The 54226-nt window shown below is 53.5% G+C and carries 68 protein-coding genes, 2 tRNA genes, 1 pseudogene and 1 other annotated feature; of the genes and pseudogenes, 22 read left to right on the forward strand and 49 right to left on the reverse strand.

Features of this window, described 5'->3' with window-relative positions; all coding sequences use genetic code 11:
• The first annotated feature begins 33 nt into the window (after nt 1-33).
• The 6 genes and pseudogenes from WFO64_RS21250 to luxS all read left to right on the forward strand — a co-directional run bounded on the left by WFO64_RS21250 (nt 34) and on the right by luxS (nt 4007).
• Nucleotides 34-110: transfer RNA gene (locus tag WFO64_RS21250), tRNA-Arg, on the forward strand.
• Nucleotides 111-180: 70 nt separating this feature from the next.
• Nucleotides 181-257, forward strand: a tRNA-Arg gene (locus WFO64_RS21255).
• A gap of 455 nt (nt 258-712) precedes the next feature.
• Nucleotides 713-1279, forward strand: coding sequence for a fructose-1-phosphate/6-phosphogluconate phosphatase (gene yqaB / locus WFO64_RS21260; protein WP_337014096.1), 567 nt, complete (start codon nt 713-715; stop codon nt 1277-1279).
• The gene (locus WFO64_RS21265; protein ID WP_337014097.1) at nt 1276-1704 is read left to right on the forward strand and encodes a YqaA family protein; all 429 of its coding nucleotides are present in this window, start codon (nt 1276-1278) and stop codon (nt 1702-1704) included. The genes yqaB and WFO64_RS21265 overlap by 4 nt, the downstream gene beginning before the upstream one ends.
• 31 nt (nt 1705-1735) lie before the next feature.
• Nucleotides 1736-3342 (forward strand): annotated as a pseudogene (gene gshA / locus WFO64_RS21270) (glutamate--cysteine ligase).
• A 149-nt stretch (nt 3343-3491) separates the two neighbouring features.
• Nucleotides 3492-4007 (forward strand): S-ribosylhomocysteine lyase, encoded by a 516-nt coding sequence (gene luxS, locus WFO64_RS21275; protein ID WP_337014099.1) that lies wholly within the window; start codon nt 3492-3494, stop codon nt 4005-4007.
• Nucleotides 4008-4064: 57 nt separating this feature from the next.
• Here luxS and WFO64_RS21280 read toward each other — a convergent pair whose 3' ends face one another.
• Nucleotides 4065-5351, reverse strand: a complete 1287-nt coding sequence (locus WFO64_RS21280; RefSeq protein ID WP_337014100.1) for an HlyC/CorC family transporter — start codon at nt 5349-5351, stop codon at nt 4065-4067.
• Nucleotides 5352-5366: 15 nt separating this feature from the next.
• Nucleotides 5367-6167, reverse strand: coding sequence for a cytochrome C assembly family protein (locus WFO64_RS21285; RefSeq protein WP_337014101.1), 801 nt, complete (start codon nt 6165-6167; stop codon nt 5367-5369).
• A gap of 164 nt (nt 6168-6331) precedes the next feature.
• Between WFO64_RS21285 and ffh the strand changes: the two genes are divergently transcribed.
• From ffh to rplS, 5 genes are all read left to right on the forward strand, one after another.
• Nucleotides 6332-7693 (forward strand): signal recognition particle protein, encoded by a 1362-nt coding sequence (gene ffh / locus WFO64_RS21290; RefSeq protein WP_337014103.1) that lies wholly within the window; start codon nt 6332-6334, stop codon nt 7691-7693.
• A 141-nt stretch (nt 7694-7834) separates the two neighbouring features.
• The gene (gene rpsP, locus WFO64_RS21295) at nt 7835-8083 is read left to right on the forward strand and encodes a 30S ribosomal protein S16 (protein WP_003849041.1); all 249 of its coding nucleotides are present in this window, start codon (nt 7835-7837) and stop codon (nt 8081-8083) included.
• Between the two features lie 18 nt (nt 8084-8101).
• Nucleotides 8102-8650 (forward strand): ribosome maturation factor RimM, encoded by a 549-nt coding sequence (gene rimM / locus WFO64_RS21300; RefSeq protein WP_337014105.1) that lies wholly within the window; start codon nt 8102-8104, stop codon nt 8648-8650.
• Between the two features lie 35 nt (nt 8651-8685).
• Nucleotides 8686-9450: a tRNA (guanosine(37)-N1)-methyltransferase TrmD gene (gene trmD, locus WFO64_RS21305; protein WP_337014107.1), complete on the forward strand. Its 765-nt coding sequence runs from the start codon at nt 8686-8688 to the stop codon at nt 9448-9450.
• A 42-nt stretch (nt 9451-9492) separates the two neighbouring features.
• On the forward strand, nt 9493-9840 hold the full coding sequence (rplS, locus tag WFO64_RS21310) for a 50S ribosomal protein L19 (RefSeq protein ID WP_003849035.1): 348 nt from the start codon (nt 9493-9495) through the stop codon (nt 9838-9840).
• A 146-nt stretch (nt 9841-9986) separates the two neighbouring features.
• Here rplS and WFO64_RS21315 read toward each other — a convergent pair whose 3' ends face one another.
• The 16 genes from WFO64_RS21315 to WFO64_RS21390 all read right to left on the reverse strand — a co-directional run bounded on the left by WFO64_RS21315 (nt 9987) and on the right by WFO64_RS21390 (nt 22110).
• Entirely contained in the window at nt 9987-10217 is a 231-nt protein-coding gene (locus tag WFO64_RS21315; RefSeq protein ID WP_074399310.1) for an ogr/Delta-like zinc finger family protein, read from the reverse strand.
• Between the two features lie 70 nt (nt 10218-10287).
• Entirely contained in the window at nt 10288-11388 is a 1101-nt protein-coding gene (locus WFO64_RS21320; RefSeq protein WP_442956172.1) for a phage late control D family protein, read from the reverse strand.
• Nucleotides 11388-11873 carry a phage tail protein gene (locus tag WFO64_RS21325; RefSeq protein WP_137244589.1) on the reverse strand — a complete coding sequence of 162 codons (486 nt, stop codon included), beginning with the start codon at nt 11871-11873 and terminating at the stop codon, nt 11388-11390. Before WFO64_RS21325 ends, WFO64_RS21320 begins: the two co-directional genes overlap by 1 nt.
• On the reverse strand, nt 11870-14575 hold the full coding sequence (locus tag WFO64_RS21330) for a phage tail tape measure protein (protein ID WP_337014112.1): 2706 nt from the start codon (nt 14573-14575) through the stop codon (nt 11870-11872). The genes WFO64_RS21325 and WFO64_RS21330 overlap by 4 nt, the downstream gene beginning before the upstream one ends.
• Nucleotides 14568-14687 (reverse strand): GpE family phage tail protein, encoded by a 120-nt coding sequence (locus tag WFO64_RS21335; protein WP_033786692.1) that lies wholly within the window; start codon nt 14685-14687, stop codon nt 14568-14570. The genes WFO64_RS21330 and WFO64_RS21335 overlap by 8 nt, the downstream gene beginning before the upstream one ends.
• Before the next feature lie 14 nt (nt 14688-14701).
• The gene (locus tag WFO64_RS21340) at nt 14702-15010 is read right to left on the reverse strand and encodes a phage tail assembly protein (RefSeq protein WP_090965641.1); all 309 of its coding nucleotides are present in this window, start codon (nt 15008-15010) and stop codon (nt 14702-14704) included.
• 56 nt (nt 15011-15066) lie between these two features.
• Nucleotides 15067-15582 (reverse strand): phage major tail tube protein, encoded by a 516-nt coding sequence (locus tag WFO64_RS21345; RefSeq protein ID WP_060680951.1) that lies wholly within the window; start codon nt 15580-15582, stop codon nt 15067-15069.
• Nucleotides 15583-15594: 12 nt separating this feature from the next.
• Nucleotides 15595-16764 carry a phage tail sheath protein gene (locus tag WFO64_RS21350; protein WP_337014118.1) on the reverse strand — a complete coding sequence of 390 codons (1170 nt, stop codon included), beginning with the start codon at nt 16762-16764 and terminating at the stop codon, nt 15595-15597.
• 118 nt (nt 16765-16882) lie between these two features.
• Nucleotides 16883-17206: a DUF1493 family protein gene (locus WFO64_RS21355; protein ID WP_337014120.1), complete on the reverse strand. Its 324-nt coding sequence runs from the start codon at nt 17204-17206 to the stop codon at nt 16883-16885.
• Nucleotides 17203-17658, reverse strand: coding sequence for an STM2901 family protein (locus WFO64_RS21360; RefSeq protein WP_337014122.1), 456 nt, complete (start codon nt 17656-17658; stop codon nt 17203-17205). The genes WFO64_RS21355 and WFO64_RS21360 overlap by 4 nt, the downstream gene beginning before the upstream one ends.
• A gap of 87 nt (nt 17659-17745) precedes the next feature.
• Nucleotides 17746-18345: a tail fiber assembly protein gene (locus tag WFO64_RS21365; RefSeq protein ID WP_337014124.1), complete on the reverse strand. Its 600-nt coding sequence runs from the start codon at nt 18343-18345 to the stop codon at nt 17746-17748.
• On the reverse strand, nt 18345-19673 hold the full coding sequence (locus WFO64_RS21370; protein ID WP_337014126.1) for a phage tail-collar fiber domain-containing protein: 1329 nt from the start codon (nt 19671-19673) through the stop codon (nt 18345-18347). Before WFO64_RS21370 ends, WFO64_RS21365 begins: the two co-directional genes overlap by 1 nt.
• Nucleotides 19670-20281 carry a phage tail protein I gene (locus tag WFO64_RS21375; RefSeq protein ID WP_337014128.1) on the reverse strand — a complete coding sequence of 204 codons (612 nt, stop codon included), beginning with the start codon at nt 20279-20281 and terminating at the stop codon, nt 19670-19672. Before WFO64_RS21375 ends, WFO64_RS21370 begins: the two co-directional genes overlap by 4 nt.
• Nucleotides 20278-21192, reverse strand: a complete 915-nt coding sequence (locus WFO64_RS21380) for a baseplate J/gp47 family protein (RefSeq protein WP_337014129.1) — start codon at nt 21190-21192, stop codon at nt 20278-20280. Before WFO64_RS21380 ends, WFO64_RS21375 begins: the two co-directional genes overlap by 4 nt.
• Entirely contained in the window at nt 21179-21535 is a 357-nt protein-coding gene (locus WFO64_RS21385; RefSeq protein ID WP_045139688.1) for a GPW/gp25 family protein, read from the reverse strand. Before WFO64_RS21385 ends, WFO64_RS21380 begins: the two co-directional genes overlap by 14 nt.
• Nucleotides 21532-22110, reverse strand: a complete 579-nt coding sequence (locus WFO64_RS21390; RefSeq protein WP_337014131.1) for a phage baseplate assembly protein V — start codon at nt 22108-22110, stop codon at nt 21532-21534. Before WFO64_RS21390 ends, WFO64_RS21385 begins: the two co-directional genes overlap by 4 nt.
• A gap of 91 nt (nt 22111-22201) precedes the next feature.
• Between WFO64_RS21390 and WFO64_RS21395 the strand changes: the two genes are divergently transcribed.
• Nucleotides 22202-23899: a hypothetical protein gene (locus tag WFO64_RS21395; RefSeq protein WP_337014133.1), complete on the forward strand. Its 1698-nt coding sequence runs from the start codon at nt 22202-22204 to the stop codon at nt 23897-23899.
• A gap of 4 nt (nt 23900-23903) precedes the next feature.
• Here WFO64_RS21395 and WFO64_RS21400 read toward each other — a convergent pair whose 3' ends face one another.
• From WFO64_RS21400 to WFO64_RS21455, 12 genes are all read right to left on the reverse strand, one after another.
• Nucleotides 23904-24350 carry a phage virion morphogenesis protein gene (locus tag WFO64_RS21400; RefSeq protein ID WP_337014135.1) on the reverse strand — a complete coding sequence of 149 codons (447 nt, stop codon included), beginning with the start codon at nt 24348-24350 and terminating at the stop codon, nt 23904-23906.
• Nucleotides 24343-24774 carry a phage tail protein gene (locus tag WFO64_RS21405; RefSeq protein WP_337014137.1) on the reverse strand — a complete coding sequence of 144 codons (432 nt, stop codon included), beginning with the start codon at nt 24772-24774 and terminating at the stop codon, nt 24343-24345. Before WFO64_RS21405 ends, WFO64_RS21400 begins: the two co-directional genes overlap by 8 nt.
• Nucleotides 24737-24976, reverse strand: coding sequence for an Rz1-like lysis system protein LysC (gene lysC / locus WFO64_RS21410; RefSeq protein WP_337014139.1), 240 nt, complete (start codon nt 24974-24976; stop codon nt 24737-24739). Before lysC ends, WFO64_RS21405 begins: the two co-directional genes overlap by 38 nt.
• Complete coding sequence (lysB, locus tag WFO64_RS21415) at nt 24870-25298, reverse strand: Rz-like lysis system protein LysB (RefSeq protein WP_337014141.1); 429 nt, start codon at nt 25296-25298, stop codon at nt 24870-24872. Before lysB ends, lysC begins: the two co-directional genes overlap by 107 nt.
• Complete coding sequence (locus WFO64_RS21420; RefSeq protein WP_337014144.1) at nt 25295-25666, reverse strand: DNZ54_00345 family protein; 372 nt, start codon at nt 25664-25666, stop codon at nt 25295-25297. Before WFO64_RS21420 ends, lysB begins: the two co-directional genes overlap by 4 nt.
• Nucleotide 25667: 1 nt before the next feature.
• A complete protein-coding gene (locus tag WFO64_RS21425) occupies nt 25668-26177 on the reverse strand; it encodes a lysozyme (RefSeq protein WP_060680978.1) in 510 nt (169 codons plus the stop codon).
• Nucleotides 26158-26370, reverse strand: coding sequence for a hypothetical protein (locus WFO64_RS21430; RefSeq protein ID WP_442956171.1), 213 nt, complete (start codon nt 26368-26370; stop codon nt 26158-26160). The genes WFO64_RS21425 and WFO64_RS21430 overlap by 20 nt, the downstream gene beginning before the upstream one ends.
• 3 nt (nt 26371-26373) lie before the next feature.
• Nucleotides 26374-26577: a tail protein X gene (locus tag WFO64_RS21435; protein WP_033786650.1), complete on the reverse strand. Its 204-nt coding sequence runs from the start codon at nt 26575-26577 to the stop codon at nt 26374-26376.
• Nucleotides 26577-27041: a head completion/stabilization protein gene (locus tag WFO64_RS21440; protein ID WP_013359098.1), complete on the reverse strand. Its 465-nt coding sequence runs from the start codon at nt 27039-27041 to the stop codon at nt 26577-26579. Before WFO64_RS21440 ends, WFO64_RS21435 begins: the two co-directional genes overlap by 1 nt.
• A 99-nt stretch (nt 27042-27140) precedes the next feature.
• Complete coding sequence (gene gpM / locus WFO64_RS21445; RefSeq protein ID WP_045139697.1) at nt 27141-27785, reverse strand: phage terminase small subunit; 645 nt, start codon at nt 27783-27785, stop codon at nt 27141-27143.
• Nucleotides 27786-27788: 3 nt separating this feature from the next.
• Nucleotides 27789-29006, reverse strand: a complete 1218-nt coding sequence (locus tag WFO64_RS21450) for a phage major capsid protein, P2 family (protein WP_337014148.1) — start codon at nt 29004-29006, stop codon at nt 27789-27791.
• 44 nt (nt 29007-29050) lie between these two features.
• Nucleotides 29051-29908, reverse strand: a complete 858-nt coding sequence (locus tag WFO64_RS21455; RefSeq protein ID WP_337014150.1) for a GPO family capsid scaffolding protein — start codon at nt 29906-29908, stop codon at nt 29051-29053.
• A 142-nt stretch (nt 29909-30050) separates the two neighbouring features.
• Here WFO64_RS21455 and WFO64_RS21460 point away from each other — a divergent pair, with 142 nt between their 5' ends.
• Nucleotides 30051-31817, forward strand: a complete 1767-nt coding sequence (locus WFO64_RS21460) for a terminase ATPase subunit family protein (RefSeq protein WP_337014195.1) — start codon at nt 30051-30053, stop codon at nt 31815-31817.
• A complete protein-coding gene (locus tag WFO64_RS21465; protein WP_337014152.1) occupies nt 31817-32851 on the forward strand; it encodes a phage portal protein in 1035 nt (344 codons plus the stop codon). The genes WFO64_RS21460 and WFO64_RS21465 overlap by 1 nt, the downstream gene beginning before the upstream one ends.
• Here WFO64_RS21465 and WFO64_RS21470 read toward each other — a convergent pair.
• The 13 genes from WFO64_RS21470 to WFO64_RS21530 form a co-directional block, all read right to left on the reverse strand.
• Nucleotides 32843-33478, reverse strand: coding sequence for a hypothetical protein (locus WFO64_RS21470; protein WP_337014154.1), 636 nt, complete (start codon nt 33476-33478; stop codon nt 32843-32845). The genes WFO64_RS21465 and WFO64_RS21470 overlap by 9 nt on opposite strands.
• A 16-nt stretch (nt 33479-33494) precedes the next feature.
• Nucleotides 33495-33893: an STAS-like domain-containing protein gene (locus tag WFO64_RS21475; RefSeq protein WP_337014156.1), complete on the reverse strand. Its 399-nt coding sequence runs from the start codon at nt 33891-33893 to the stop codon at nt 33495-33497.
• Between the two features lie 18 nt (nt 33894-33911).
• On the reverse strand, nt 33912-35051 hold the full coding sequence (locus tag WFO64_RS21480; RefSeq protein ID WP_337014158.1) for a hypothetical protein: 1140 nt from the start codon (nt 35049-35051) through the stop codon (nt 33912-33914).
• A gap of 385 nt (nt 35052-35436) precedes the next feature.
• Nucleotides 35437-35703: a hypothetical protein gene (locus WFO64_RS21485; RefSeq protein ID WP_337014160.1), complete on the reverse strand. Its 267-nt coding sequence runs from the start codon at nt 35701-35703 to the stop codon at nt 35437-35439.
• Nucleotides 35704-35802: 99 nt separating this feature from the next.
• Nucleotides 35803-35988 (reverse strand): hypothetical protein, encoded by a 186-nt coding sequence (locus tag WFO64_RS21490; protein ID WP_337014162.1) that lies wholly within the window; start codon nt 35986-35988, stop codon nt 35803-35805.
• Nucleotides 35989-36186: 198 nt separating this feature from the next.
• The gene (locus WFO64_RS21495; RefSeq protein WP_337014164.1) at nt 36187-38556 is read right to left on the reverse strand and encodes a replication endonuclease; all 2370 of its coding nucleotides are present in this window, start codon (nt 38554-38556) and stop codon (nt 36187-36189) included.
• The gene (locus WFO64_RS21500) at nt 38556-39356 is read right to left on the reverse strand and encodes a DNA adenine methylase (RefSeq protein WP_337014166.1); all 801 of its coding nucleotides are present in this window, start codon (nt 39354-39356) and stop codon (nt 38556-38558) included. Before WFO64_RS21500 ends, WFO64_RS21495 begins: the two co-directional genes overlap by 1 nt.
• Nucleotides 39353-39580 (reverse strand): TraR/DksA family transcriptional regulator, encoded by a 228-nt coding sequence (locus tag WFO64_RS21505; protein WP_033786610.1) that lies wholly within the window; start codon nt 39578-39580, stop codon nt 39353-39355. Before WFO64_RS21505 ends, WFO64_RS21500 begins: the two co-directional genes overlap by 4 nt.
• Nucleotides 39580-39807 (reverse strand): DUF2732 family protein, encoded by a 228-nt coding sequence (locus WFO64_RS21510; RefSeq protein ID WP_313925785.1) that lies wholly within the window; start codon nt 39805-39807, stop codon nt 39580-39582. Before WFO64_RS21510 ends, WFO64_RS21505 begins: the two co-directional genes overlap by 1 nt.
• Before the next feature lie 69 nt (nt 39808-39876).
• The gene (locus WFO64_RS21515; protein ID WP_033786606.1) at nt 39877-40215 is read right to left on the reverse strand and encodes a DUF5347 family protein; all 339 of its coding nucleotides are present in this window, start codon (nt 40213-40215) and stop codon (nt 39877-39879) included.
• On the reverse strand, nt 40179-40367 hold the full coding sequence (locus tag WFO64_RS21520; protein ID WP_071998019.1) for a phage filamentation protein Fil family protein: 189 nt from the start codon (nt 40365-40367) through the stop codon (nt 40179-40181). The genes WFO64_RS21515 and WFO64_RS21520 overlap by 37 nt, the downstream gene beginning before the upstream one ends.
• A 3-nt stretch (nt 40368-40370) precedes the next feature.
• On the reverse strand, nt 40371-40880 hold the full coding sequence (locus WFO64_RS21525; protein WP_337014171.1) for a phage regulatory CII family protein: 510 nt from the start codon (nt 40878-40880) through the stop codon (nt 40371-40373).
• A gap of 35 nt (nt 40881-40915) precedes the next feature.
• A complete protein-coding gene (locus WFO64_RS21530) occupies nt 40916-41140 on the reverse strand; it encodes a hypothetical protein (RefSeq protein ID WP_045139711.1) in 225 nt (74 codons plus the stop codon).
• A 122-nt stretch (nt 41141-41262) separates the two neighbouring features.
• Here WFO64_RS21530 and WFO64_RS21535 point away from each other — a divergent pair, with 122 nt between their 5' ends.
• From WFO64_RS21535 to WFO64_RS21545, 3 genes are read left to right on the forward strand one after another with little or no spacing between them, the layout of a single operon-like run.
• Nucleotides 41263-42114, forward strand: coding sequence for a phage repressor protein CI (locus WFO64_RS21535; protein ID WP_337014173.1), 852 nt, complete (start codon nt 41263-41265; stop codon nt 42112-42114).
• A gap of 7 nt (nt 42115-42121) precedes the next feature.
• The gene (locus WFO64_RS21540; protein ID WP_337014175.1) at nt 42122-42370 is read left to right on the forward strand and encodes a hypothetical protein; all 249 of its coding nucleotides are present in this window, start codon (nt 42122-42124) and stop codon (nt 42368-42370) included.
• Nucleotide 42371: 1 nt separating this feature from the next.
• Nucleotides 42372-43403: a phage integrase gene (locus WFO64_RS21545; protein WP_337014177.1), complete on the forward strand. Its 1032-nt coding sequence runs from the start codon at nt 42372-42374 to the stop codon at nt 43401-43403.
• Between the two features lie 210 nt (nt 43404-43613).
• Here the strand turns inward: WFO64_RS21545 and WFO64_RS21550 are convergent, their stop codons facing one another.
• Nucleotides 43614-44150 carry a GNAT family N-acetyltransferase gene (locus tag WFO64_RS21550; protein WP_337014178.1) on the reverse strand — a complete coding sequence of 179 codons (537 nt, stop codon included), beginning with the start codon at nt 44148-44150 and terminating at the stop codon, nt 43614-43616.
• A gap of 287 nt (nt 44151-44437) precedes the next feature.
• Here WFO64_RS21550 and WFO64_RS21555 point away from each other — a divergent pair, with 287 nt between their 5' ends.
• Nucleotides 44438-45517: a 3-deoxy-7-phosphoheptulonate synthase gene (locus WFO64_RS21555; RefSeq protein ID WP_337014179.1), complete on the forward strand. Its 1080-nt coding sequence runs from the start codon at nt 44438-44440 to the stop codon at nt 45515-45517.
• Between the two features lie 5 nt (nt 45518-45522).
• The gene (gene tyrA / locus WFO64_RS21560; RefSeq protein WP_337014181.1) at nt 45523-46644 is read left to right on the forward strand and encodes a bifunctional chorismate mutase/prephenate dehydrogenase; all 1122 of its coding nucleotides are present in this window, start codon (nt 45523-45525) and stop codon (nt 46642-46644) included.
• 32 nt (nt 46645-46676) lie between these two features.
• On the opposite strand, the gene pheA is transcribed toward tyrA, so the two are convergent.
• The 4 genes from pheA to bamD form a co-directional block, all read right to left on the reverse strand.
• Nucleotides 46677-47840, reverse strand: coding sequence for a bifunctional chorismate mutase/prephenate dehydratase (gene pheA, locus WFO64_RS21565; protein WP_337014183.1), 1164 nt, complete (start codon nt 47838-47840; stop codon nt 46677-46679).
• 22 nt (nt 47841-47862) lie between these two features.
• Nucleotides 47863-47987 (reverse strand) — a sequence feature (Phe leader region).
• Entirely contained in the window at nt 47939-47986 is a 48-nt protein-coding gene (gene pheL, locus WFO64_RS21570) for a pheA operon leader peptide PheL (RefSeq protein WP_337014197.1), read from the reverse strand. (Overlaps the previous feature by 48 nt.)
• A gap of 88 nt (nt 47988-48075) precedes the next feature.
• Nucleotides 48076-48411: a ribosome-associated translation inhibitor RaiA gene (gene raiA, locus WFO64_RS21575; protein WP_003849030.1), complete on the reverse strand. Its 336-nt coding sequence runs from the start codon at nt 48409-48411 to the stop codon at nt 48076-48078.
• 279 nt (nt 48412-48690) lie between these two features.
• Nucleotides 48691-49422: an outer membrane protein assembly factor BamD gene (gene bamD / locus WFO64_RS21580; RefSeq protein ID WP_337014185.1), complete on the reverse strand. Its 732-nt coding sequence runs from the start codon at nt 49420-49422 to the stop codon at nt 48691-48693.
• A 128-nt stretch (nt 49423-49550) separates the two neighbouring features.
• Here bamD and rluD point away from each other — a divergent pair, with 128 nt between their 5' ends.
• The 3 genes from rluD to clpB all read left to right on the forward strand — a co-directional run bounded on the left by rluD (nt 49551) and on the right by clpB (nt 53955).
• On the forward strand, nt 49551-50528 hold the full coding sequence (gene rluD, locus WFO64_RS21585) for a 23S rRNA pseudouridine(1911/1915/1917) synthase RluD (protein WP_337014186.1): 978 nt from the start codon (nt 49551-49553) through the stop codon (nt 50526-50528).
• A complete protein-coding gene (gene yfiH, locus WFO64_RS21590) occupies nt 50528-51256 on the forward strand; it encodes a purine nucleoside phosphorylase YfiH (protein WP_337014188.1) in 729 nt (242 codons plus the stop codon). Before rluD ends, yfiH begins: the two co-directional genes overlap by 1 nt.
• Before the next feature lie 113 nt (nt 51257-51369).
• Nucleotides 51370-53955 (forward strand): ATP-dependent chaperone ClpB, encoded by a 2586-nt coding sequence (gene clpB / locus WFO64_RS21595; RefSeq protein ID WP_337014190.1) that lies wholly within the window; start codon nt 51370-51372, stop codon nt 53953-53955.
• On the opposite strand, the gene WFO64_RS21600 is transcribed toward clpB, so the two are convergent.
• Nucleotides 53949-54226: hypothetical protein (locus tag WFO64_RS21600; protein ID WP_337014192.1), on the reverse strand; the 278-nt coding region annotated here is incomplete at its 5' end. The genes clpB and WFO64_RS21600 overlap by 7 nt on opposite strands.

Genomic DNA, 54226 nt, shown 5'->3' on the forward strand with positions numbered 1-54226 from the left:
ATAAAAGCTATACCCCAAAAGATAGACCCCAATGCATCCATAGCTCAGCTGGATAGAGTACTCGGCTACGAACCGAGCGGTCGGAGGTTCGAATCCTCCTGGATGCACCATTCTTCGTATCATCCTCAGGTTGGTTTCTGAAAATCCATAAAAGCTATACCCCAAAAGATAGACCCCAATGCATCCATAGCTCAGCTGGATAGAGTACTCGGCTACGAACCGAGCGGTCGGAGGTTCGAATCCTCCTGGATGCACCATATTCTCCAGTAGAGTCAGTGCCTCATGGCGTGATTACCGTTAAGACCTCACTAAAAGCGACAACCTTACATCAGTAACGACCTGTGTGCAGCAAAAGCTGAGTGAGTATCCTGAAAAGACCCTCTGCAGTTTCCCACTGGCTTTATCTGCAATGCTTTACTCCTTAATCTGCCCCATTTATTCATCATCCTGACTTAAGCGACCCGTAACGTCTGTTTTACGCGGCAACGCTCTCTATTTTGCTGCCCATGCCCGTCTGCTGCCGCCTGTCCGCAAAAGAATGTTGAAAAAACGCTGATATTTCGTACATTTATCATTCGCCGCCCACGATCACCTTTATCTGAAAACAAAAATTGCTAATGCTTTCAAAGCATTTGCTGTTCATCCCCCCTGGCGACAACCTGCCCACATTAGGCTAAAGTAATGTCTCATTTGGTGAATGTCCGGAGTGACAATGTACGATCAATATGACGCCCTGATTTTCGATATGGACGGCACGATTCTTGATACTGAGCCGACACATCGAAAAGCGTGGCGTCAGGTACTGGCGCGTTATGGATTAATGCTGGATGAGGCACGTATTATCGACTTTAATGGCGCACCCGCCTGGCGGCTTGCGCAGTTCATCATTGAGTCCAATCAGTCGTCACTCGACCCGCATCTTCTTGCCGCTGAAAAAAACGCTGTTGTGAAAAGGATACTGCTGGAAAACGTCAAGCCACTTCCTTTAATGGAGGTGGTTAGAACGTACCATGGGCGTCGTCCGATGGCGGTGGGTACCGGAAGCGAACACAGCATGGCAGAGGCGCTACTGACGCAACTGGGTGTGCGTGAGCTCTTTTCGGCAGTCGTCGGCGCTGACGACGTACAGCGTCATAAACCTGAGCCTGAAACCTTCTTACGCTGCGCTGAGCTGATGGGCGTGGCGGCGGCACGTTGTGTGGTGTTCGAGGATGCGGACTTTGGTATTCAGGCCGCGAAGGCAGCAGGCATGGCTGTGGTGGATGTCCGCTTACTGTGAGTGACGTTCTCACGTATGCCTCGATGTTCGGCAGCAGTTTTTTAAGCGCGACGCTTCTGCCGGGAAACTCTGAAGCACTGCTGATAGCACTATTGATAGCAAAAAAGACATCAGTTTACGGGTTGCTTTTGGCCGCATCACTTGGAAACACTTTGGGCGGCTTAACCAACATTCTTATTGGTCGCTTGCTGCCGCTAAAACGTCAGGGGCGATGGCATGACACAGCAATGACGTGGTTGCACCGACTGGGACCTGCAGCACTTTTATTAAGCTGGCTACCGGTGATAGGGGATCTGCTCTGCGTTCTCGCAGGCTGGTTACGTTTCGCCTGGCTACCGGCGATGCTGTTTCTCGCTGTCGGTAAAACACTGCGTTATATCGTTATCGCGACTGCTACATTACAGGGAATGCAATGGTGGCAGTGATTCGCACAGATTCGAGGCTACGGTTAACATTATGCTGAACAAAAATAAATTATTATCACAGCGGGAGGTAATGTGATCCCGGACGTATCCAAAGCGCTCTCCTGGCTGGAAGAGCATCCCAATGCACTTAAAGGTATTGGCCGTGGCATTGAGCGTGAAACGCTGCGTGTACAGGCGAATGGCGATCTGGCAAAAAGTGGCCACCCGGAATCGCTGGGTTCGGCGCTGAAACATGACTGGATCACCACTGATTTTGCCGAAACGCTGCTAGAGTTTATTACACCAGTGGATCACAGCATCGATCACATGCTGGCATTCCTGCGCGATATCCATCGTCACGTTGCCCGTGAACTGGGTGATGAACGCATGTGGCCCTTCAGTATGCCGTGCGTGATTGACGATGCGGACAATATTGAGCTGGCGCAATATGGCACCTCCAATATCGGTCAAATGAAGACCCTCTACCGAGAAGGCCTGAAAAACCGCTACGGCGCGTTGATGCAGACCATCTCCGGCATTCACTATAACTTCTCGCTGCCACTCTCATTCTGGCAGGAGTGGGCTGACGTTAAAGATAAGGAAAGTGGAAAAGAGACGATTTCGGCGGGCTATCTGCGATTGATCCGCAACTATTATCGCTTCGGCTGGGTGATCCCTTATCTGTTTGGTGCATCGCCGGCTATCAGCTCCAGCTTCCTGCAGGGCCGTGAGAGCGCACTGCCGTTCGAAACCAATGACAAAGACACGATGTGGCTACCGTACGCCACATCGTTGCGTCTGAGCGATTTGGGCTACACCAATAAATCGCAAAGCTCACTGGGCATCACGTTTAACTCACTGGAAGGCTATGTTACTGCACTGAAGAAAGCGATCAAAACGCCGTCAGAACAGTATGCGGCGATGGGCACTAAAGATGCAGCCGGTAACTGGCTGCAACTCAACACCAACGTGCTGCAGATTGAAAACGAACTCTATGCGCCTATCAGGCCTAAGCGTGTGACTCGCTCGGGTGAAGCGCCCTCTGATGCGCTCCTGCGTGGTGGCATCGAATACATTGAAGTGCGTTCACTGGATATCAACCCGTTCTCTGCCATTGGCGTTGATGAGAACCAGGTCCGCTTCCTCGACCTGTTCCTGATCTGGTGTACCCTGGCCGATGCGCCGGAAATGAGTGCAGATGAGTTGCAATGCACCCGCAAAAACTGGAATCGGGTGGTGCTGGAAGGACGTAAGCCGGATCAGAAAATTGCTGTGGGCTGCGGAGAAGCGGAGCATTCGCTGGTTGAAGTGGGCAAAACTCTGTTTGCCGATCTGCGTCGGGTCGCTGAAGTCTTAGACAGTAATAATCAGGACAGCACGGAATATCAGCAGGTTTGCGATCAACTGGTAGCGTCGTTTGACGATCCTGAGCTAACCTACTCGGCGCGTATCCTTCAGGCAATGAAGGACAATGGTGTAACCGGAACCGGCGTGGCCCTGGCTGAACAGTACCGCCATCTGCTCTGCGAAGAGCCGCTGGAAGTTCTGGCAGAAGAAGATTTCACGCGTCAGGCACAGGAATCTGTTGCTGCACAGCAGCAGCTGGAAGCGGATGATAAGCTGGATTTTGAAGCGTATCTGGCGAGCCGGGAAGGGTAGAAAAGAAAAAGGCCACATCAATGTGGCCAAATTAACATCTCTGTTGTCAGGGATGATGATAACAAATGCGCGTCTTTCATATATTCAGACGTTAGGCGAACAGAAAAGTTTCATCATTTTAAAAAAATTCTCAGAACAGGAGGTGACGTATGCCACTACTGGATAGTTTTACCGTTGATCATACCATCATGGGCGCACCGGCCGTACGCGTTGCGAAAACCATGAAGACTCCGCATGGTGATACGATTACCGTTTTTGACCTGCGTTTTTGCCGCCCGAACATCGATATCCTCACCGAGCGTGGCATTCATACGCTGGAGCATCTCTTTGCCGGATTCATGCGTGATCACCTGAATGGTGACGGTGTGGAAATCGTTGATATTTCGCCAATGGGTTGCCGCACTGGCTTCTACATGAGCCTGATTGGTACGCCTGACGAGCAGCGCGTTGCCAAAGCGTGGAAAGGGGCGATGGAAGACGTTCTGAAAGTTAAAGATCAGAACCAGATCCCTGAGCTGAATGAATACCAGTGCGGCAGCTACAAGCTGCATTCGCTGGGTGAAGCGCAGCAGATCGCACGCAATGTGCTGGCGCATGAGATCGGCGTTAACCGTAACGAAGATCTGAAGCTGCCTGCTGAAAAGCTGAAAGAACTGCACATCTAGTCAGGGCTTTTCTGCTAAAAAACGCCGCGTCATGTAGATTGCGGCGTTTTTTTGGCTTCAGGAGCCTACCGATTTTTTCAGTGGAGTCTTCGGCGTGATGCGCACCTGTTTGATCATGTTGTCCTGCACGTCCAGAATATCAATGTTGTAGTGGCTAATCTGAACACGGGTGGCGATGGCTGGGATCTCTTCCAGCGCTTCCAGCAGCATGCCGTTGATGGTACGTGCCTCCTGCTCTGGCAGTTGCCAGTTAAATGCCTTGTTGATTTCACGCACGTTGGCGCTGCCTTCAATCAGTACGGATCCATCATTCTGCGGCATCACTTCTTCTGCCAGTGACGGAGACATTGAGGTAGTAAAGTCACCCACTATCTCCTCCAGAATGTCCTCTATCGTCACCAGCCCCTTGATGTCGCCATATTCGTCCACTACCAGGCCCGCTTTCTTTTTATTGCGCTGGAACTTCACCAGTTGGGTGTTCAGCGGCGTCCCTTCGGGAATGTAGTAGATCTCATCGGCGGCACGCAGCAGCGTCTCTTTGGTGAACTCTTTTTTCTCAGTCATCATGCGCCAGGCTTCGCGTACCCGCAACATGCCGACGCAGTCATCCAGCGAGTCGCGGAACAGCACAATGCGGCCGTGTGGCGAGTGGCTCAGCTGACGTACTACCGACTTCCAGTCATCGCTGATATTGATGCCGACGATCTCATTACGCGGCACCATGATGTCGTCAACGCTGACTTTCTCCAGATCGAGTACAGAGAGCAGCATATCCTGGTTTCGGCGTGACATTAGGCTGCGCGACTCATAGACGATGGTGCGTAACTCCTCTTTGCTCAGTGCGGAGTTAATGGCACCGTCAGCACGGATGCCCACCATCCTCATCAGCAGACGGGTAATGGTGTTCAGAAGCCAGACCAGCGGTAGCATGATGTATTGCAGCGGCACCAGCAACAGGCTGCTGGGAAAGGCGACGCGTTCGGGATAGAGCGCCGCGACCGTTTTCGGCAGCACTTCCGCAAAGACCAGCACCACAAAGGTCAGAATACCGGTCGCGATCGCCACTCCTTCATCACCGTGGATACGCATGCCAACGATGGTGGCGAGTGCAGAGGCCAGAATATTAACCAGGTTATTGCCGATTAATACCAGACTGAGCAACCGGTCGGGACGCCGCAGTAACTTTTCCACCCGGCGTGCAGCGCGATTCCCGTTTTTTACCTGATGGCGTAGCTTATAGCGATTAAGCGTCATCATGCCGGTTTCCGACCCGGCAAACCAGGCGGAAACCAGTACCATGACGCAGAGAATAATAATCAGCGTGGTGGTTGAAACATGTTCCAACGCAGAACTTCCTTTTTAACGAGAGACAGGGACAAGCAGATGCTGCAGGATGCGACTGCCGAAGTAAGCCATGGTTAACAGCACCGCACCGCTGCAGTTAAACCAGACGACGCGGCGACCACGCCAGCCTTCATGATAGTGGCCCCAGAGCAAAACGATATAAACAAACCACGCAATGATAGAGAGAACGGCTTTATCGACGTTTTCTGCGCTGAAGAGATCCTGCATATAAAACAGACCCGTGCAGAGCACCAGTGTTAACAGCACGACCCCCACCTGGGTGATGTGAAACATCTTACGTTCAATGGTCAGCAGCGGCGGCATATCCTGGGTAAACGCCAGGCGTTTGTTTTTTAACTGGTAATCGATCCACGCCAGTTGCAGTGCATAGAGCGCGGCAATAATCAGCGTCGCATAGGCGAAGAGCGATAGGCCGATATGGATCATCATGCCTGGTGTGGTTTCCAGATGGGTGATGAACGCATTGGGGACAAAGGTGGCGAAGGCCAGATTGATCAACGCAAAGCTGTAAACAATCGGCAGCAGCAGCCAGCCACGGTTTCGTGACGCCACAATGGTCATGATGGCGCAGATCAACAGGCTGACCAGCGAGCCAATGTTGAGCAGGCTTAAATTCTGTCCGCTATCAACAGCAAATATGCGTTGCTGCAAGGCCACCGCGTGCGTCACCAGCGCCACACAGGCAGAAAGCATCGCCATTCGCCGCCAGCCGCCGTTATGTTTCAACAGGCTGGGAATGATAAGGGCAAGACTTAAGGAGTAGGCGAATAGCGCCACTATCGCGAAAACGAACATAGATCCTTTCAGGTTCAGTCAGATAAGGAAAAAGGCAGTATAGCGCCAGCCGAAGCAGGCTCCAAACGATCTGAGGGGCAATTGCAGAGATCGCTGAGGCTTCGTGTTATAATCCGCCGCATTCTGCCGATCAGGCGCCTCGCGATCTTTTTAAGTGAGAGACCATGTTTGATAATTTAACCGATCGTTTGTCGCAAACCCTGCGAAATATTAGCGGCCGCGGAAGGCTGACTGAAGAGAACATCAAAGAGACCCTGCGCGAAGTACGCATGGCGCTGCTTGAAGCTGACGTTGCGCTGCCGGTAGTGCGTGACTTCATTAACCGTGTGAAAGAAAGCGCGGTCGGTCATGATGTGAATAAAAGTCTGACGCCAGGTCAGGAGTTTATCAAAATCGTTCGTAACGAGCTGGTTACGGCGATGGGTGCAGAGAACAATGCACTCGACCTGGCTGCGCAACCGCCAGCCGTAGTGCTGATGGCGGGCCTGCAGGGTGCCGGTAAAACCACCAGCGTCGGTAAGCTGGGTAAGTTTCTGCGTGAGAAGCACAAAAAGAAAGTCTTGGTGGTTTCTGCCGACGTCTATCGTCCGGCGGCAATCAAACAGCTCGAAACCCTGGCGCAACAGGTTGGGGTGGATTTTTGCCCGTCCGATCTCAGCCAGAAGCCGGTGGATATCGTTAACAATGCGCTGCGTGAGGCTCGCCTGAAGTTCTACGATGTGCTGCTGGTGGATACCGCCGGTCGTCTGCACGTTGATGAAGCGATGATGGACGAAATCAAGCAGGTTCATGCCGCGATTAAGCCGGTTGAGACGCTGTTTGTAGTCGATGCCATGACCGGTCAGGATGCGGCAAACACGGCTAAAGCCTTTAATGAAGCGCTGCCACTGACCGGGGTTATTCTGACCAAAGTCGACGGTGATGCACGAGGTGGTGCGGCGCTTTCGATTCGTCATATCACCGGTAAGCCGATCAAATTCATGGGTGTCGGTGAAAAAACCGACGCACTTGAACCATTCTATCCTGACCGTATTGCTTCGCGCATCCTCGGCATGGGGGACGTGCTGTCGCTGATCGAAGATATCGAAAGCAAGGTTGACCGCGATCAGGCGGAGAAACTGGCTAAGAAGCTGAAAACTGGCGACGGTTTTGATCTCAATGACTTCCTTGAGCAGCTGAAACAGATGCGCAACATGGGTGGCATGGCCAGCTTGATGGGTAAATTGCCCGGTATGGGGCAGCTGCCTGACAATGTGAAGTCGCAGATGGATGATAAAGTGCTGGTGCGCATGGAAGCGATTATCAACTCGATGACACGCAAAGAGCGTGAGAAGCCAGAAATCATCAAAGGCTCGCGTAAGCGCCGCATCGCCACGGGCTCTGGTATGCAGGTGCAGGACGTTAACCGCTTATTGAAGCAGTTCGACGACATGCAGCGTATGATGAAGAAAATGAAGAAGGGCGGTATGGCGAAAATGATGCGCGGTATGAAGGGCATGATGCCGCCAGGTTTTCCTGGCCGCTAAACGTTCCACAAAAAAGCCCGAAAAGACGCTGTTTAGGTTGCTTTTTGCGCCAAAATGAGTAAAATTTTCGGGCTTTTTATACAGCACCCGGACCCCGTTCCTCGATGGGGGCCGGGTGTTTTATTAACTGAAGAGGATGTTATGGTAACAATTCGTTTGGCACGTCACGGCGCTAAAAAGCGTCCGTTCTATCAGGTCGTCGTCACTGACAGCCGCAATGCACGCAACGGTCGTTTCATCGAGCGCGTTGGTTTCTTCAACCCGATCGCATCTGGTCAGGCTGAAGGTCTGCGTCTGGATCTGGACCGTATCGAGCACTGGGTTGGGCAGGGCGCAACGCTTTCCGATCGCGTTAACGCGCTGGTCAAAGAAGCTAAGAAAGCAGCTTAATCTGTCACGGTGGTGAGCATGAGCAGACAACTTGCCGCACAGCCTCCTGTTAACCCGATTGTATTGGGTAAGATGGGAGCGGCCTACGGTATTCGCGGCTGGCTCAAAGTGTTTTCCTCCACTGAAGACGCTGAAAGCATCTTCAACTACCAACCCTGGTTCATCCAGCGCGCCGGTAAATGGCAGCAGGTCGAACTGGAAGGTTGGAAGCACCATAATCAGGACCTGATAATCAAAGTCACAGGCATTGAAGATCGGGATGCGGCGGCTCAGTTAACCAATTGCGAAATTCAGGTTGACTCGACGCAGTTGCCATCGCTGGAAGAGGGTAACTACTACTGGAAAGACCTTATGGGCTGCCAGGTGGTTAATCTCGAAGGCTACGAGATGGGTAAAGTCATCGATATGATGGAAACCGGCTCGAACGACGTTCTCGTCGTTAAGGCAAACCTGAAGGATGCATTCGGTGCTCAGGAGCGGTTAATTCCGTTTCTTGATGAACAGGTTATCAGGAAAGTCGATCTCTCTACTGGTGTCATTGAGGTAGATTGGGATCCTGGTTTTTGATCTCCGAATCGAACGGTAACGTAACGGCGAATACAATGTGGATTGGTGTTATTAGCCTGTTTCCAGAAATGTTTCGCGCTATTACCGATTACGGGGTAACTGGCCGGGCTGTAAAAAACGGTCTGCTCAGCATTCAAAGCTGGAGTCCTCGTGACTTTACGCACGACCGGCACCGTACCGTGGATGATCGTCCTTACGGCGGCGGACCGGGAATGCTGATGATGGTACAACCCTTACGGGATGCTATCTCTGCAGCGAAAGCAGCGGCAGGTGATGGTGCCAGGGTGATATATCTTTCACCTCAGGGTCGCAAACTGGACCAACAGGGCGTTTGTGAACTGGCGGCGCGGGACAAGTTAATTCTGGTCTGCGGTCGTTATGAAGGGATTGATGAGCGCGTAATCCAGACCGAAATTGATGAAGAATGGTCAATCGGTGATTACGTTCTCAGCGGCGGGGAACTGCCAGCAATGACGATGATTGATGCAGTCGCCCGGTTTATTCCTGGTGTACTCGGCAAGCAGGCGTCAGCCGATGAGGATTCATTCTCTGAAGGCTTGCTGGATTGTCCGCACTATACCCGACCTGAAGTGTTAGAAGGCGTGGAGGTCCCGGCAGTATTACTGTCAGGCAACCATGCTGATATTCGCCGCTGGCGTCTGAAGCAGTCGCTAGGCCGTACCTGGCTGAGAAGACCTGAACTTCTGGAAAACCTGGCTCTGACTGAAGAGCAAGCAAGGTTGCTGAATGAGTTCCAGCGGGAATTTCAGCAGCAACAAAACGATGATGTGGAAGAGTGATCCTCCCCGACTATCAGTTTACCCAGGATATGAGATTTAATTATGAGCAACATTATCAAGCAAATTGAACAAGAGCAGATGAAACAGGACGTACCTTCCTTCCGCCCGGGTGATTCCGTGGAAGTGAAAGTATGGGTCGTTGAAGGTTCTAAAAAACGTCTGCAGGCATTCGAGGGCGTGGTTATCGCTATTCGTAACCGCGGTCTGCACTCTGCATTCACTGTTCGCAAAATTTCTAACGGCGAAGGCGTTGAGCGTGTATTCCAGACTCACTCGCCGGTAATTGACAGCATCGCTGTTAAACGTCGTGGCGCTGTGCGTAAAGCCAAACTGTACTACCTGCGTGAGCGTACTGGTAAGTCTGCTCGTATTAAAGAGCGTCTTAACTAAGGTATCGCTAACGCGACATCTAAAAGTTAATAGCAAACAAGGGGTTGGCGTGATGCCAGCCCCTTTTTTTATGCCCTTGTCCACGGATTGGCTACGCAGATTTTTTTGTGGTCAGTTGTAGGCATTAAAAAACCCGCCGAAGCGGGTTAGAGCCAGAGTTGGCCTTGGGACGTTTTGGGGCCTCCACGGGCAGGGTGGGGCGGTACGGGATTTACTCTGCCTGGGCACATGATTATATCGGTTACAGTTTCTAAGGATTTGAAGGTACACCCACAGTTTATGTTCTGGCATTGATTGTATCGTTCTTTTGTGTTCTCAGAGAGCACAACACTGCTGCGAGTGTGTGCAGCGTGAGAGCACTTTGGACAATTCATCATTTAGGATTCGCCCTGTTGATTATTTAACTTGATCATACCTACTGATTATCCAAAAGGATAATAAATATTACTATTGTAAGCTTGAGTCCTCAATTTTAACCTCAAGTTCGATATTGGTTGTATACCCGCTGTCCGCGCTCAGGCTGTGCGTCAGCGTTGTAATGATCCATTCCGCGGCATCTATCTGTTGTTTAAAGCCGCTGACCTTCAACGGCATTTCCGTATAAAGCTCAGCGCGCCCCTTTGCCAGCTGGATTGAGAACGTTGCCACACCACGCTGCAGGCGTTCCCACTGCATTTTGGCCGCCCGTTCTGCGTTACCCCGGTTCGCGTAAGTGCGGCTAAGTACCAGCACGTTCTCGTCCGTGCCGATCAGGTAATCGCCCTGTTTTGCCTCCGGCTCCTTTTTCTTCTTCGCCGTGGTTTTACGTCGCCTGCGCTTCACCTTCGCCACCGGCTTCTTTGTCGGTTCGCGGGTGTGCAGCCAGCTGGCAATAACTCCGGTGTAGGCGTCCCGGTCCGCCAGGGTGAAGCGGTGGCCGTCTCCGTCCCTGCGCTGAAGAGTGATAACCGGCAGCGCTCTGCCGCTTGCCGTCTTTCCCTGGCCCTGCCGGATAAACAGCAGATTACCGTCCTTGATGCAGGCAACCGCACCGCACTGTTTAGCCAGGCGCATCATAAAGCTGGCGTCTGATTCGTTGGTCTGATCGAGGTGGTCAATATCCATCTTTGCCATATCCTCACCCATCGCCATTTTCAGCTTATGCCGTCCGGCCACCTCACGGACAATTTCGCCCACGCTGGTTTTGTGCCAGGACTTTTCACGCTTCGTGTTCAGCGTCTGCCTGAAGTCCGCGCTGCGCGCCCGCAGCGTCAGGCGGTCCGGCGTGCCGCTGTGTTCGATTTCGTCAACGGTATAGTTGCCTTTCGGGAAAAGCTGCGCATCCTGCCAGCCCAGCGACAGGGAAAGCACCACACCACGGCGCGGCAGCTGCAGCTGGCCGTCCGCGTCGTCCAGCTCGATGTCCAGTTGATCCGCCTCAAATCCCCGGTTGTCGGTGAGCGTCAGGCTCAGCAGGCGCCTTTCCAGCTTCTGCGTGATGTCTGCCCCGTCCATCGTCAGCCGGAAGGCGGGGGAATTCTGCTGGCCGTTAATCCACGGGGTTGTCATCATGAGAATAACCCTCCCGCTGCTGCGCTGACTTTACCTGCTGCGGTAACTGCTGCGCCCTGCATGGCAGACAACTGATCGCTGAGGCTGCCGAACATTTCCCCCAGCGATTCATCGGTGCGCTTCAGCGTCAGCGTAAATTCAATACGGCGGCACACGCCGCTGCTGAAGAACTCCGCTTTGGTCTGACTCAGGCTTTCAATCACGAACATGCCGTAAATCGTCCCGCTGCCCTCAATAAGCGGCCACGCGCGGCCCAGCTCTGCAATCTGCTCCAGCGCAAACAGCGACAGCCTGCCGCCGGTAATCTCCGGCAGCAGCACGCCGGAAAGTGTCAGCGTGTCATTGTCCGGGCCTAAGAACTGCAGCGACGGCCTCACTCCTACGCGGCTGTTTGACGGGAAACGCCAGCTGCGCTGATACTGCAGTTCCTGATAGGGCACCGTCCTCAGCATGAAAACAAATAAGCCCAGCGTCATCATCATTCCTCAAATCCTCCCCTGTCCCGGTAACTGCTGCGGGCGCGGGCCTGCGCCTGCCGCTCTTTTGCCTCTATCCTGCGCATCACCTCATCAACCAGATCCTGCTGGCTCTGCCCCGGCTGCTGCACGATGGTGAAGGAGGCGTGAATCTGCGGCGCAGCTGCCTGTGTAGCGCTGCCACTCATGCGCGGTGCTTCCTGCCGGTACGCCTGAACCGGCAGGCTGAGCGGGTGCAGCGGCTTCGCCTCCGCCGTTGCTCCGGTGCCGCCCAGCGTCAGCGCCGCCAGTGCAGCCAGCCGTGCGGTGCTACGGCGGCTGGTTACGTTCGCCGGACCGCTGACCAGTTCCGGCCCGTTCTCACCGGCCACGCCGAACTGCCCGGATGGAATGAAGCCGCCGCTGTCGTACATGCCCGCAAATCCGGGAAACCCGCCCGGCGGCAGGGATACACCGCCGCCCGTTTTGACTGTTGCCGGGCGCGGCAGCTGCGGCCCGCCGGTCTTATCACCGCCCGGCTTAAGAAAGTCCGGCAGGTAGTCGGTCAGTGACGACAGCTTGTTTTTAATCGCGTCCCGCTTCTGGCTGATACCCGCCATCAGCCCGTCAATCATCTGTGAACCGGCCTCCTGAAAACGTGCGGGCAGGGCCTTCGCGTCGGCGACAATCTCACCCCACTTCGTGCTGATGTAGGTGCGGATCGCAGTCCAGACGCTGCTGACCTTTGTGCTGATAGCGTCCCAGATGGCGGCAAGCTTTGGCCCCAGCGTGTCCCAGTTCTGCCAGATAAGAAGCGCTCCGGCGGCAATCAGCCCGATAACGGCCAGAATCGGGTTTGCCATCATCAGCCGTCCCAGCCACAGCACGCCGTTCCCCACGATGCGGATGGCGCTTTTTATTAATCCAAACGCGCTGAATGCTTTTATTCCCAGCACATTAAAGCTGAGCCGAAGCAGCGCCATCGGCCCAAGCACCGCCGCCAGGCCGATCATGAGCGTACCCAGCGCCAGCACAATCACGGATATGACCGCCGCTGCTTTTACCAGCGTGCCCGCCAGCTCTTTGTTGTTTTCCACCCAGCGGCGGGTCACGCCAGTGACTTTCTTCACCATATTCATGATGTCCATCAGCGGCGTGCGCAGTGAATCGCCCAAGCCGCTCATGGTGTTTGACACGCCGGTTTTAGTCAGCATCCACTGTGCGGAAAGTGAATCCTTGTTAATGTCAGATTCTTTCTGCATCGAACCCTTTGCAGCATCCCCCTGTGTCAGCGCCAGCTGCCTGCGCAGCTCAGGCATGTTATTGACAAGCTTTGCCGCTGCAGGACCGAACTCCTTGCCAAAGAGCATTGTCAGCGCGGGCACTCTCTTGCTATCCGGCAGTTTTTTAACCTTTTCCAGAACGCGCATGATGGTGCCCATCGCATCCGTGGTCATCTGCTTTTCAATCTTTGCCGGGTCCAGTTTCAGCAGGTCCATGCCGTCCATAAACCGGTTACTCTGCATCGTGGCTATAGACAGCTCGCGCACCATTGCATTAGCGGAACTGGCCGCAATCTCAGAGGTGGCACCCAGCGTCAGGAATGTTGAACCCAGTGCCGCCACCTGACGGAAGTTCATCCTGTCGGCCACGCCGCCCATGCGCTGCAGCACGTCGATGATGTCTGAACCTTTGGACATGGCGTTATCGTCCAGATAGTTCAGCGCGTCGCCCAGCTGCTCAATGTTGCGAGTGGGGATTTTGTACAGCTGCGCAATCTTGCCCAGCCCTTCAGCCAGCTCACCGGCGGGCAGCTCAAACGCGGTAGACGCCTTCGCCGCCGTGGTGGCAAAGGCCATCAGGTCGCGCTTCTGGTCCTCATAAGAATCGTTCTGGTTAGTCACGCCCATGCGCGCGCCGCCCTCAACCAGCGCGGCGTAATCTATCGCGCCGTTTTCCATCGGCAGTTGCTCACTGGCGGCCTTGATGGCGGCCTGCATGTCATAAAACTGCTTTGTGCGGTTGCCGCTGTCGTCGCGCAGCCCGTTGACCTGCTTTGCCACGCCCTTCATGGCGTCTTCCATTGCCGCTGAAGACTTTACGGCAGCCAGCACCGGCGCGCCCATTGCCAGTCCGGCGGCGGACGTTGCCGCACCGGCACCGGCCACGCGGTCGCGCACCTCAAGCGAGCGTGAATAGCGCTCACGTACCGCGCGCATTTGTGCCTGCCCATCTCCCAGCTTTTTAAGCGACTGCTGCTGCCGGTCAATGGCGGCGCGCGCCTCGTCCGACTGACTTTTCAGTTCGCGCTGTGCCTGGCTCAGTTTCTTCGTGTCGATACCGGCAGCGCCCAGCGCCTCACGCTGACGCTGCACCGACAGGCGCAGCCCGTTGTAAGTCTGCTGCAGCTGGCTGGCGCGGTTTTTTGCCTGCTCCAGCACGCGGGCCTGTGCAGCGGTGGGCTTGTTTGTTTCCGTAAACTGCACGGCCAGCCGCGCCGCTTCCTCGCGGGCGGCTTTAAGGTTGTTAGCAGTGATGGCAAGCTGTGAGCGGGTTTTACGGAAGCCGTCAATGCGCCCGGCCTGTGCGTCCAGCGCCTTGAGGGTGTTGCGCGTGTCGCGCAGGGTGCCAGCCAGCTCGCGCGTGCTGTCGCGGGCGCTGCGGAAGGGGCGCGTCAGCTTATCGACCGCGCCCAGCACGACCTGTAAACGCAGATTTTTATCACTCATCGCTGGCCCTGTGTCGCAGGATTGCTTTGTGCCGCCACTCCAGCACCTCGGTCAGCGTCATGGACTCGGTCACGGAGGGCGGCCAGTGAAAGACGGTGGCGATGTCCGCCACCAGATCGTCTACCGTCAGGCCGTCGCTAAATCCGACAGGACCGACTTCTTCAGCAAAAAAGTGACCACCTCCACCGACAGGCTGACCAGATCGGCGGGGTCCATTTCGTTAATTTCCGCCGTGGTCAGCGCCGGGGTGGTGATACGCGGCAGCACGGTGATCAGTGCGTTCACGTCCATGTCCAGCAGTGCCTGCAGGCGGGTGCCGCGCAGCGCACCGGACTGCGGCTTGCGCACGGTGACGGAGGTGATTTCTGTTTTGCCGCGCAGGATCGGGGTGTCCAGCTCAACGGCTTTTTCATTTGGCGTGGTTTTATCAGTCATGGTGCTTTTCCGTTAAAAAGAGAGATAAGCGGCAGGCGCGCGGCCTGCCGGTGTGATTACAGGCCCAGCGCGTTGCGGTGCGCTTCCATCAGGTCGGTGCCGCCCACGATTTCGATCATGTTCACCAGATCGCACTCATAGAGCACTTCGCCGTTGATGGTCAGCTTTGCGTAACTGTTTGTGCCGGACACTTTGGTGGTGCTGGATTCGCCGGTTTTCCATTCGCCGGAGTCCAGTTCCTTATAGCGTCCGCGCGTGACCAGCTCGACCGCCTGCACTTCGCCGGTGTCGTCGCGCTGGATGGAGCCGGTAAAGCGCAGCTGAATACCGTCCACGGTGGTGGTGCCCATCTGCTTAATCAGCAGCGCTTCGGTGCCGCCGATGGTGAATTCCGTATCCAGCGCGCCATCGTCCAGGCCCATGTCAATGTCCACCGCACCGGCCATGCCGCCGCCGCGATACTTCTCAAACTTGCGGGTGAATTTCGGCAGCGTCACGGACTCAACCAGCCCCTGCCAGTTGTTACCTGCGTTGAACAGGTTCAGATGCTTGAGTTTGCGGGGTAATGCCATTTTTCCGTCTCCTTATGCGCTGACGCGGCTGCTGAAATCGAGCAGGTAACGATCAGTGATGCGCTGGCGCAGCAGCAGGTTTTCCAGCGGGGGCACCGGCGTGTAGTCGTAATCGATCAGCAGCTTGCCCGCCTTAAGCGTGTCCTTGTCGTTCATGCTCTCGTCCAGCCAGCAGTCCGCGCCAATCAGATAGCCCTGATTCACCAAGCTTCGCAGCTTCGCGCGGATGCTCTCGATAATGTCACGGGCCAGTGACGGGTTCAGCGCGCCGTCAACGGACCACATCTGCGCCTCTGCCATCGTGTCCATCAGCACCTGCGCGGTGCGGGTATAACACTCAAACTGAAAGAGCGGGTCATCACTGAGGCAGCGGGAACCCCAGAAGCGGAAGCCGTCTTTGCGGATCAGCGTGGTGACGTCGTTCTGGTTCAGCAGGCCCGCATCGGTGGCCGGATCCTGCAGGTCCCAGAAGACGTCTTTTGAAATGCCGGTAACGCCGTTCACGCCGACGTTTGACAGGGATTTATGCCAGCCGGTCTGCTCGTCGATTTTGGCGCGCAGGCCCAGCGCGCGGGCGGTGGCGTAAGCCGTCGCGTCCGCCTTCAGCACGGTGTCAAAACTGATGAAGTCAGGCCAGATCAGCATCCCTTCGCGCTGGCTGAAGTTGCTGCGGTAGGCAATCGCCTCTTCAACGCTCTTGCAGCCATACGCGGACAGGTAGGCAAAGCCGCGCAGGCTCTGCGCCACACTCAGCAGTTCGGTGGCAACGGCTTTGGTGTCGTGGCCCGGCACGCCCAGAATGCGGGGCTTTACGCCGCAGACGGACTGCGCGGCCAGCAGCGCCTTCATGCCGGTGCGCTGGCCGTCGGTCACGCCGCCGATGATGTTGGCGGTGGTTTCCGCTTCGGTTTCGCCCTGCGGCACGCGCACGACGACGGTGACGGGTTTGGACTGATCGGCGATGGCGTCCAGTGAGCGGGCCAGCGTGCCTGATTCCCCGGCCTTACCGCTGGCGGTGAGTACGTCGGTTAACAGCACCGGGCGGTTAAGCGGGAAGGTGGCCGCGTCGGCGTCGTCGCCGGTGCAGACCAGCCCGACAATCGCGGTGCTGACGGTGGTGATGGTTCGGGTGCCTTCGTTGATTTCCTCAACGCGCACGCCGTGGTGATTATCCTGTGCCATGTGGCGGTTCTCCTGTGAAGGGGTTCCGCTATGGTCAGGTCTCAGGGAAGGGAAATCACGCCGCTGTCATTGTGTGGCAGCTGACACAACGGTCAAATCTGCTGCCCGCTGATAGTGACTAAAAAAGCCAGCGCCCGGCAGCGGCTGACTCCATAAACATGCGTATCGTCAGCGGGGATTTATCCTGCTTTACCGGTGCGCGGGATAAAAAAGAACGGGTTTTCCAAGGGAAATAAGTGGCGGGCGTAAAACCTGCTGGCTGTACGTTAAAGTTGCGAAAAAACGTCTCTGCCATATCTGCAATATCCTCTGCTTCAAACAGTTCCTGCAGAATATCGTCGTCACCGATTTGAATCTTTTTTAAGAGAAGCGTTGTCACCAGCGGCAGCTCTCGCAGAATGAATTCGCGCACCGCATCAGGGGTTGCTGTCATATTATTCACCAGATTTTATCCTCCGGTCGCACAATCAGGTTATAGCGATGGACGGTTCGAAAACTGATTTGTGCCACATCATTTGCCAGAATCACCCACCCCACAACCGGCACGGCCCTGCCAATGAATGTTCCCAGGTTATTCACCCAGAAAATCTTCAGCCCGCGCATGCTGAAGGATTTTAACGTCAGGGTCGGCAGAATGCGCTTCCGGAATTTATAGGACATGTGCCTGCGGAAAAAGAGTGACGCAACAGACGTACCCGGCGTTGACGTAAGCGGTTTTCCCGGCACGTCAATGCTATTGTTACCCAGGATGATGCCTGCAACTGCGCCAATATCCTGTACGCCCAGCTGTTTTTCGGTTTCATCAAGCAGCACCCAGAACAGTAACTCCTGCGGCGTCAGGTTCTGCAAGCCGTGATAAAAATAGGTTCCGTTCAGTTGCTCAGTCGTATCCATCGCCTCAGATCCCTGTCATTAAATGGTTAACAGATTTTAACTTTACCACCTGCGCAGCAGGTTGTTAATCCGTTACCCGTTCGCCTGTCAGACGGGCTTTTCGGGCCAGCTGATATCCGGCGCGCCTGACACGTCGGTGGCCTGCACCGCCTGCACGTACTTCATCCAGGCAGTAAGCGTGGCCTTATCCGCCACGGTGATGATGCCTAACAGCAGCTGCGTCTGCCATGCCTGGGTGATGCCGTTTGCTTCATTCACGCGAGCCGCTTTCTCAGACTCTGCAGCGCTGATGGCTGCCCGCTGCATGGCTGCCCTGTCTGTCACCCACGAGGCACCACCCCATTTATCAAAGGCAGTTACAGGTTTCAGCAGGGTGCTCCCGGCGGGATAATCGCCCGTCAACGTGATGGTGACGGCTTCGCCGGTTTCGGTGCTGTAGACCGTCTCCCCGCGATGGTCGGCTACCTGCTGCCAGCCGCCGTCACGGAACACGCAGACCTTCCCCGGCACGCCTGAGGGCGGGGCCATACCGGTTGAGTGTGCGGGAATGCCTACCCCCTTTGCCAGAAACTCCTGGCTGCTGCCGGTAAACAGTCCCGTTTCTGGGGCAAAGCTGTACACGGTCAGGCTGCCGGACGCCTGCGCCAGTCCGTCGTCATCCAGCGTTACGTTCATTTCTTCGGCCATTATGCAGCCCTCACGATATAGTTAAACGCCACGTTACGCGGGCGGGATGTAATCCATACTGAATTACCCGGAATGCCAGACTGAAGCTGAGTAGCCTGAATTGAGTTATCACTAAGAATTGGTTGTAAGACGCTGTTATCAGGGGCCTTAGCGTCTGCTGGCTGAACCTTTGTGATAGAGTCAGGCTGATTAAATGCTGTCCCAATAGTCGCCCCACTTGTTGTGGAATCAATGCCGGGATAGTCCAGTGCAGCAGTTCTCAGGCTCGTCGAAGCCTGCGCAGTGCCAACGAATCGACCGGAGTCAACACCGCGCCCGTCATCCCAGCCGCGTATAAACTCACCGCGCAGATCGGGCAGCCTGAGCAGGGGATACGCCTTCGCCAGCTGTGGATAGTCCGCCGCGCTGAACGATGCACCATTGCACTTGATCCAGCCCGCAGGCGGAGTTTCGGTCGGCCACGGCACCGGCACGCCGACCGGCAGCGCCGAGCCATCGCCCAGGCCAAGATTCTTCAGGAAGGTAGACACGTCCGCGATATCGCTGCCGTTCTTAGCGATATCCAGCTTTCCGGCCAGCTTATTAAGCACCGTCGCTGAGAAGTTCGCATCGCCCCCCAGCGCGTCTGCCAGCTCCTTCAGGGTGTCGAGCGCGGCGGGTGCGCCACCTGCCAGTGTGGTCAGTGCTGCCTGCACAAATTCAGTGGTCGCCAGCTGAGTGGAATTGTTACCTGCAGGTGCCGTGGGCGCTTTCGGCGTACCGGTTAGCACCGGGCTGGCTTTTGGCGCGTACTGAGTATGGGGGTCAGCCGCCTTCAGATGTGCGGCCAGCAGGCCGTCAGCATACTGATGAACCTCCAGCACCCGCTCGTCCGTATACTGGCGGGTTGCCAGCACCACGGACGGGTCAATCTTCAGGGTGATAGCGTCGGTGCTGTTGATGATCAGCATCATGCGCACGGTCTGCGTGCGGCCACTGCCTTCCTGCAGTGCGGGTTTGTAGGTTTCCGGCGTGTTGCAGACCGCGATCAGCGTCCCGTCCGCGTCGAACAGGCCCATTTCTCGGATCCAGAACCCGCCCGACGTTTCGGGGATCACCTGTTCGGCAATCATCTGGCTGGCGTTGGCCGGGTCAATGCTCAGCGTATTGATGGCGGCGCGGCGCACCTCGTTAACCAGCTTCGTCTGGCTGGCGTTCGGTGTCGGCAGCGTGCCGCCGCCGTCGCCCACGGCCATCTGCGTGATATTCAGTTTTGTACCGAGTGCGGCAGCGTTGGCAATCTTCGCCGCGCCCTGATTGGTGACAATTGCATAGTATTTTTGTGTCATGGTCCCACTTCCATCAGGTCAATAACGTGAACCGCCGCGCCGCCATAAACTGCGCCGCTGACGGAAATAAGTTCCGGGGTATACGGGTAAACGGTCAGGTCATCACCGTCATAGCTGGCCGCCGCTATCCGCATTTCGCCACTCACCTGCAGGTTGATGGACATCCCCAGCAGGTGACGGCTGCAGGGCTTCGCATCGCTGATCAGCCGCTCAAGTTCCTGATAGGTTTCTTCAGTTATGCCCTGGTCCTGCACGCCGATGTCCAGCCGGAACGTGCCCGGCGGCTCACTGGTTTTCCACCACTCAATAACCCGGATCAGGAAGCCGAACGGCTCCACCACGCGACGGATGGCGCTGATGGTGCCTTTGTGCTGATGGATGTAAAACGCATCGCTCACCACCTGCCGCTTAACGCTCTCCGCCCAGCTTTCGTCCCAGCGGTCTACCGAAAACGCCCAGGCCAGATAGGGCAGAAAGCCCGCCGGGCAGGTCGCCGGGTTCCATAAGTCGCGCAGCGGCACGCTCAGCCCGGAAATGCCGCTGCACGCTTCTGCCAGGCGGCGCTCCAGCGCAGACGAGCCGGGCGGCATCAGGCTGCTGTTGCTCATGTCACCCCCTGATCGCCCGCCACGGAAATGTCCGTGCCGGTGCAGTAGCCCGCCTGCGTGCGGTCCATGATGATGTCCTGCGCCGGTTCGGTGATTTCCACCCAGTCCACACCGGCCACGCGCATCACCGCCCCGTATGACTCACGCCGCACGCTGCGGCCCAGCTTTTTCTGCTCGGTCAGGTAAGCGGTCAGCTTCGCATTTGCCGCCTCAAGGCAGGGACCGGCGGCCACGCCGTCGAACAGGTGCAGCCTGGCCTTCACGCTGTAGCTGCGGATGGTCGCCCCCTGAACCGTCACGCGGTCGGCCACCGGGCGCACGCTGTCTGCGTTCAGCGCGGTGTCCACTGTAGTCAGCAAATCCGCTGCTGCCGTGCCATCGCCCTCACGGCTCAGGACGGTGATCAGCACCGTCGCCGGTGACGGACTGATGGCGGACACGTCCTGCACCCGGCCATCGGCGCTTTTAGCGTGAAACTCATACGCGCCCGTCGGTCCGGCCACGCTCAGCCCCTCAAACGCCTCCGGCACGCGCACGCGCAGATCATCGTCCGATTCCATTACCGCATCCACCGGCGGCACCGCGTCGGGGTTCGCTGAGGTAACGGTCAGGCGCTGCACATTGTTGCGGGCGGCCATCTGGTCCAGATCGCTGCCGATGGCGTAGGCCACCATCACCGCCTGCGCCGCCTCGTTAATGCGCTGGCGCAGAAGTATTTCCCGGTAGACGTTCTCATGCAGGCTTTTAACAATCGGGTCAGATTCCAGCGCCAGCACGCGGCGCATGGCGGCCTGTTCATCCGCCGGATAAAGCGCAATCAGCGCCTCTTTACGCTCTGCCAGCAGCGATTCAAAGTCCGGCACCTCAATAATCTGCGGCGCAGGCAGCTGGGAAAGATCAATTACCGCCACTGTTCACCCCCGTTGAAACCGTCAGAGAAAGCGGTGAGCCGTCGGCGCGCTGGCCGCTCAGATCAACCTGCATAGAGCCGTCCGCATTGCGCGTGATGTTTACCGAGGCCAGCCGGATACGCGGCTCCCACCGGCTCAGTGCGGTATAGGTGGCGGCCATTACCTGCAGTTCGGTGGCGTCGTTCTGCGGCCAGTCAATCATCGCGGACAACATCGAACCGTAACCACGCCGGGCAATGCGGCTGCCTTCCGGTGTGATCAGAATGTCGCGCACGCTCTGGCGGATGTGTTCGATGTCAGTAATGGCTTCGCCGGTGTCGCGGTTCATGCCGAGATACATCATTGCGGGCCTCCTGACATATCGCTGCCTTTCTTAACCCCGTCATGTAAGTGCTTATCAGCAATTACTCCGTTTGAACTCATTTTGCCGCCGCCGTGGGTCACATCACCGTTCATCGTGGTGTCACTGTTAATCCGTGTCTGGCTGGCCTCTATCCCCAGCGCATCGGTAATGAGCTGAATGCCCTCTGCCGCTTCAATGCGCACGCTTTTGATGTTCTTTATCAGCAGCAGGCCTGTTTCCGGCTCGTACTGAAACCAGCCGCCATCCCTGAACACGGTCGTGGTGCCGTCTTCCGAGTAGTCGGGCGGCGGAAAGGCTTCGGAATAAATGGCAGGCAGCGCAAAGGCAGTTTCAAGATTGCCGCCAAGGCTCAGCAGCACAACCTGTTCCCCGACGGTGGGCTGCCACCATGTACGGGTGCTACCGGCGCGAAGGGTGAGCCAGTTAATCCAGTTGGTTTCAAGGTCGCCTGTTTTCACCCGGCACAGCCAGTTCACCGGATCCACTTCGGACACGGTGCCGGTGCGGATCAGGTTGGTGATAAGGCGCATAATTTCGGTGAGTTTTTCGTTCATGTGTATAGCCTGAACTTTAGTTAATAGATTTTCCTCAGTCTTGTGTTGTAAGGTTGATAGCACACAAAGCCTTTTAAAAAATGAGAACGAAATGCTACAAGCTTGTAATGGAAATTTCCTCTTTACTGATGATGTCTATAGAACAACTCATCGCGCTCCTTTATATACAAACTTATCTTTTCCTAATGGGAAGATAGAACTATCAATTGGAGCTTTAACTACTACATCTTACTTCCTACCAATGACAACTTTGATTGCTGAAATAGAGGAAAAACAGCCTGCTACTGACAGTAGAGGTGAGAAAAGTATATTTATTGCAACTACCGGTAACGATATTATGAATGATCTATCTATCGTTATTTCTTTTTTCTTTAAAGGATACTGCACAACATCTTTTATGATGGCGAAGCAACTTTTATCTGATGAGGTCGTACCTAATACCACATGCAAGCTAAGTGACTTTGTGGAGCATTTTTTCAATAAGAGAAAAATAGTGACACAAGAAGAAGTCAATGAGTTTATTGTTTTTTTCAATAAACTTCTTAGTATGCCAAGAAAAAATTACACGACAGCTATTAAAGCAATAAGACGATACACCACTGCCTTAATTAGGATATCTGATGACCTTGATGCGGCTTACGCATTGTTCGTGGCTTCAATAGAATCTTTAACTCAAGACCTTTCCGGGTACGAAACAAATTGGAAAGACTTAGATACTTCCAAAAGGACAGGCTTAGATAAAACTCTTGCAAACATTGACTCTAAAAACGCTGAAGAAATTAGGCTTGAGATTCTGAAGCATGAACATTTAGGGCTAAGTCGGAAGTTTTGCGGTCTTGTAATGGGTTCTTTAGATAAAAGTTTTTACAAACCACGTGATGGGGTAAAAGTTGCTGGGGTCAATGAATTAAAACTAGCAGTTAAAAATGCTTATAATCTTCGCTCAAAATATGTACACGTGCTGAGCCTTTTATCTGATAAGATTACAATGCCATATAACCACAATTATTGTGTTGATATAGATGGAAAGCCACACCTCACTTTCAACGGGTTATCAATAGTTAATCATCAAGTTCTGATAAAATACATTGCAGACTGCCCTATTGGAGGGAAAGAAGTCCTCAACGCACATGAATATATACCCGGAATAATCATGGCGAAGATGTCTGAAATCTATTGGATGAGTGATGCCACTTCTTTGAATAAAAGGAGTTGTTTGCTATATCTTGATGCAATACTGTCTCGCATTGAACACATTTCCTCAGGCGGTAAGGCTGAGATTCCTAACATGCAAGCAGTGGTGGATAAAATTGCGGATTTAATATCTAATGAAAATAACAAAGAATATTTAATGATATTATTTTCTATGTTAGTGTTATTAAGCTTTTATTTCGGCTTTGCCGCAAGCCCCAAATACAGTGATAAAATTAAAAAATGTGATGCGTTGCTCAATGAAAGTCACATATATACCCTTTTGCTAAACACTCTTTGTGAAGTCAGATTAGATAACCCAAAAGAGTTATATGAGAAATTTAATGAATATCAGGAATCGAAATACCATAAAAATAAACTGAGGCTTTCGGAATTCTATGAGTCCTTACTATGTGCCAAACTTATAAATCACTTAAAAGAAGATGGCGAGGATCAACTAGCCCATGAACTGGTTGATTACATTATCTATAACACACCAAACTCAATAGTTAGAAAAAGTTTGATTGATGATGTTGCTATTGATGACTTTGACATTAGGCATTTTCTAACATTTCAAATAGCAAAAGTTGAAAATTGAATTACTATTTTTCCAGAAAGTAAAAAATAATTTTTTTTATTGATTCGATTGCTGAATTGTCTAAGCCAATAAGCGGACGTTCAGCATATTTGACCATCGGCCCGCGAAGGCTTACCCGGTCCCGCAGGCCGTAGTGATGGACGCGGGCCAGCTTCTGCACCCCCGGAACAAAGGCAACCTCAGCGGCGTCTGCATTCGCCTGCGCCTTCAGGTACTTCGCCGTTTTCAGCTTCGCGAACATCCCGCGACGGATGCGGCCCTTTTTGCTGCGGGCGCTGACGCGGCGCGGCTCCCATGCGGTGCCGTCCGGCGAGCGCTGCGCGGTGATGTTTGCCTGCTGAATGCGGCGCACGTCGCGTGCCACCTCGCGAAGCATTTTTTTCCGGGCGGCAGGCTCCAGCTGTGACAGCAGCGCCGCCAGCCACGCGTCCACTTCATGCAGTTCAGCCACGTTTCACCGTCCAGACATCCTCCGGCGCGTCCGGCTCGGGCACCGCCTCAATGCTGATTTTACCGTCCACAGAGGTTGCTACCACGCGCTCGGTCAGCTTCAGGTCCATGCTGATGTCGCAGCGGTCATTGCCCAGAATATCGACCTCAAACGAAAACAGCTTTTCGCGCGCCTCGCTGTTCTGCAGCGCGTCGGGCTGATTTTCCCGCAGCCACAAAAGCACCGGGGCCATCAGCAGGTTCTGGTCGCCGGTGAAGTCGGTGATCACCACGTTCAGGGTGTAGCGATACTCCCACGACAGGGACGCGGCGGACGTGGCGACCAGCTGACCGCTGTCAACGAACAGGTGCAGGCGGTCCGGGTTATCAGCCACGTAAGGGACCGACTTATTCAGGGCGCTGCGTAAGGACTGCGGCTTGTTCATTGTCTTTTTCCTGACAGCTGATGATGGTATCGACCTTACCGGCACATGCCGCCCAGGCGGCCTCCGTTTCGTCCAGCAGGGCCAGAAGGTCGCCGTTAGTGCGCGGCGCTGCCGGGTCCAGCTGGCAGCGGGTGATTTTCGGACAGCCACTGACGGTAAGATTCACCTCCTGCGAGGGCCGGTCGCTGGCGCAGCCGGACAACAGGATCAGGCAGAGCGACATCAGCCCAGCGGCGCAGGTCTTCATTTTCACGTTTCAGCTCCTCAATTTTTCGCTGCCGGTCGCGCAGCAGCTGGCCGTTGCGTTCGGCGGCGGCGTAAAGCTGCGTCTGCGCCTGGCTGCTGGTCTGCGTCAGGATATTCAGGGCAATCAGTTGACTGTTTTTCTGGCTCAGCTTTTTGCCCTGGCCCGCAATAGTGGTCTGCTGCGCATCAATCCTGCCGAGGGCGCTGCTCAGCCGGTAAGACTGCACGCCGGTGACAAGCAGCAGGATCAGCACGATGGCTGCCAGTGCGCGTGTCATGCTGCGGCCCGCTCAAGCTCGGACCTGATCATGCGGCGATAGAACACTGCATGAAGACCGGCAAACGCTGCCAGCTTCCAGCCCGCCGTCCACATCACCACCGCGATAAATACGCGGTGATACCACCTGAGCGGCACGCGGTCTGCCAGCTGCGCAAACCGCAGCAGCCAGGCAAACACCTGCTTTCGGTCACTGCCGGTCAGGGTGCAGGCGTACAGGCCGGAAAAACCGATAACGGCCCAGGCGAAGAAGTCAGCCCAAAGCAGGGCCGCCAGCGGATAGCCCGCAAAGCTGCCGTGACTGATACTGACCAGCGTCAGCAGGACGGTGAGTAACGCCGTAAACCACCATTTTTTAATCATCTGCATTTCAGACTCCTTTAAGGCACCAGGCCAGCTCACGCCCGCGCCGGTTATCCAGCCCCTGATTGAATACGCCTTTCACGTACACCCAGCGCGGCAGCTGATAACACGCCTCGCGCCACTGACCCTTTTTCAGCAATGCCACCATCGTTGAGCCGCACACGTTGCCGGTGCCGACGTTAAACGCCAGCGACACCAGCGCGTCATAAACCTGCTGCGGCATGGAGACCGCCACGCAGCGCGCCAGTGCCGCCTCAGTGCGCAACACGTTGGTGATGAAATTCCCCGCCGCCTGCCGTTCCGTGATGGATTTACCCGGCACAACGCCGGACGTGTTGCCGATCCCGTCGGTCCACTTTCCCGCGCTGCACTGGTACGGCTGCAGGCGGCAGCCCTCATAGTCGGCAATCAGCCGCAGTCCCTCCACGGAGGTATGCAGCAGCTGAAAACCGGGCATCGTGGCGGCCAGCGCCAGCACCACGCCCACGGCGCAGCGTTTAACGGTTTGCAGATTCATATTCACTCCGCGTAATGCGCCCGCTTGCCAGCAGCTGATAGGTTTTGTGTTTGTAGTACCAGCTGATAAGCGCCATCAGCAGGCCGATGAATACCCCGGCCACGGTGGACATGTCCTTCAGATCCATGCCTCCCAGCCACGCCATCACTACCGCCATGCACCAGGTGATAAAGGTGCTGATTTTTTCCCACATGATTCAGTCCCAAAGCTGGACGGCCTGCACGGTGGCCGTCGCTGTCACGTCCGGCAACTCCACCTCCAGCCCGTGCGGTAAGAGGGGGCCGTGCTCCGCCAGCCCCGGATTTGCCTGCAGCACCTGTTCCGTCATGCCCTGCGTGCGCCCGTAGTGACGCCAGCAGAGTGCGTCCACCGTGTCATACTGCTGCGCACGCACTTTCATCAGATAAGCTCCACCGTGCAGTGCGGCATGTCCTGCACGCGGCTGATGGCCCAGCGCGCATCGCGCCACAGGTCGCCGCTGGCATCATTCAGTTCTTCGCCGCGCTTCACGGCTGAGGCGGTGGCGTCAAAGTCCTGATAGCGCTCGTTCAGCACCGCGCGCGTCCAGCACCACACCGCATTTATGTAGTGATGCAGGCGTACGCTCTCACCGGCCAGCTTCTCAGCCGGAACGTCGGCCAGGCCGTTATGGCCAGCCAGCTCCTGCCGCTCACGCCACGGGTAAAGCTCCGCGTTAACTTCTGCCATTGCGGTCAGCACCACCTGACGCAGACGCTCCGGCGTCACGGTGCCGTCAACGCGCATGACGCTGCGGAACTTCGCCAGATCGACATCCGGCCAGAATGAGTTATTGGGGATGATGTCCGGCGCTGCCGTCGCCTTCTGTGGCGCGATAAATTCCATTGCTCTGTTACTCCTGAATAGGTGGGCGGTGGACGGGGTTTTGATGCGGCGCTGCCTGTCGCCACCCCGTGCCGCCCCGCGCGTGGGCACGTCCGGTTATCAGCTGGCGTTACGGATTTTCCGCTCCAGCTGCTCTATGTCTTTTTTAACGCCGCACTTCTCGTCCAGCTGCAGGGCGCGCTTCAGATGGTTCAGCGCGGACGCCGGGCTGCTTTCCGTCAGCACCCAGCCGATGGACTTGTGCAGGCGGGCGCGCGACTGATCGGGCATATCGTGTGCGTCGACCACCTCCAGCGCTTCCAGCAGCAGGGCCGGATCAAAAGGCGTCTTTGCCAGGATGGCGGCCTTCGCCGCGTCGGCAATTTCTTCTGCCAGTACCGTCGCCGTGGTGCGGCTTCCCAGCGGCATCGCCCAGCCGTGCTTCAGTGCGTGGCGGCCAATCGCGAGCGCACCGGCGTAGTCACCGGCGTCAACGCGCCACAGCATCACGTACATCAGCACGTCATCCTGCTGCGCGCCGTCCGCGCTCAGCACGCCCTCAGCCCAGGCGGCGTACTTCGGCAGCACCTCCACCTTGATTTCGGCCTTTCGGACGTTGGACTGAATGCCTTTGAGGCGGCGGCGGTCTTCGTTCAGCTGCAGCAGCATCAGGTCATAGCCCTTTGTGCTGCGGCCACTGCCGCCCGACCGGGCGGCCTCCTGTGCCTGAATAAAGCGCGTATGCGCGCGGAAAGGATTGGTCACGGGTTACGCTCCGGCTTTGCCGTCGGCAGACTGCGTACCGCTGGCAGCCGTGCCGCCTAATGTGGCGTTTGCGTCGGCCTGCGCCTTTTCAGCATCGCTCATCGACTTCGCCACGCTGGCCGCCATCCCGATGATGTCGGCATATTCTTCCTTGCTCATCCGGCTCAGCTCTTTTGTCGGCTCTGCCTCCTGCTCCAGCAGCTCGATGTTTTCTACCAGGCAGGTGCAGTCGTAGTCCTCGACCACGTATGCCTCGTTGACTGACTCAAGGTTTTCGATGCGGTCACGTTTCGGGTTATCGATGATGGAGCGGCGGCGCGTTTCTTCCTGCCAGTAGATGGACAGGTTATCCAGGCGGGTAATCAGCAGCGCATTGGCCGGGAAGTACGGCGCGCGGACCGCCTGCAGGCCGCCGATGCGCTTCTGGCTGATGATCAGATCAGCGGCCAGCGCTTCGGTGTTGGGCTGGCTCTGATTGACCAGCGGGAAATACTTGTCAGCCAGCAGCTGGCGTCCGCAGATCACCACCAGTTCGGTGTCGTCCTGATACTGCACGCCGATTTTTTCCGACACCGCGCCCATCACAACGGCGTCCAGGTTACGGAACAGGCCGCTTTTCCCCACGGTGATTTTGTCCGACACCACCTTGCCGTCGTCACCGATGTGCTGACCCAGCACCTGCGACGGTTTTTCCTGGCGGATTTTTTCCAGCCAGCCGATATTCACATCCTGCAGCAGCGGGTTTTGTACGCGGTTGGAGGTTTTCTCACGCTTCAGACCATTGAAGCCGATCATGATGCGGTCCAGCGCCTGACGCTTCACGATGGCGTCACGGATGCGCACCTGGAAATCGCTGAATTTCGCCCACATGTCCAGCTTTGAATAAGGCAGCGCCGTGTCAAAGTTGGTCTGCGTGCATTTATAGCCGTCGCCGTCGATGTAAGTCGGATCGGTCGGCTCGCGCTCTTTCTGGGTGGTATCGGTGGTGCCCGCAATGGTGGTGCCGATCCCCAGCCCCAGCCGTTCGCCGCTTTGCTCACTGACCGGCATGATGTTGATGGCCTGAAGGAACGCGGACGACTCCTGAATTTTGCTTTCCAGCGTCTGCGACACGGACGGCTCAATGGTGAATTTGCTGTTCAGCGCGGACAGATCAATCTTGTTGATTTCTGCCAGCACCGACATGTAAGCATTCAGCTTAAAACGGGTAGTATTTTTCATCGCTTCGCTTTCTCTGTTCGTTATTAAGGTTTGCCGCCGCTGTATCAGCAGTCGGTGCGCACTTCGCCGCCGCTGCCGTTACCCTGCGTGCGCGGGCGGACCTGCTGGCGGCCATCTTCCCGGCTCAACTGCTGCTGCAGTTCGGTGAAGTCCGCCTGCAGCTGTTCGCGCTTCAGCACTTCCTCACTCAGCGCACTGCTGAAATGCGATTTCAGGCTGTCGGCCTGTTCGCTCAGTGCCGTTTCAATGCGCGTGCTCAGGTCCTGCTGCTCGATGGCAATCAGTTCAACCGCCTGATGCACGTCGCTGAAGCGCGCCGCGTCGGTCTGCTGCTGTCTGCTGAACATCGCTTTAATGCGGGTAAACAGGGCGCGCTTTTCGTCTGCTACGTCCTCAAACTCGATCAGGGTTTCTTCAGCGGCAGAGAAAACGTTGTCAGGGTGCTGCTTGCGGTTTGCTAGCGGGTTCGCCCCGGCGCTGGCGCTGAACTGCAGCATTTCGGTGCCGAGGCTGGCCGGATCGTCGGTAACGGCCAGGCCAATCAGATAGGCCGCGCCGGTGTCCGCGAACTCCGGGCGGATTTCCATTGAGGTAAAGATTTTTTGCATGGTGCCGGTCAGCGTGATCAGCTCGTCAGTCGGGTTGATCAGGGCATACAGCCCCAGCTTGCCCTTCAGCGGGCCGTCGCTGATTTCTTCAGCGTCCAGTGCCTCTACCACACCAAAGCGGCGAAACGGGCTGTCTGGCGTGTAGCCCTTGATGTGCTCCATGTTGATCACGGCGGTGTACAGCTCAGGGCTGTAATTTGCCGCCATCTGTTCAAGCCAACTGCGCTCGATGGTGCGCCCGTCCGTGGTGGCACCTTCCACCCCGATACGAAAACGCTTTGCTTTCTTTGCCATTGTCCAGGCTCCGGTCAGTAAAACTCTGTGAGGCCCTATGGTTGCGGCGTCGGGGGTATCGAAACAACGCGCGGACGTTGTGCGGGAAACCACACAATGAGGGATGGCGGAAAAGGAAGCGGCGGGGCCGTATTTTGGCTGCATGAACATGACACCCGCCCCCGACGACCTCGATCCCCGCAGGCAGGCTTTACTGCTGTACTTTCAGGGATACCGCATCGCCCGCATTGCTGAAATGCTGGGAGAGAAACCCGCAACCGTTCACAGCTGGAAGAAGCGCGACAAGTGGGCCGACTACGGCCCGCTGGACCAGATGCAGCTGACCACAGCCGCACGTTACTGCCAGCTCATCATGAAGGAGCAGAAGGAAGGGAAAGACTTTAAGGAAATTGACCTGCTGGCGCGGCAGTCCGAGCGCCACGCCCGGATCGGCAAATTCAGCAACGGCGGCAATGAAGCGGACCTGAACCCGAACGTGGAGAACCGCAACAAAGGCCCGCGTAAGCCCCCGGAAAAGAACCTGTTCAGCGATGAACAGATTGAGAAGTTGCAGGAGGTTTTCCACGGCTCGATGTTCGGCTATCAGCGCCAGTGGTGGGAAGCCGGAAATAAGTATTCGGTACGCAACCTGCTGAAGTCGCGCCAGATTGGGGCCACCTTCTTTTTTGCCCGCGAGGCGCTGATCGATGCGCTGACCACCGGGCGCAATCAGATTTTCTTAAGCGCCAGCAAGGCGCAGGCGCACGTTTTCAAACAGTACATCATCGAATTTGCCCGCGAGGTGGACGTAGACCTGAAGGGCGACCCGATGACGCTGAGTAACGGCGCGTGCCTGTATTTCCTGGGCACCAACGCCCGCACCGCGCAGAGCTATCACGGCAATCTGTACCTGGATGAATATTTCTGGATACCCAAGTTTCAGGAACTGCAGAAGGTGGCGTCCGGCATGGCGCTGCATAAGAAATGGCGCGAAACCTACTTTTCCACCCCGTCCAGCCTCACACACAGCGCCTATCCGTTCTGGTCCGGTTCACAGTTCAACAAGGGCCGGACCAAAGCGGACAAAGTTGATATAGACCTCAGCCATCACTCACTGGCCGCCGGCCGCCTCTGCGAAGACGGCCAGTTTCGCCAGATCGTCACCGTTGAAGATGCGGTGCGCGGCGGCTGTGACCTGTTTGACCTGGAGCAGCTGCGCACGCGCTACAGCCCGGAGGACTATCAGAACCTGCTGATGTGCGTCTTTATGGACGATCTGGCGTCGGTGTTCCAGCTGGCCATGCTGCAGAAGTGCATGGTGGACAGCTGGGAAGTCTGGAAAGACTTCGAGGCGCTGGCGCTGCGTCCGTTCGGCTGGAAGGAGGTCTGGATCGGCTATGACCCGGCGAAGGGCACGCAGAACGGCGACAGCGCCGGGTGCGTGGTCATGGCACCGCCTGCCGTGCCGGGCGGTAAGTTCCGCATCCTTGAGCGCCACCAGTGGCGCGGCATGGATTTCCGGGCGCAGGCCGACGCAATCAGGACGCTGACGCAGCAGTATAACGTCACCTATATCGGCATCGACTCCACCGGCGTCGGGCTGGGCGTGTATGAGAACGTCAAAGCGTTTTTCCCGCAGGTGAAGGAGTTTGTCTATAACCCGAACGTGAAGAACGCCCTGGTGCTGAAGGCTTACGACACCATCGCCAGCGGGCGGCTGGAGTTTGACGCCAGCCACCTCGACATCGCGCAGTCATTCATGTCTATCCGCAAGGCCACCACGGCCAGCGGCAACCGTCCGACCTATGAAACCAGCCGCAGCGAGGAAGTCAGCCACGGCGATTTAGCCTGGGCGACCATGCACGCGCTGGCAAACGAGCCGCTGCAGGGACAGGCGGCACACACGCAGAACATTGTGGAGATTTATTAATGAGCAAACGCAGGAACCGCACCCGTACGCAGCCCGTGCCGCAGCCGGATAACATGACCAGCGGGGCAGCGTCGGAGGCGTTTACCTTTGGCGACCCGATCCCGGTGCTGGACCGCCGTGAACTGCTGGACTATGTGGAGTGCGTTATCAATGATCGCTGGTATGAACCGCCCGTGAGTGTTGACGGGCTGGCGCGCACGTTCCGTGCCGCCGTGCATCACAGCTCGCCCATTAGCGTGAAGTGCAACATTCTGGCGAGTACCTTTATCCCGCACCCGCTGCTAAGTCAGCAGGCGTTCAGCCGCTTCGCGCTGGATTACCTGATTTTCGGCAATGCCTACCTGGAGAAGCGCACCAGCCGCCTCGGTAACGTGCTGAAACTGGAGCCGTCGCTGGCAAAGTTCACCCGGCGCGGCCTTGACCTGGATACCTACTGGTATGCGCACTATGGCATTAACACGGAGCCGTATGAGTTTGCGAAAGGCAGCGTGTTTCACCTGATGGAGCCGGATATCAATCAGGAGATTTACGGCCTGCCGGGCTACCTGTCGGCCATCCCGTCCGCGCTTCTGAACGAGTCGGCTACGCTGTTCCGCCGCAAGTATTACCTGAACGGCAGCCATGCAGGCTTCATCATGTACATGACTGACCCGGCGCAAAGCCAGCAGGACGTGGACAATATCCGCGGTGCCATGAAAAGTGCGAAGGGCCCTGGCAACTTCCGTAACCTGTTTATGTACAGCCCGAACGGGAAAAAGGACGGCATCCAGATCATCCCGCTGTCTGAGGTGGCGGCGAAGGATGAATTCCTGAACATCAAAAACGTGAGCCGCGACGACATGCTGGCCGTGCATCGCGTGCCACCGCAGCTTATGGGGATCATCCCGAACAACACGGGCGGGTTTGGTGACGTGGAAAAGGCCAGCAAGGTGTTTGTACGCAATGAACTCATCCCATTGCAAAAACGTTTTGAGGAATTAAACGATTGGCTAGGCGATGAAATTATTAAGTTTGAACAGTACACATTAAATTAGCTTTAATATCATAGCTTTAGCGTCACTACACTTTCTGGCAATAGCTGAAGCAGTGCGATTGTCAGGAAGTCTAACCATTGACTCGAAGTCTCCACCAGAAGTTAAGTCAAAAATATCGGAAGAAAACCCCCTCAACTTATTAGCTGTTTTTTCTTTATCTTTGTAAGGTAAATTATCAATAATAGTTAAAATGTTAGCGTTGAGGGTTATTAGCATAGCTTTAATATTTATTTCAGAAAGAAGAGTTTTTTCCCTTTCTGAAGATGCATAACCTTTAAGCCAGTATTCAATGGAAATTAACTCAAGCTCCTTTATCAGAATTAAAGTAGCCTCTCCACTCTTAGTTAGGCGAACAGAGCTTCTCTCAAGCCACTTCTGAACAACATTAAACAAAAACGCACTTATGGCACCGATTAATGCTAGCCAGATTCCATCAGACAATGAATCGTTACCACTATTTGCAATAGTGGTAGCTAAATTTGAAAAGCCATGTTGCAAGGTGCTTATTATATTGTTGTCATTATTAAAGTGGTATTGCCCAAAGAAACCATAGTTATATAAATCAATTGAACTGGGGGTGGTTACATTTTGCTCACAAATATAGTGATAATTAAAATTTTCTTCCATGCACGTTACCCATATATCACTCTCCAGAAATCAGTCTTTCGTATTCCGGCTTAGTACTAATGTAAGGTTTTGATTTATAAGCAGCTTTATTGATATACTCAAAAATTTTCTCTTTGAATAATTTAAAATCAGGATCTGAGTATATTACGTTGATTTTATTGATCAATTCTTCTCTTGTCATATAGCCGTATTTGATAATTCCTGCAAAACCTTCAACTAAAAAGGACGAACCATAACCTTCAACATCATCATCTAAAACAATATCAATCTTCTGATTGTTATTTAGACTTCTTAACAAAGGTAATAAAACCTCCTCACGGAACTCCTCACCGCTGCTTTTCGTCATATCAGTATAGAACCGGCCAGAGGGGGTTTGTGAAAACCTTTCACCGATTTTTAGAGTTAAGCTGTTCATATTTAAGCCTTTTTACTCTCAAAGAGTTGCACACCATACTATAAGTGTACCACAAATTGGCGATGAAAACCCTTCGGTCTTGACTTTTGTTACTCCTTCATTAATGTCTTGTTTATAAAGACCTTTAAGACTCATGATCGAAAGATAACCTTCACCGCGTTGTCTGATAAACTCTAATAAATCTTGTAATCCTTTACCTCTATCTTCCTCATAAGTTCTAGTTCTATCTAGTTCGACAGCGGCTTTGAGAAGTACTTCGTCGCGTTTCTGATCAACTATAGATATTCCCGACATCACCTCAAGCGCACGCTCCCAAATAGCTGAAGCAGGCAATGTTTTAGGAATGCCAACACCTTGATCATAGAATACTATTTTAATAATTTTCTTTTGTTCATCGTATGAACCAGTCAAATACCAGTTTTTATCAAGCTCCTCATAACCAGCATCGGCAGGATAAGCATGATGAGAAACATTCGTTATAGCTTCACTCAATCCACTATGTAAAAATGTCCATTTATCAATAGATTCACCAACAACATTTCTTATCTCGCCTTTCAGAATTTTGGTTTTAGAAACTTCTCCGCACTTTCCCTTTAAATACTTAACAAATCGTATCCCCTGATCAGGGCTTTTATTGATTTTAATTTCTGTAGCTGAGCTCTTTTTAAATAACTCGAAGAAACCCAAGTCAAAAAATTGTTTTAATATAACCTTATCCCAACCTTCAGTATTAGGCCGCAATCTTTGACGTATTGCATCATCCCATTTAGATAATTCAGCCGTTAAAACTAAAGCAGATGACGTGGAGATTTTCTTTAATTTACTAAAATTCACAGCAGCTAATTTATAAGATGGGTCTGGGAAACCCTTCCTGTCAGATAGAATCCTAATTGCATTGATATGCTGAGTAGTTCTTTCATAGTCATCGGAGAAATTCATAACTTCAGGAAGAGTTAAAACTAAAGCTTTTTTTCTTTTATGAACTAATTCAACTTGTAAACCATTACTGGATTGCTGCTCAATCCAATGATTTATTTTCTGCCAGTCAGCATCATAATAGAAACCTCTGCCTTTATTTCGTATTTTAATCTTTCCGTTTCTGTATAGGAAGTTAAAACGTACATCACGGTTTCTCGAATGTGAGGTTTGCAGTCTCATAGAATGATGTGTCTTTTAAGGTTTTTCCTAATTCTGCAAAAAAAATTAACACTTTGTCAAATTTTAATAAGAAAAATCTGATAATCAGGCTTACCAACTAGTGCTGGCCACCGCACATCAAGTAACTTTTAGACTTAGGATCAAGGCTCAGCTTTAGTACAACAGGAGAACAGCAGGCTGCCTAAACTTTTGTCTAAAAGTCATAATATCAGATTGTTATGCGCGCGCTCGTAGCCCCGCCACGCCTGCCCGCTTTATGCAGTGGTTTTCATGCACCTGCATGACATAAACAAAAGCCCGCCAGTTCTGGCGGGCCAAAGGGTAAACGATCCTTTTGGGATCATGCGGATTCATGCAGCATAGACATGCACTCACCTGCAAAGAGTCAGAACAGGGACAGGTTGTTATCTGGCTCAGTGATTTTTGTATCGGCCGTGACAGAATTTTGTAGCGCCTGCAGATAAAGCAGACCCTGCGAAAGAGAGACAGGGGCAGAAATCTCAAGCCAGAAGACACCATCATAAGTCCGGCCTAACCAGAAGCCGCCGCCGTTCTCTTTAGGCCGCTGAAAGAAAACTAATCCGCCAGGTGCATAATCAGTCAGGCTTTCGCCCCGGTAAACTACCTGGTAATTCGAATCGCTTCCGGCCATAGCCTAACGCCTCGCGGTACTCGTTGTTCAACCTTGCCAGCGCCAAAAATAAATTTTGTCGCCAGCAACGTTATCAATATGCCTGGCTGTGGACTCATGCTATTCCGCAGCGTAAAAAATCTCATCGTCAGGGACTTTTTCACAGCTCGAATGCGCTAACTCAGCGATGATACTCATCGCCAATTTCATGTCAGATGGCTTGCAATTCGCTATAAGCGACACCTCAGCAATGAACTGAACGCAAGCCATCTTACGGTTTATCGGTGCCAAATCTTGAGTGTCCATCTAACCCTCCCTTTACTCTAAAGACTGTATAACCATACAGTAGTAGATGCGTTGCGAAATGTGAAATGATTTTTCATTCAATCGGACCTAATCTGAAAATGAAATGTAAGGTTTTCAGTGGTTACAACTTGTTATTTTGATTAGATAAAGCCTTGCTTACCCCTGACTAACGGCTTCGCTTATGGCAGCTTTATCAGTTCAGATCCATTGATGCCATTTATCATCCTCCTGCAGACGCCCGTTCTTATAGAAAATGCGCATCCCTGCGCCTGAATTGAGACTGCCACCGGCCAAAAGTAGGTTTGTTTCATTTTCTTGACCGGTAAAACCTCTCGCTAGCAACTCTGCAACCAGAAGCGCCCGCTGATCGTCATCAATTTGCTGCTTGTAACCCTTTTTCTGACGTGGTTTCACTACCCGAAGACGCGCCAGCAGATCCCGGCGCTGTTTTCTGGTCATATTGTCGAAGTCTGCAGGGCCATACAGAGGCGTTTCACCTGGTTCTAGAGGTTCAACAGATACCGGATTGCCCCCTGAAATGTTCAGTTTTTCATCAGGGGGACAGTTATTGCCACGAGTCCAAGGGGCGCTAGCGCCCTGGTCGGCTGTCGCCTCCTGAACGTCAACGGCCTTACGGACCATTTTCCACTTCGTGGCGTGCGTGCAGATGCGGCCCGCCACTAACGGGGACCAGATGCCATAAATGCGTGTGCCGTGATCGCCGTAAGGGGTTGGCTCGTCGTTAAGCTCGTAAGCCGTTCTGACGATGTGATGTTTACGCGGAACCAGAACGCCGCCCTGCTTCATGATGTAGGTGGCAAAGCAGCCAACATCTGCAGCTGCCAGCACGGCGTCCAGCTGCGCGTTTTCAAGAACCGGCGCACCGGCCTTTTTGTCGCTCTGATTTCTCAGCGCCTGACCTGCAAGCAGGCGCAGTTCCCGGTAAGCCTGACGGCCCGGAATACCAAAGAAGCGGAACTGCTGAACGCGATGAAGTGACGCCCATGCGCCTACGTTCTCCGCGCTATCACGCAGTGATTTACCTGTTTCTGCACTGATTTCATCAGACAGGCCACGGCCATCAATATTTTTACTGACGTATTTAGCGATATAACTGGTCGGTGAACCTTTGCGCGGGTTGATTAGTTCAGCTTTAAAGCGCGGCCCGGTATTGTTGCCAAGTTCTTCGCGGTCCTCACGAATGGCAAATTTCCGCAGCAGTGCGGTGACTGAACGGCGCTCTTTTTTGCGCATGAAGCACAGCAGGTGCCAGTGTACGGTGCCATCATGATGCGGCTCAGCAACCCGCACGCCATACCAGCGCATCCCGGCTTTATGCATGGCCTTGCGAAAGGCAGCGAAGGTATCAACCAGATAATCACTGCTCTGGCGAACGGTGGCCGTGGTCCACTTCGGATTCGGTCTGCCGTTGTTCAGCGTGGCGTGGAAACGCGACGGGCAGGTGAGAGTGTAAAATACGGCACAGTCGCCGCGCATTTCCGCAATAAGCTCCAGCCCCTTAACGCAGGCCATCATTTCATTGCGGCGGTGTGCCGGGTTGCTGTTACTGGCATTTACCACGTCTTCCATATCGAGCGTATCGCCTTCATTGCTCACCAGCTCATGCGAACGGAAAAACTCCAGAGACTTCCTGCGCTGCTCACGCTTATGGATCACGGCTTCAAAGCTGACGTAGGGGGACGCTTTTTTGTTGACCAGGCAGACAGCGCGCAGCTGCTCTTCACGCCATTCACAACGCAGCTGCCACAGCTTGCGATACCACCAGTCCGCGCAGAGCATACGGGCCAGCGATGGCGGGATCAGATCATAGGGCACAGGCTTGCGACGGCGCTTTTTACGGCGCAAGTGCTCAAAGGCCGGGGGGATTACGTCCAGACGCATTGCTTCTGCCGCAACAATTTCCCATGCCTGGCGGACCTGCTCCGGCGTTACGTCATCACTGACAAACAGATGACCGCTGGCTTTATCCAGGCACATACTCATGTGAGCAGCAACCAGCGTTGATAAACGCTTGACCTGATTCTGGTTCATTTCTGGTAACGCCAGCAGGCCGTCCAGCCCGTCGTGACCGGCCATAAAACGGAATGACGCAGAAATCTGGCTTTCGCGCACGCGGGCCAGCCTTTCAAGGCAGGGGCGGATGGTTTCGCGCAGGTAACGGGAATAAGCCTGCGGCCTGCCGAGATTGTGGAAAAACTTAACGCGCTCCATGAGAGGCTTACTGATGTGCGAAGGCTGCGCGCTGACATCGGCCACAATGACCAGATCGGGATTGAACTGCTGCTGTTCTCGGGCCATCTTTGCCCGGCTGACAATTCTGTCCTGCACAATTTCGCGCTGGACAGGATCGCGGGACTCGTTGAAAAAGTAGCGGTCCCAAACCTCATCACTCATTGCCTCACGGCGCAGCTGCTCCTGCTCGTTATCTGCAGCATAAAGACTGACCAGGTTTGAAAGCGCGGACACCGGCGCAACTTCCGCCGGGTCCAGCTGTGGATTGATTGCCTTTTTAGGGGCGTTCCATGGGTATGCGAAAACCTGAGTCATTACACCGCCAGACTCATGTGACGCACTGCGATGATTTCAGATGCGCGCTTGCTTTCACCCGCAGCCACGCCAACAGAGCGGGCGGCAGTGACTTTTGTCAGGTCAAATTCACGGAAGATACTGCGGGTAAACAGGGTGTCGCTGTTTGAAACGATGACCGGGTTACGCTCAGAAATACCCAGCAGGGTGCAGGCCAGCGAGTGCTGATCATCGTCGCTGAACCCATCGGTGTGATAAGCGGTGAACGTGCCGTGATATGGCGGGTCGCAGTACACGACATCACCGGCACGGACCATGCTTAGGGTTTCGCTATACCCCAGACATTCAAACGTCGCGCGCTGAGCCTTCACGGCAAATGCTTCGATTTCTGCCAGCGGGAAATATGGCTCTTTATAATTACCGTAGGGGTTATTAAATTCGCCGCGCTTGTTATAGCGGCAAAGGCCACGGTAGCCGTGGCGATTCAGGTAGAGGAATTGCGCAGCACGTTCCAGCAGTGGCAGCGCCGCATTGAAGTTAAAATCTTCGCGAACCTGATAATAACTTTTTTCAGTTTGATTCTGAGTAAAGAGCGATAACGCAACGACAATAAACGGGCGGGTATGCTCTTTAACCTGACGATAAAGGTTAATCAGATCGGGATTAACATCCGCTACCAGATAGGCCGGATAATCCGTATTCATCATGACGGCACAGGAACCGGCAAACGGCTCAACCAGGCGATCACCGGCGGGCAGGTGCTTAATCAGTTCAGGCATCAGGCCGGACTTGCTGCCAGCCCATTTCAGGATGGTTTTCATAATGCCGCACCTTTGTGATGTGCGCTTTTCAGCTCACTGATTTCCTTGCAGGTCACGCACAGGGAAACGCCCGGCAGTGCGCGGCGGCGCTTCTCCGGTATTTCTTCGCCGCACGACAGGCAGAAAAACTCACTCGCCCCTGTCGGGCGGTGAGTCGCGTTAGCCAGATTGCGCGCCAGCTCTTCCTGCACGCGCTGCTGTACCATGTCCATTGAATCAGCCATCAGTGCAGCTCCTGCGCCTGGTTCTCAAAGCGTTCTGCTTCTTTGTCCAGCAACTCGATGATTTCCGCCGCTGACATTTCCTGTTTGCGGGCATGAATTGCCAGCGCGGCCAGGCGGATAGAAACGGATAGCGCATCATCAGAACGCTGCTCAGTTTTGGCCTTGCTCAGCAGGGCATTAAGCGCGTCTTCGTCTGCTTTAAAATTACGGGTCTGAATATTTCGCATTTCACTTTCTCCTGAATTCGGGCAAAAAAATGCCCGGCGGGTTTACGCCATTTAATTTCGTTGGGTTAATTAATTAGGTAACGTCAGATTCTTTGGAAATAAACTCACGACTGCTTTTAAGTGATTCATCGCGCTAATCAGCGCCGTTAATTCGTCACTCGTCAGTTCACTGAAATCAACGCTGTGACGTTCTTTGCTGATATTTGCCAGAAAGAAAATTGCGCTAAGTGCGCGGCCATTCTGTTCAGCCTGGTGATCGCGCTTATTACGCATATCTGCGATAAAGCGTTTGAGTTCGTGGCTGCAATCGCCATACATCATGGTACGAAGGGCAGAGATATGATTAAGCGCACTTGCACGCTGCCCTGCGTTCATCTGAACAGTGATACTTTCAGCTTTGTAACCCATGATTCTTTCCTCTCACTCGTTAATGCTGCCAGCAGTTCGGCCTGTGAAATTGCCGGGTGCCAGCGCCTGCCCTTATCTGCCGCAATCCAGCCGTGGCCGTATGCGTGGGACGGACTTTGCCGCTTCAGAAGCGGAGCCACTGAAAACGCCATATCTCAGACCATCCCGATTGATGCACCGATACCGCTTAACACATCAGCAGTACCTGAAAGTGCAGGGTTAGAATGAACGCGAGTCTGTACAGCGAGGGCCGCCAGCATCATGCAGCGAATGCCGGTATTAGCGGCTTCAACAATCCCGCGACGGCATGAGGTGGTAATGCTTGCGTGATTAGCAGCACTGGCAGCAAGCGTTCCCACCTGAGCGGAGGCATTGAGCACGTAAGCCGGAAATTTTTCAGCGGCATGTTCATTAACAGGAACACATGGCAGACAGTGCAGTTGCGCCAGCATCCCATCCATCAGAGTCGCGTCCTCGGTCAGGTCAGTAAGCAGCAGCACTTCTGGAACGGTCAGCTGATGCACCTGATCAGGATTCAGCTTGTTACGAAGCGTCTGCACTTTCATGCCTGCTTGCTGGGCCAGCTCCCGCATGTTGTGAGACAGTGCAAACTTGCGGCAGGCGTCTTCGTAGTGGTTATGGGTGGAAGTCTTGAAATCAAACATGGTCATTCCTTTGCTCAACTTAAATAATTAAGTTGTTACGCAGCGACGTAGCGGCAGTTGACACCTTGAGCGAGCAAACGCGCGCGGAAGGCAACCATGTTGATGCGTGCAGCACCGCCAATTTTTTTACGTGGCATAACAAGCAGATCACCGTCTTCAACCATCTGCTTCACAGTGCGAAGGCTGTAACCATAAGCCTGTGCGAACTGTTCATAAGTCATCAGATCGGGGCCGCTAGGTATTGTAATTTGATTGGTCATCGGGGATTATCTCCAGTTGGCAGTATTTACGGTGCATTGGCGTGCATTTTCACTAACGAAGTGGATGATATATTCCAAATGGGTTTGTGTAAACAGATCATATTGGATTATTTGAAGGGTATATGACCGATTACAACAGCGATGTTAAGGCCATACTGGAGAGAATCCTTAAATCTTATGGGGTTAGCTCACGCCCAGAGTTAGCGGAACTTCTGAAAATTCCGTTACCTACTATCCAAAATTGGGTATCTCGCCAGAGTTTACCCGGCGATTACATCGTTCAATGCGCATTGGATACAGGAGTAAGCCTTAGATGGCTGGTTAATGGTGAACTTGCAAATGTAAGTTCAGATGGAGTGAAGCATCCCTCTCTTAAAGGGAAGAAACTTCACGACACTATGCTGGCTAATGGCGGGCGGGCAGTGTTGGATCGCATAATGCACGCATATGGCTTTACTATGCAGAAGCAGCTTGGTGACTTGCTTGATATTCCTTCAGCGACGATGAGCGCATGGGTTCGCAGAGATTATTTTCCAGGTGATGTTGTCATTACATGCGCACTTGATACGGGGGTTTCTCTTTCTTGGTTAGCTACTGGCCATGAAGATGAGGCACTACCTAAAAGAGATTTAGCGGATCAGCTGATACCATCCATACCTGCGCGAAAACTCTCTGGAGGCACATTAGAGAATCAGCCTGATGTGAGTTTTAATCTTTCTCTTTTTGGCTTTGATTTAAGTAACCCCCTATATATTCAACGCGGCTCGATGTCATGGATCGTGGAAGGGGGCGCTCAGACCATTGGCAATGGTGATTGGCTATTAGATATTGATGGAAATAAAGATATTTATACCGTGTCACGCCTTCCGGGTAATAGGATCAAAGTTACTAACAATACATCTTCATTTGAATGTTCAGAAAGTGATGTAAACCCTATTGGCTTCGTAATTCTGACCATATCCAAAAATTTATAGGGAAATTATGGCCGAGTTTATTTTATTAATAATTGCGACAGTGAGCGGTATTGTTTCAGCTCATATTAATTGTAAAGCAAAAAGCATCAGAGGTTTTAAAGCTTTTATGAGCCTATGCTTTGGTGGGGCAGTGCTGGGTACAATAATGCTTTTTAGTTTCTTAGCTCCTATGTGGGTTTCATATTCAATAGCGGCTGTATGTATTGCCATCCTAATCAATAATATATCTAAATCTAAAAAATCTTTGGTTAGATAACATGTCCATCAAAAAACTGTCGTCAGGCGAATGGCTTGCTGATTTTTATTTAGATGGTCGCGGCAGTCGACGCATCAGGAAAAGCTTTGCAACAAAAGGTGAAGCGGTAGCTTTTGAAGATTACACGCGCGCTGAGGCCGAAAACAAACCGTGGATAAAAGAGAAGGAAGATCGCCGCAAGCTTAGTGAGTTAATTAAACTCTGGGATTCTCTACATGGGCAGTCACTCAAGGCCGTCAAATCTCGGAAGGCAAAGTTAGATATTGTGTGTGCCGGATTAGGAGACCCGATAGCTTCTCAACTGACGGCAAAAGACTGGGCGCATTATCGTGATCGTCGGCTTAAGGGCGAGATTTCTAACGGCTATCACGACGACCAATCTAAGTGGAAAGTAAAGCCTATCACGGTTAACAGAGAACAAAACTATCTTGCCGCTGTGTTCAATGAGCTGAAGCGGTTAGGGGAATGGTCTTTACCTAATCCATTGGAAGGCGTCAGGACGTTCCGGGAAGATGAAAAAGAAATGTCCTGGCTTACCTTAAAGCAGGTCACAGAACTTCTGGATGGTTGCGAGCTTTACGGAAAACAAGACTTAAAGATGATATGTAAAGTTTGCCTGGCTACTGGTGCGCGCTGGACTGAAGCGGAAACCTTGACCCGTTCACAGCTATCACCTAATAAACTTTCATTCTTTAAAACTAAAGGCGGAAAAAACAGAACGGTTCCTATCCAGCAATGGCTTTATGACGAGCTAAAGGAGCGGCAGGGCAGGATGTTTAAGCCATGCTATCAGGACTTCAAGAAGATGCTGGCAACTACAACTATCCAGCTAATAGAAGGCCAGAAAACCCATGTGCTTAGGCACACTTTTGCCAGCCATTTTATGATGAATGGTGGCAATATTCTGGTGCTGCAAAGAATACTCGGTCACGCTAACATCCGTGAAACCATGAAATATGCTCACTTTGCTCCAGACCATTTAGAAGAAGCGGCGGCGCTCAATCCTCTGACAAGTTTGATGCCCACAAATTGACTACCCAGCATGTACGTGACAGCATTTGGCTGCACCAGATATAGACCTAACTAACTGTTTAACAAATAAAATACTTATATATCAATGGTGCTGGGAAAAAGCGTCTTAACTAAGGTATCGCTAACGCGACATCTAAAAGTTAATAGCAAACAAGGGGTTGGCGTGATGCCAGCCCCTTTTTTTGCCATGAGGGTTGTCAGCTGACTATGGTTAACCGGACTCCGACCGCTGAAAATGATAAATCGCTGTATTTACCGGCCCTTTCTCTAACACGATCAAGCCATAGCGACAGCCAATAAAATGGCCGCCGCACTTCTCTGCAACGGCACGACTGGCCACGTTATCTTCAGCCGCCAGAATCTCAATGACCCGGGTCTCCGGTTTTGAAAATCCCAGCGACAGCAGCGCTGCCACCGCGCGGCTGGCGATCCCCTGCCGCTGAGCGTCGCTGCGAACCCAGTAGCCAATGGCGCTGGTGTCACCCGGTTGACGGGCAAAGCGTATTCCTGCGCCACCCAGTAATTGGTTATGCTGATCAACAATTGCAAACTCTTCAGCTTCCTGCCTCATCCGTTGCCAGTGGGTAAAGCGGATCCAGCCTTCCGCTTCATGAGGCTCATAATCGTGATGCGCCCACACCATCCACGGAATCAGGCTGTCCAGGGAGGCATTGACCGCAGCAGTAAACGCGGGTACGTCATTTAACATAAAAGGTCTCAGACGGACATTGAGTTGGGATCGGGGCATGATGGACTCGGCTTTAAAATAAACCATATCTTCATTTTGTCTGCAGCAGACAGAAACACAACAAACCTTGGTGTAAATATATATGTACATCTACCGAATGCCCGTTAGGACGGGTTTTGTATTAAATTAATGATATTTCTATATATATTTAAAATAACCTTTGGCTTTTTAATGCGTGGTAATAAAACTGTACATGAATTATTGCGGTATGTATTTCCTGTGATACAGTATTTGCATTCCTTAAAGAGGAGTCCATGACTGTCAATACGAGCCAAAGGATCGCCATCATGCAAAAAGACGCGCTGAACAATGTACATATCGTCGGTGAACAGGTATTAATCACGCCTGAAGAGCTGAAAGCGAAATTTCCACTGACTACTGAACAACAGGATCAGGTCGCGGGGTCCCGCCAGACCATTTCTGACATTATTGCCGGCCGCGATCCGCGTCTGCTGGTGGTGTGCGGACCCTGCTCAATTCACGATACCGAAGTGGCACTGGAATATGCTCGTCGTCTGCAAACCCTTTCTGCACAGCTGAAAGATCAGCTGTATATCGTGATGCGCGTCTATTTTGAAAAACCCCGTACCACCGTCGGCTGGAAAGGGCTGATTAACGATCCTTACATGGATAACTCGTTTGATATGGAATCAGGTCTGCACATTGCGCGCCAGCTACTGGTGAACTTGGTTGAGATGGGCTTGCCGCTGGCGACTGAAGCGCTGGATCCTAACAGCCCGCAATATCTGGGCGACCTGTTCAGTTGGTCTGCCATTGGCGCACGTACTACAGAATCTCAGACGCATCGTGAGATGGCCTCGGGCTTATCGATGCCAGTTGGCTTTAAAAACGGCACCGATGGCAGCCTGGGAACGGCAATCAACGCGATGCGTGCTGCCGCAATGCCGCACCGTTTTGTTGGCATTAATCAGGCCGGTCAGGTCTGCCTGTTGCAGACTCAGGGCAATCCGGATGGTCATGTGATCCTGCGTGGAGGCAAAGCGCCAAACTACGGTCCTGAAGATGTGGCGCAGTGCGAAAAAGAGATGATCAAGGCGGGACTGCGTCCAGCCTTGATGATAGATTGCAGCCATGGCAATTCGAACAAAGACTACAGCCGTCAGCCAGGCGTAGCGGAATCCGCTATTGCGCAGATCAAAGACGGGAACCGTTCAATCATTGGTTTGATGCTGGAAAGCCATATCAATGAAGGTAACCAGTCTTCTGAACAGCCACGCAGCGAAATGAAGTATGGCGTTTCCGTTACCGATGCCTGCATCAACTGGGAAGTGACCGAAGCGTTGCTGCGTGAGATGCATCAGGGTCTGCAGGGAGTGCTGTCGGCGCGTCTGTCACAAGAGGTGTAAGAGCAATGGTGGCTGAACTGACCGCGTTACGCGATCAAATTGACAATGTTGATAAGGCGCTGCTGGATTTGCTGGCCAAACGGCTGGAGCTGGTGGCCGAAGTAGGTGAAGTCAAAAGCCGATACGGTCTGCCTATTTATGTGCCTGAACGGGAAGCGTCGATGCTGGCTTCCCGTCGCAAAGAGGCAGAGGCACTCGGTGTACCACCGGATCTGATAGAGGATGTGTTGCGCCGCGTGATGCGCGAATCCTATACCAGCGAGAATGACAAAGGCTTCAAAACCCTCTGTCCTGCATTGCGCTCGGTGGTGATCGTCGGGGGTAAGGGCCAGATGGGCAGATTGTTTGAGAAAATGCTCGGGCTATCAGGCTATACGGTAAAAACGTTGGATAAAGAAGACTGGTCTCAGGCTGATACTCTGCTTAGTGATGCCGGGATGGTGATCATTAGTGTGCCGATTCACCTGACTGAGCAGGTCATTGCCCAACTGCCACCACTGCCGGAAGATTGTATTCTGGTCGATCTGGCGTCAGTGAAAAACCGGCCTCTGCAGGCGATGCTGGCCGCCCATAACGGTCCGGTGCTGGGTCTGCATCCGATGTTTGGCCCGGACAGCGGCAGCCTGGCAAAACAGGTGGTGGTCTGGTGTGATGGAAGACAGCCAGAAGCGTATCAGTGGTTCCTGGAGCAGATTCAGGTCTGGGGGGCGCGTATGCATCGTATCAGCGCTGTAGAGCATGACCAGAACATGGCCTTCATTCAGGCTCTGCGTCACTTTGCCACCTTTGCTTATGGCCTGCATTTAGCCGAAGAGAACGTCGATCTTGATCAGCTGCTGGCACTCTCGTCGCCGATTTATCGGCTGGAGCTGGCGATGGTGGGGCGCTTGTTCGCTCAGGATCCGCAGCTTTATGCTGATATCATCATGTCTTCAGAGAGTAATCTGGCGCTGATAAAACGCTATTATCAGCGGTTTGGTGAAGCTATTGCGCTTTTGGAGCAGGGCGACAAGGAGGCATTTATTGCCAGCTTTAACCGGGTAGAACAGTGGTTTGGCGATCACGCAAAACGCTTCCTGGTCGAGAGCCGAAGTCTGTTGCGCTCGGCCAATGACAGCCGCCCATAGATGAACAAGGCATCCTTAAGGATGCCTTATTTCTATTCGCCAGGTTCAGCGGGCACCACATTCTCGCTGGGGTAGCAGCCCAGTACCTTCAGCGAGCGGGTCATGGCTTGTAATTCCTGAAGAGCCTGCTGCATCCGCTCTGATTGCAGGTTGCCTTGCACATCAATGTAAAACATCTCTTCCCACGGATTGCCATTAATCGGGCGAGACTCCAGCTTACTCATAATCAGGTTGTGCTGACGCAGCACCAGTAGCGCATCGACCAGCGCACCCGCCTGCTGGCCGGTTGCCATAATCAGCGTGGTTTTGGCCGGAACTTGATCCGAAACCTCGATTGCTTTGCGCGCCAGCACGATAAAGCGGGTATGGTTCTGTTGCTGATTGGCTAGATTACGTTCCAGTACCTGCAGCTGATACAGTTCGCCACCGGCTTCACTGCCCAGCGCAGCCACCTTCGGTGAATTGAGCGCAGCCACTTTCTCCATCGCCGCTGCAGTACTCTCGGTATATTCGATTTTCCAGTGCGGGAAACGATTAATGAACTGGCTGCACTGCTGGAAAGGCTGAGGGTGGCTGTAAACCGTCTCAATTTGCTGTAGATCGGTAGAGCCATTCACCAGCACGCAGTGGTCGATAGGTAATGTCAGTTCGCCCACGATTGAAAGGCTGGTCTGCTGCAGCAGATCGTAGACATCATTGATCGAACCTGAACTGGTATTCTCAATCGGCATCACAGCGTAGTCAGCCACGCCATTTTCGACCTGCTTGATAATGTCATGAAATTTCAGGCAGCCACACTCCACCATGCTATCGAAATGGCGCGACGCGTAGTTGCGTGCTGCAAGATGCGAGTAAGAGCCTTTCGGGCCCAGGAAAGCGATACGGGCGGCATGCGCATGGGGATGGTTAAGGTTTTTTTGCAGCAGAGCTTGTTGAGTCAGTACGGAATCTTCAATCACCAGCTGGAACAGGCGGGTGATGTAGTGCGCATCCAGTTTGTGTGCTTTACCCAGCACAATCAGATTTTCCAGTAGCGCACGTTCGCGCTCCACATCCCGAATCGGGCGATGCGTTGCCAGTTTCGCGTGCGCGACTTCCACTGCCAGCAGACGACGCTCGGCCAGCAGCGTCAGAAGTTTTTTATCCACTGCGCTGATTTTATCGCGTAGCGCCAGCAATGGATTATCGGGATTCATAGTGCTCACCTGTATGCTATCCAATAAAAAAGCCTCCCGGTTGGGAGGCTTCGTTGTTCGTCTTCGCTTTCATTTTCGCACGACGAATGGCCTCCCGTTCAGGGGAAGGTAAAGAAGAAAGCGAAGAAAAACAGAGCAAGTTTCATAGTAACGTCCGAAAAGAGAGTGACCTGAGAGTAACCGTACTGCTCAAAAGCTGTCAATAAAAAACGCGCCCGGAGGCGCGTGAACAAAATCAGGACTCTTCGTCAGCGGGTATGATGTCTTTTACGCTGGCACTGGCGCGGCGAGCTTCAGATTTATGCTGAACTTTGTTCAGCTGACGCTCGAGCTTCGCAATCAAATCGTTGATAGCGGTATACATATCATCATGCTTGGCGCTGGCCACCAGAGTGCCGTTAGGCGTATTAATAGTGGCATCAGCCACGAATTCTTTGGGCTCTTTGGACAGGACAATATGTGGATTAATCAGGTCGGTTTGCCATTTTTCTAACTTGGCGAGACGGTCTTCAACATGGCTTCGGATTGCCGGGGTGATGTCCATTTGTTTGCTGGTAATGTTCAGAATCATCGTTCTTACCTCTCTGTCATTTCCGTCTTGGTCTTCTCAGCATAGCGTGAAAAAGCGTTAAATGTGAGATTTCAATCACGAAAAAATGTCACTTTTTGTCAGTCACGACATTCTGTGAGAAAGGCAGTGAAACTGGCCGAAATGGCTTGAAGCGAAACGGTTAACACGGCATGCTTGATAAGTTAGCTTGCTGAAATCAGATCCAAATCTGAATGTTCTGTGAGCAAAAAAAGCAGCCATATCAGGCTGCTTTTTTTGTGGTTGAAATCAGGCGAGCTATCAGCTTTTGTTCGCTGCAATGATTTTTGCCACTTTATCGGCTTCAGCGTTCAGCTGCAGATTACGGTAAGCATTTTCCATCAGCGGCAGGGCATCGTGTGTTGCCTGCGTATCTGGATAATCGCGCATCATACCTTCAACACGATTAACAACCGCGACATAAGCCTCACGCTTAGTATAGAATTGCGCCACTGAAAGCTCATATTTCGCCAGGCGGTCTTTCAGATAGACCAGACGTTTCTGAGCATCAGCTGCATACTGGCTGTTCGGGTAACTGCGCAGCAGCTGTGAGAAGTCGCGAAAAGCATCACGAGCATGAGTCGGATCGCGGTCAGAACGATCAATACCAAAGAATCCCTGTAGCGCCGAGTCATCCAGCGCCATGTCCGTCAGACCTTTCATATAGATGACATAGTCAATGTTCGGATGCGTGGGGTTCAGACGCATAAAGCGAGCAATGGCAGCCTGCGCCAGGGGTAGATCGGCATTTTTATAGTACGCGTAGATTAAATCCAGCTGCACCTGCTGCGAATAAGGACCGAACGGATAACGATTATCCAGCGCTTCCAGTTGCTTAATCGCGGCTTTAAAGTTACCGTCCTGCAGCTTTTGCTGCGCTGTAGCATAGATTTCAGAAGGCGGGTTGTCCGGTACCGCGTCATTTGAGCCGGAACAACCAACAAGTGCCAGGCTCAGTGTGGCAGCAGCCACCAGATGTTTCATACGCGTCATGACGAAGTGATTATCCTCAATGTTATGGCGGAAGCTGTCCGTATAGCTCCCGGTAATGACCAGGTACGATAGCACATTATATTAAACGGCATCGCCGTGAAAACCCAACGTTAACGAAGAAGCTGTATATGGCACAACAAGTTCAACTCACCGCAACGGTATCCGAATCACAACTCGGACAACGCTTAGATCAGACTTTGGCGGAATTGTTCCCTGATTATTCACGTTCTCGCATAAAAGAGTGGATCCTCGATCGTCGCGTGACGGTAAACGGCGTCATGGTCGATACACCCAAAGAAAAAGTGCTGGGCGGCGAGCTGGTCGCGATTGACGCCGAGATCGAGGAGGCACAGCGTTGGGAACCGCAGGATCTGCCACTCGACATCGTTTATGAAGATGAAGACATTATTGTCATCAACAAACCCCGCGACTTTGTGGTTCACCCTGGCGCCGGTAATCCGGATGGCACAGTATTAAACGCCTTACTTCATCACTATCCTGAGATTATGGATGTGCCACGTGCGGGCATCGTACACCGCCTGGATAAAGACACCACCGGTTTAATGGTTGTAGCGAAAACCGTTCCAGCTCAGACGCATCTGGTGGACTCGCTTCAACGACGCGAAATTACCCGTGAGTACGAAGCAGTTGCAATTGGTAATATGACGGCGGGTGGCACAGTTGAGCAGCCTATCAGCCGTCACTCAACCAAACGCACCCACATGGCGGTACACCCAATGGGTAAACCGGCGGTCACACACTACCGCATTATGGAGCACTTCCGTGCCCATACTCGCCTGCGCCTGCGTCTGGAAACCGGTCGTACTCACCAGATTCGTGTGCACATGTCGCACATCAGTCATCCGCTGGTAGGCGATCCGCTTTACGGTGGCCGTCCGCGTCCACCAAAAGGGGCATCTGAAGCATTTATCACAGCGCTGCGCGGCTTTGATCGTCAGGCACTGCACGCCACGATGTTGCGCCTCTATCATCCGATCAGCGGTATTGAAATGGAATTCCACGCTGCGCTTCCACAGGACATGGTTGATTTGATCGCGGCGTTAAAAGCAGACACTGAAGAATTTAAAGATCAGTTGAACTGGTGATGAATCTGATTACACCTCAATGGCCTGCGCCGTCACGCGTTCGGGCCTGCTCGACGCAGCGACAGGGGGGCATCAGCACATCGCCCTGGGATGCGCTGAATCTCGGCGGACACGTGGGGGATAATCCGAATGCGGTGGCGCGTAACCGGCAGTTGCTGGTGGAAGAAGCGGGTTTGCCCGCGATGCCGCAGTGGCTGGATCAGGTGCACGGCACTGAGGTTGTGCGTCTTGTTGCAGGAGGGGGTACGCCATTACAGGCTGATGCCTGTATCACCAATCAGCCCGGCGTCGTCTGCGCCATCATGACCGCTGACTGTCTGCCGGTTCTCTTCTGTTCGCAGGATGGGACGGAAGTGGCGGCAGCACATGCTGGCTGGCGCGGACTTTGTGCGGGTGTACTGGAAAATACCCTGGCACAGTTTCGTTCGCCGCCTGAACAGATCCATGCCTGGCTTGGGCCGGCAATCGGACCTGATGCGTTTGAGGTCGGCGCAGAAGTGCGCCAGGCTTTTATAGCTCATGATCCCCGCGCAGGACGGGCTTTCCGGCCGTCGGGCGAAAAATTTTACGCCGACATCTGGTTGCTGGCGCGTATACGACTTCAGGCGGCGGGCGTGAATTCAATCAGCGCCGACAGCCGTTGTACCTTTACGCAGCGCGACGATTTCTTCTCCTTCCGCCGCGATGGGATCACCGGGCGTATGGCAACTTTGATCTGGCTGTTATAACCTTACACCATAAGACGGTCCAGTTAGCGTATTTTTTACTCAAATCTCAGGTCATTAACCTTGAAATTTTGAGGGATGACCTCATTTAATCTCCAGTAGCATTTTGACCTGTAATGGGAGGAATTATGCGTCTGGATCGTCTTACTAATAAATTTCAACTGGCTCTCGCCGACGCGCAGTCCCTGGCTCTGGGACACGACAACCAATTCATTGAACCTCTGCACCTGATGAGCGCGTTGCTCAAACAGGAAGGCGGATCGGTTTCACCTTTACTGACTTCGGCCGGTGTCGACGTTACGCCTTTTCGCGCTCAGGTTGAGCAGGCCATCGATCGCCTGCCACAAGTTGAAGGCAGCGAAGGGGATGTACAACCCTCATCTGATCTCGTCCGCGTATTAAACCTGTGCGACAAGCTGGCGCAGAAGCGCAACGATAACTTCATTTCATCCGAATTATTTGTTCTGGCCGCGCTGGAATCTCGCGGCTCACTGGCCGATCTGCTTAAAGCAGCGGGCGCTACGCGTGAAAAAATCACCGGTGCGATTGAACAGATGCGGGGAGGAGACAACGTGAACGATCAGGGGGCTGAAGATCAGCGCCAGGCATTAAAGAAATACACCATTGACCTGACCGAGCGAGCAGAGAAGGGCAAACTCGATCCGGTCATTGGTCGTGATGAAGAGATTCGCCGCACCATCCAGGTTCTGCAGCGCCGTACCAAAAATAACCCGGTGCTAATTGGTGAACCCGGTGTAGGTAAAACCGCCATTGTTGAAGGACTGGCGCAGCGCATCATCAACGGTGAGGTGCCTGAGGGGCTGAAAGGTCGTCGGGTGCTGGCGCTGGACATGGGGGCGCTGGTGGCCGGGGCGAAATATCGCGGTGAGTTTGAAGAGCGCCTGAAAGGGGTGCTGAGCGACCTGTCGAAACAGGAAGGTAACGTCATTCTGTTTATCGATGAATTGCACACGATGGTGGGTGCAGGTAAAGCAGACGGTGCGATGGACGCTGGTAATATGCTTAAGCCTGCGCTGGCGCGTGGTGAATTGCACTGCGTGGGTGCCACCACACTGGATGAGTATCGTCAGTATATTGAGAAAGATGCTGCACTGGAGCGTCGTTTCCAGAAAGTGTTCGTGGCTGAGCCGAGCGTAGAAGACACGATCGCCATTTTGCGTGGCCTGAAAGAACGTTACGAACTGCATCACCATGTGCAGATCACTGACCCGGCGATTGTCGCGGCGGCCACCCTGTCTCATCGTTACATTGCTGACCGTCAGCTGCCGGATAAAGCGATTGACCTGATTGATGAGGCAGCATCCAGCATTCGTATGCAGATGGACTCGAAGCCGGAGTCACTGGATCGCCTAGAACGCCGTATCATTCAGCTGAAGCTGGAGCAGCAGGCGCTGAAGAAAGAGGCGGACGATGCCAGCATTAAGCGTCTTGAGATGCTGGAAACTGAGCTCAGCCAGAAAGAACGCGAATATGCAGAGCTGGAAGATGAGTGGAAGACAGAGAAAGCCTCGCTGTCCGGTACTCAGAACATAAAAGCTGAACTTGAGCAGGCGCGTCTGAATTTAGAGCAGGCCCGTCGTCAGGGGGATCTCGCTCAGATGTCAGAACTGCAGTACGGTAAAATTCCGGCACTGGAAAAACAGTTAGCCGCAGCGACTCAGGCGGAAGGTAAGACCATGAAGTTACTGCGCAACCGCGTAACAGATGTGGAGATTGCTGATGTGCTGGCGCGCTGGACCGGTATTCCGGTAGCACGAATGATGGAAGGTGAGCGCGATAAGTTACTGCGCATGGAGCAGGATCTTCATGGCCGGGTCATCGGACAGGATGAAGCGGTTGAGGCAGTATCTAATGCCATCCGCCGGAGTCGCGCAGGTTTGTCTGATCCCAACCGGCCTATTGGTTCATTCCTGTTCCTGGGGCCCACCGGGGTAGGTAAGACCGAACTGTGTAAGTCCCTGGCTAACTTCCTGTTCGACAGCGATGATGCGATGGTGCGTATAGACATGTCCGAATTTATGGAAAAACATTCGGTGTCGCGACTGGTGGGTGCACCTCCGGGTTATGTTGGCTATGAAGAGGGCGGTTATCTGACTGAGGCCGTGCGCCGTCGTCCATATTCGGTGATCCTGTTGGATGAAGTCGAGAAGGCGCATCCTGATGTCTTTAACATTCTTTTGCAGGTGCTGGATGATGGGCGTCTGACGGATGGACAGGGACGTACGGTCGATTTCCGTAACAGCGTGGTGATTATGACTTCTAACCTGGGATCAGATTTGATCCAGGAGCGGTTCGGCAATCTCAGCTACCCGGAAATGAAAGATATTGTGATGGGTGTGGTCGGACAGCATTTCCGCCCTGAATTCGTCAATCGTATTGATGAGGTGGTGGTGTTCCATCCGCTAGCTGAGAAACATATTGCGTCCATTGCGCAGATTCAGCTGCAGCGATTGTACAAACGTCTGGATGAACGCGGTTATCGGCTGCACATTTCTGATGATGCGATCAAACTGCTGGCAGAGAACGGGTATGATCCGGTCTATGGCGCACGTCCGTTGAAACGTGCGATACAGCAGCAGATCGAGAACCCGCTGGCTCAGCAGATCCTTGCAGGTTCGCTGGTACCTGGTAAAACCATCGAAATGGATGTGAAAAACGACATCATTACTGCACATCAGTAACACGATGAGTCAAAAAAACGGGCCTTGGGCCCGTTTTTTTTGCTCTCCTGCGGTTTTTTGCTTATTTCTTGAGTCTTTTGAGTATAAATTGAACGGTTGGTAAAAAAGTTGAAATTTACTATTGCGCTATCTGAGCCGTTCCCTATAATGCGCCTCCACTGACACGGCACACCGGCAACGGGAAACGGGTTGAGAGGCGCAGGAGACTGGGCCGCCGGAGAAAAACTTCTGAAATAGAGGTTGACTCTGCAGGAGGAACGCGTAATATACG

It is taken from the genome of Pantoea sp. AS142, assembly GCF_037152305.1.
In the GTDB taxonomy this organism is placed as follows: domain Bacteria; phylum Pseudomonadota; class Gammaproteobacteria; order Enterobacterales; family Enterobacteriaceae; genus Pantoea.

Excerpts from the sequence above, each read along its gene's own strand:
- yqaB (WP_337014096.1), top strand. The coding sequence starts at position 713 with ATGTACGATCAATATGACGCCCTGATTTTCGATATGGACGGCACGATT.
- WFO64_RS21505 (WP_033786610.1), bottom strand. The coding sequence starts at position 39,580 with ATGGCTGATTCAATGGACATGGTACAGCAGCGCGTGCAGGAAGAGCTG.
- WFO64_RS21525 (WP_337014171.1), bottom strand. The coding sequence starts at position 40,880 with ATGTTTGATTTCAAGACTTCCACCCATAACCACTACGAAGACGCCTGC.
- WFO64_RS21500 (WP_337014166.1), bottom strand. The coding sequence starts at position 39,356 with ATGAAAACCATCCTGAAATGGGCTGGCAGCAAGTCCGGCCTGATGCCT.
- WFO64_RS21540 (WP_337014175.1), top strand. The coding sequence starts at position 42,122 with ATGGCCGAGTTTATTTTATTAATAATTGCGACAGTGAGCGGTATTGTT.
- WFO64_RS21375 (WP_337014128.1), bottom strand. The coding sequence starts at position 20,281 with ATGAGCAACAGCAGCCTGATGCCGCCCGGCTCGTCTGCGCTGGAGCGC.
- WFO64_RS21485 (WP_337014160.1), bottom strand. The coding sequence starts at position 35,703 with ATGGCCGGAAGCGATTCGAATTACCAGGTAGTTTACCGGGGCGAAAGC.
- WFO64_RS21405 (WP_337014137.1), bottom strand. The coding sequence starts at position 24,774 with ATGAACAAGCCGCAGTCCTTACGCAGCGCCCTGAATAAGTCGGTCCCT.
- ffh (WP_337014103.1), top strand. The coding sequence starts at position 6,332 with ATGTTTGATAATTTAACCGATCGTTTGTCGCAAACCCTGCGAAATATT.
- WFO64_RS21315 (WP_074399310.1), bottom strand. The coding sequence starts at position 10,217 with ATGATGAATTGTCCAAAGTGCTCTCACGCTGCACACACTCGCAGCAGT.
- WFO64_RS21515 (WP_033786606.1), bottom strand. The coding sequence starts at position 40,215 with ATGGGTTACAAAGCTGAAAGTATCACTGTTCAGATGAACGCAGGGCAG.
- WFO64_RS21450 (WP_337014148.1), bottom strand. The coding sequence starts at position 29,006 with ATGAAAAATACTACCCGTTTTAAGCTGAATGCTTACATGTCGGTGCTG.
- WFO64_RS21480 (WP_337014158.1), bottom strand. The coding sequence starts at position 35,051 with ATGAGACTGCAAACCTCACATTCGAGAAACCGTGATGTACGTTTTAAC.
- WFO64_RS21435 (WP_033786650.1), bottom strand. The coding sequence starts at position 26,577 with ATGAAAGTGCGTGCGCAGCAGTATGACACGGTGGACGCACTCTGCTGG.
- pheA (WP_337014183.1), bottom strand. The coding sequence starts at position 47,840 with ATGAATCCCGATAATCCATTGCTGGCGCTACGCGATAAAATCAGCGCA.
- rplS (WP_003849035.1), top strand. The coding sequence starts at position 9,493 with ATGAGCAACATTATCAAGCAAATTGAACAAGAGCAGATGAAACAGGAC.
- WFO64_RS21470 (WP_337014154.1), bottom strand. The coding sequence starts at position 33,478 with ATGGAAGAAAATTTTAATTATCACTATATTTGTGAGCAAAATGTAACC.
- tyrA (WP_337014181.1), top strand. The coding sequence starts at position 45,523 with ATGGTGGCTGAACTGACCGCGTTACGCGATCAAATTGACAATGTTGAT.
- WFO64_RS21395 (WP_337014133.1), top strand. The coding sequence starts at position 22,202 with ATGCTACAAGCTTGTAATGGAAATTTCCTCTTTACTGATGATGTCTAT.
- WFO64_RS21365 (WP_337014124.1), bottom strand. The coding sequence starts at position 18,345 with ATGGCCGAAGAAATGAACGTAACGCTGGATGACGACGGACTGGCGCAG.
- WFO64_RS21545 (WP_337014177.1), top strand. The coding sequence starts at position 42,372 with ATGTCCATCAAAAAACTGTCGTCAGGCGAATGGCTTGCTGATTTTTAT.
- WFO64_RS21325 (WP_137244589.1), bottom strand. The coding sequence starts at position 11,873 with ATGATGATGACGCTGGGCTTATTTGTTTTCATGCTGAGGACGGTGCCC.
- WFO64_RS21550 (WP_337014178.1), bottom strand. The coding sequence starts at position 44,150 with ATGCCCCGATCCCAACTCAATGTCCGTCTGAGACCTTTTATGTTAAAT.
- WFO64_RS21495 (WP_337014164.1), bottom strand. The coding sequence starts at position 38,556 with ATGACTCAGGTTTTCGCATACCCATGGAACGCCCCTAAAAAGGCAATC.
- trmD (WP_337014107.1), top strand. The coding sequence starts at position 8,686 with ATGTGGATTGGTGTTATTAGCCTGTTTCCAGAAATGTTTCGCGCTATT.
- WFO64_RS21490 (WP_337014162.1), bottom strand. The coding sequence starts at position 35,988 with ATGGACACTCAAGATTTGGCACCGATAAACCGTAAGATGGCTTGCGTT.
- WFO64_RS21530 (WP_045139711.1), bottom strand. The coding sequence starts at position 41,140 with ATGACCAATCAAATTACAATACCTAGCGGCCCCGATCTGATGACTTAT.
- WFO64_RS21370 (WP_337014126.1), bottom strand. The coding sequence starts at position 19,673 with ATGACACAAAAATACTATGCAATTGTCACCAATCAGGGCGCGGCGAAG.
- bamD (WP_337014185.1), bottom strand. The coding sequence starts at position 49,422 with ATGACGCGTATGAAACATCTGGTGGCTGCTGCCACACTGAGCCTGGCA.
- WFO64_RS21340 (WP_090965641.1), bottom strand. The coding sequence starts at position 15,010 with ATGACTGATAAAACCACGCCAAATGAAAAAGCCGTTGAGCTGGACACC.
- WFO64_RS21390 (WP_337014131.1), bottom strand. The coding sequence starts at position 22,110 with ATGAACGAAAAACTCACCGAAATTATGCGCCTTATCACCAACCTGATC.
- rpsP (WP_003849041.1), top strand. The coding sequence starts at position 7,835 with ATGGTAACAATTCGTTTGGCACGTCACGGCGCTAAAAAGCGTCCGTTC.
- WFO64_RS21510 (WP_313925785.1), bottom strand. The coding sequence starts at position 39,807 with ATGCGAAATATTCAGACCCGTAATTTTAAAGCAGACGAAGACGCGCTT.
- WFO64_RS21385 (WP_045139688.1), bottom strand. The coding sequence starts at position 21,535 with ATGATGTATCTCGGCATGAACCGCGACACCGGCGAAGCCATTACTGAC.
- WFO64_RS21350 (WP_337014118.1), bottom strand. The coding sequence starts at position 16,764 with ATGGCACAGGATAATCACCACGGCGTGCGCGTTGAGGAAATCAACGAA.
- WFO64_RS21345 (WP_060680951.1), bottom strand. The coding sequence starts at position 15,582 with ATGGCATTACCCCGCAAACTCAAGCATCTGAACCTGTTCAACGCAGGT.
- WFO64_RS21320 (WP_442956172.1), bottom strand. The coding sequence starts at position 11,388 with ATGACAACCCCGTGGATTAACGGCCAGCAGAATTCCCCCGCCTTCCGG.
- WFO64_RS21425 (WP_060680978.1), bottom strand. The coding sequence starts at position 26,177 with ATGAATCTGCAAACCGTTAAACGCTGCGCCGTGGGCGTGGTGCTGGCG.
- WFO64_RS21555 (WP_337014179.1), top strand. The coding sequence starts at position 44,438 with ATGCAAAAAGACGCGCTGAACAATGTACATATCGTCGGTGAACAGGTA.
- rluD (WP_337014186.1), top strand. The coding sequence starts at position 49,551 with ATGGCACAACAAGTTCAACTCACCGCAACGGTATCCGAATCACAACTC.
- clpB (WP_337014190.1), top strand. The coding sequence starts at position 51,370 with ATGGGAGGAATTATGCGTCTGGATCGTCTTACTAATAAATTTCAACTG.
- luxS (WP_337014099.1), top strand. The coding sequence starts at position 3,492 with ATGCCACTACTGGATAGTTTTACCGTTGATCATACCATCATGGGCGCA.
- WFO64_RS21330 (WP_337014112.1), bottom strand. The coding sequence starts at position 14,575 with ATGAGTGATAAAAATCTGCGTTTACAGGTCGTGCTGGGCGCGGTCGAT.
- WFO64_RS21465 (WP_337014152.1), top strand. The coding sequence starts at position 31,817 with ATGAGCAAACGCAGGAACCGCACCCGTACGCAGCCCGTGCCGCAGCCG.
- WFO64_RS21535 (WP_337014173.1), top strand. The coding sequence starts at position 41,263 with ATGACCGATTACAACAGCGATGTTAAGGCCATACTGGAGAGAATCCTT.
- WFO64_RS21520 (WP_071998019.1), bottom strand. The coding sequence starts at position 40,367 with ATGGCGTTTTCAGTGGCTCCGCTTCTGAAGCGGCAAAGTCCGTCCCAC.
- rimM (WP_337014105.1), top strand. The coding sequence starts at position 8,102 with ATGAGCAGACAACTTGCCGCACAGCCTCCTGTTAACCCGATTGTATTG.
- yfiH (WP_337014188.1), top strand. The coding sequence starts at position 50,528 with ATGAATCTGATTACACCTCAATGGCCTGCGCCGTCACGCGTTCGGGCC.
- WFO64_RS21420 (WP_337014144.1), bottom strand. The coding sequence starts at position 25,666 with ATGCAGATGATTAAAAAATGGTGGTTTACGGCGTTACTCACCGTCCTG.
- WFO64_RS21285 (WP_337014101.1), bottom strand. The coding sequence starts at position 6,167 with ATGTTCGTTTTCGCGATAGTGGCGCTATTCGCCTACTCCTTAAGTCTT.
- raiA (WP_003849030.1), bottom strand. The coding sequence starts at position 48,411 with ATGATTCTGAACATTACCAGCAAACAAATGGACATCACCCCGGCAATC.
- WFO64_RS21475 (WP_337014156.1), bottom strand. The coding sequence starts at position 33,893 with ATGAACAGCTTAACTCTAAAAATCGGTGAAAGGTTTTCACAAACCCCC.
- lysB (WP_337014141.1), bottom strand. The coding sequence starts at position 25,298 with ATGACACGCGCACTGGCAGCCATCGTGCTGATCCTGCTGCTTGTCACC.
- WFO64_RS21430 (WP_442956171.1), bottom strand. The coding sequence starts at position 26,370 with ATGTGGGAAAAAATCAGCACCTTTATCACCTGGTGCATGGCGGTAGTG.
- WFO64_RS21440 (WP_013359098.1), bottom strand. The coding sequence starts at position 27,041 with ATGGAATTTATCGCGCCACAGAAGGCGACGGCAGCGCCGGACATCATC.
- WFO64_RS21360 (WP_337014122.1), bottom strand. The coding sequence starts at position 17,658 with ATGGATACGACTGAGCAACTGAACGGAACCTATTTTTATCACGGCTTG.
- WFO64_RS21455 (WP_337014150.1), bottom strand. The coding sequence starts at position 29,908 with ATGGCAAAGAAAGCAAAGCGTTTTCGTATCGGGGTGGAAGGTGCCACC.
- WFO64_RS21460 (WP_337014195.1), top strand. The coding sequence starts at position 30,051 with ATGAACATGACACCCGCCCCCGACGACCTCGATCCCCGCAGGCAGGCT.